Consider the following 52695-nt stretch of genomic DNA (forward strand, 5'->3'; position numbering starts at 1 on the left):
CCCATGTCGAACACAGAAGTTAAGCTTCTTAGCGCCGAGAGTAGTTGGGGGATCGCTCCCTGCGAGGGTAGGACGTTGCCATGCAACCTAAGGAATCGTTAATTCGATTCCTTTTTTTGTTGCCAAAAATTAGCCTACTGGGCGAACTAAGACTAAATTTTGAAATTCAAACGGCGGGTCGGATTATTAGGAATCCCGGTACTCATCAGCGCATTTGGAATTCAACCCATACTATTAATCACCGGCACGATCTACTTATTGGTTGCAATCACACTCATTGTACTGAATAAGTTTCCGTTGAGTTGAATCGTTAGCGATTGCGCTCAATGCTCATATTTGGGGTAGCTGGCAGTGATGGGGGAGTTGTCAAAACGAGAGACAGTAGCACTCGGATTTTGAGAGTCAGGCGTAAATGGCGTACGTTTGGTTGGTTAGAAAAATCGAATGCTAGTTATCAATCGATAAGGTGATTCAGCTCAGTCTAAGGTACTAGGTATTGGTTTACGAACTTGGCCATTACTAACCGCAAATACTGGCTGCTGGGCCTAATGTCATTTAATTTGGACAGTATCCGTCATAACCATGTAAAAATCATGTAAATTCGGGAGCAATAATTGTTATTCTAGCAGTTACGTGCTATGTTATTATCATATTTTATGAAGTGGAGTGATAGTTATGGCTCAGATTTCTGTGGGGGATCGGGTTAAATGTCAAAAGAACGGCAATACCGATTATGATTTTTATGCTAAAGTTGAAAAAATTTACGAGAACTCCGCCTTCGTCACAATTACTCATTATGATTTGCGGGATGATATTAATGTGGCAGAACTTCAATATCGGGCAGTGATCGCCTTAAAGAAGATGAAACCCGCTAAACCGACTGCTGGTGAAGCGAAGCAGCTACAGGCAGTTAGTGCGGCCATGTTAGCTGAATAAATTAAGAATATCGATGCAACATGTAGGTAATGGGTTGTTCAAGAATTTGATTCTTGAACAACCCATTTTTAGTTTGGCTGCAAAGCTTTTCGGTGTGATGGAGTGCCCTGGTTGGGACTGATTTTATGATGATTAGAGGCCAACTGACTTAATGAATCTGTCCGTTAGAGCTTTAACAGATTGGATATTTAACAATCATTCACGCGGGTGTTGTTACAAGCTAATTGTGCACGTCTCTTTATTCGGTGTAGCAAACTTTTTTGTTGCCAATCTGACTTTTAGCCTGTACATCATTGGTTTCAATGGTACAATGGATATTAGTAGTTGATAACTGTTCTAAAGTAAGGAGGAGTTTTGAATGCAGACAGCTAATCAAAATGTAACGTTGACGGGGCGTCGACGCTTCTGGTTCATTTTTACGCTGTTGCTTGGGACTTGGACCATGTCGATCAGTCAGTCTTCCTTGTCGACGGTCTACCCAACATTTATGCGCGACTTTGGCATCTCGGCCTCAACCGTGCAATGGTTAACGACCGGCTTTATGTTGACAATGGTCGTCATGATGCCAATCAGTCCGTGGTTGTTGAATAACATTGGGTTTAAGAAATTATTCTTAGCCGTTTTGGTGCTTTTCGATATTGGTTCAATCATTATTTATTTCGCACCCAGTTTTGGTGTGATGATGGTCGGTCGCCTAATTAAAGCGGCGGCAGTTGGCGTGCTGTTTCCCTCGTATCAATCCATTTTACTGACGATTACGCCCGAGGAAAAACGGGGCAGTACGATGGGTGTCGCCGGGTTGGTCATGGGATCAGCATTAGCATCTGGCCCGATTATTTCCGGTGTGGTTTTGAAGTTTACCGATTGGCACGGATTGTTTGCCGTCTTCATCACGGTGGCAACTTTGTTGATCCTAATTAGTTTCACAACGATCAAGGACGTGATGGTCAATAAGCCTTCAAAGCTGGATTTGCTCTCAATCGTGACGTTACTGGGCTTTGCTGGGATTTTATACGTCGTGAATGAGATTGGTAAACCCAATGTGAACTGGACGTTCGGTTGGCTGTTATTAGCGGTTTCAGTACTAGCGGTGGCTTACTTTACTTATCGCCAATTTCACTTGGAGACGCCGTTATTGGAACTACGGGTCTTAAAAACATTTAATTATGACTTAGCCATTTTCCTAACAGCAATCTCGTACGTGGCGCTGATTGTCGTAACAATCATCTTCCCACTCTATTACCAGGGTGTCTTGAAGGTGTCGCCATTCGTTTCAGGCATGTCACTGGTGCCTGGTGCGGTGCTTCTAAGTATTTTGAACCCGCTTACTGGGAAACTAGCAGAGAAGATTGGATACAAACAAATCATGTTACTTGGTATGAGTATGATCGTTGTTGGTTGGCTGATCTTAGCACTGATCAATTCAGAGTTGAACCTGCTCACCATGATTTTGCTGGCTGCCTTAATTGAAGGCGGGAATGCCTTTGTCATGATGCCCGCCGTCACATTGGGGGCTAATTCATTACCCGATGAACTGATTTCACACGGTACCGCTGTGATTACGACGGTTCGTCAAATTCTCGGTTCAGCTGGTGTGGCCGTGGCGACCTTGGTCTTATCCAACGTGACGCTTGCTCAGAAACAAGCGGGAGCCTCAACGTTGCGTGCGAACTTGCAAGGGTACCATACGGTCTTCTGGATGATGCTCGGCATTGAATTGGTTGGCCTCGTGCTTGCGTTACTTTTGCGTGATGGGCGCAAGCAGTCGCATTAATAATCACGGTGACTGACTACCAGGCGAGAATGACTGAAGTTAAGTGGGATATGCTTTGAACGCCACTAATTAGACATTAGTGCCTGCACAATCGGTCGGTTAGTCGTAATTAGGCCAAAAGGGCCGCCATTCTTGTAATCAAGAATGGCGGCCCTTTTTTCGTAGCGCGACTGTGATCGTACTGAATCACAGGACTTGGCCCAACTAACCGGGGCGCTTCTACTTGGCTGTTGCTTTTTGAATCTTTGCCAATTGACGATATTGACTGAGCATCCAGCTTTGATACGTCTGATTGGCCGGTAACGTTTCGGTGACCTTCAGTACTGGCACATCGTATTTCCTGGCGAGTTTGACCATGTTCGTGACCAAGTTACTATCGGTCTGAGTGTTTTCAACGAAAAAGGCAATCCGGTGGTGCTTGATGTCTTGTTGCATTTGCTGGATATCCTTAGGTGATGGGTCGGAACCCTCTTCAATTGCATGTGCGAAATGCGTATTGCTGATTCGGTAGCCGATTGCCTTCAATGAGTAGTCAAAGACCGGCTCACTGACAGCGACACGCTGATTATTTGCATGCTGTTTCAATTGTTTGATCATAGTGGTTATAGTCTTAGCGTTGGTCTGATACTTTTGGGCCTGCTGTTCAAAATAATGCTTGTGCTGCGGCTGAATTTTGCTGAGTTCTGTTGCGATTTTAGTTGCCAATTTGGGCATCGTTGTGGGATCGTACCAGACGTGTTCGTTGGCCCCGTCAGTTTTATGAGCCACGTCGGTTCCCACTGTGATTACCCGGGCGCCCTTGGCTTTGTTGACAGTAAGCTTTTCCATCCAGTCATCGTAGCCGAGGCCGTTGTAAATGATTAATTGGGCGCTACTAGCCTGCTTAGCCGTGTTGACGGTCGGCTCGTAGTCGTGGGGGTCAACGCTCGGTCGATCAATAATCGAGGTCACTTGACCATACTTTCCTGCCACCGCCTTAGCCGTTTGACCATAAAAGTCGAGACTAGCCATGATATTAATTTTGTCGTTAGTCGTTTTACTGGGGGTGCTCGAACTTTGACAGCCTGCTAATAGGCCGCTGAGTCCCAGTATTATTGCCAAATAAAGCCATATCCGTCGGTTGACCATGTATTGTAACCCCATTCTCTTTAAATCGTAACCATTACTGTTAACTTTACCGAAAGAAACGGTCGTCGTCAAGTCTTTAAGATAAGGTTTAGACTAGGTGAAAACACTGCACTGACTGACGAAAGCTGGTAAAATAGGCGTACCTGAAAAGCGGAAGGCGGGGCACGCAGATGATATTTACGATTGTGATTTTAATTTTACTAGCAAGCGCAATTTTTCGCGGGTTTCACCGCGGATTTGTGATTGAAATGTTGCATCTGATTGGGACGGTCGTCGTCCTATTGTTTGCACGACTACTCTATCAGCCGTTAGGGACAATGATTAGTAATCTATTGACGAATTTACATTTAATTGAAGCTTCAGTGGCGGCAACGTTGATCATTAACCTGGTCGCTTTCTTCGTGTTAATTTCGTTAGGGTGGTCCGTGATTCGGTTGTTAGGCCGTGTTTCACGTAGCATTACGTGGCTACCAGTTATTAAGCAAGTGAACAGTGTTGCGGGTGGAATCGTGTCATTTGTCGTGATGTATCTGGTTATTTTTGTCGCGTTGTCGTTGGCGAACATCGTCAATACGAGCTTTATTCAGACGCAAATGACGCAGTCACCGCTCGCCACCTATATTGTGAAGCAGACACCTGGTCTAACTAGCCATTACCTCAGTAATTTGATTAATTTTAATGATGGGACGAATACGGATTCCTAGAGTTCATGGTGGGGGTACGACTGCTTTAAACTAAGACAAAGGCGTTACTGGTTTTTTGACCAGCAACGTCTTTTTTGATGAACCGGTTTGTTAGCAACGCACTTTTTTCGGTTCCCGAACGATTGCTAGTTTTTATGGGGTTATTTGGCTGATTACTATCATATTGAGCGTCCTTCATGCTATGATTATAAGTAAAAATGAGCAAGAAAGAGGCTGGGATACTTATGGGCATGATTCGAATTAATAATTTACGCTTTCACACGTTTAACGGGGTACTTCCAGAAGAACGGCGTAATGGTCAACAACTAGGGCTAGATATTGCCATTAAATATCCTATCGAAACCAAGGTTCAACACGATGACGTTCACGAGACCATCAATTACGCGGCGGTCCGTAACGTGGTCGATGAATTTGTAACGACCCATTCATACAAGTTGATTGAATCGCTAGCTAACCACTTATTGCAGACGTTATTGACAAGTTTTCCCGCGGCGGATGCAATCAATATTAAAATTCGTAAATATAGCGTACCAATGCCTGGAATCTTTGATGATGTGGAAATTGAGGTGGAGGGGACGCCGAATGGCAAGTAGGGAAGAACGGGTTTATTTGAGTGTTGGTTCCAATATTCATCCGCGCGTCCAAAATATTCAGCAAGCCCTTAGCCGATTACGAGCCGTCAATGGGGTAAACGTGATTGACGAATCTCATTGGTATGAGACTCAACCGTGGGGAAAGCGTGATCAGGCCAATTTTTACAATGTTTCGGTATCCTTAACGACTAATTTGACACCAGAAGAACTATTGGATGAATTACATACAATTGAGCAGGCGGGCCACCGCCAACGCTTGGTTCACTGGGGACCACGTACGATTGATTTGGATATTATTTTTTGGGGCGACCGGCAAATCAACACAGCGACGCTGACGATTCCGCATGCGCAGGCAGCTAAGCGCAACTTTGTGCTACTGCCAACTGCTGAAATCGCCAAAACTGATGTGTTAGTTGGACCACAAGTGGCCCAATTGATTGCGGCTAATCAGGATCAGAGTTGGATTAAAAAAGTAAGAAATGTGAGTGAGTTAGATGATTGATGAGAAGAACCAAGCAAAGATTGAGCATGCAGTACGAGAAATTTTAAGTGCAGTTGGTGAAGATCCTGACCGACCGGGATTAGTAGAAACACCAGCACGGGTTGCACGAATGTATGCGGAAGTTTTCGCTACTAAGACCGCCGCACCATTTGATAATTATAAACTGTTCAAGGTTGAGCATCCGACTGAAATGGTATTACTTAAGGATATTCCATTCTATTCGATGTGTGAGCATCACCTTTTGCCATTTTTTGGCACGGCTCAAGTTGCTTATGTGCCGCAGCATGAACAAGTGATTGGCTTGAGTAAGATTCCTCGCTTGATTGACTATTGCAGTCAACAGCCGAACGTTCAGGAGCGGTTGACAGTTTCCATTGCAACAGAATTACAACGAATTCTTGACCCGGCTGGGATCGCGGTCTCAATCACGGCGCGGCACATGTGCATGGAGATGCGGGGTGTTAGCAAACCGGGTGTGCATACGGAAAGTAGCTATTACAGTGGTCAATTCAAGACGGATTTAGACTTGAAAAGAGAATTCTTACAGCGAATCGCAAAGTAGGTGATTGAGTGGATACAGGGACGATTGAACAACATTATCAGGACTTATTAGCCCAACTAAATCAAGCCATGTTAGCCAATAATCATCAGCGTGTTCCGTTATTACGGCGAATCATGGCACATCTTGGCCACCCTGACCATTATTACCATGTGATCCATATCGCTGGGACTAATGGCAAAGGCTCTACGGGAGCTATGTTAGCCAGTATCCTGCGGGCGCAAGGGTATCAAGTTGGCCGCTTCAGCAGCCCCGCGATTAATGATGCGCGTGAACAACTGCAATGCAATGGGACGTGGATCAGTCCAGCGGAATTTATCGATACGTATCGTGAGATTCTACCGGTTCTGCAAAATATGGGACTGACAGCTAGCGATGTCTCCATCTTTGAATGGTTCTTTCTCATTAGTGTCGTTTGGTTTCGGAATCAAAACGTGCAATGGGCGGTCATTGAAGCCGGTTTGGGCGGCTTGTATGATGCGACTAACGCCTTAGCCAGTCCCCAACTCACGGTATTTACTAAGATTGCCCTCGATCATACCGCCATTCTTGGGCCCACGATTACCGCGATTGCGCAAAATAAGTCAAAAATCATCAAGCCCCATACAACAGCAGTGACATTGGCTGACCAACACCCAGAAGCCCTGGCTGTTTTGCAGACCGAAGCGCTCAATCAAGGTGTTCGGCTAGTGACCGCTAAGCACGCGCAACTGACGGTGACTGGGCAAACACTCACGCAAACCGTCGTTGATGCGCACAGTCAGCTTTTTGATTGGACGCAATTAACGGTCGGACTGAGTGGCACCTATCAGCTACAAAATCTGCGGTTGGTTTTAACTGTGGTTGCAGTACTACAACAGCAACAAGTTAACTTGACGAACAGTGCGGTTCGCCGAGGCTTGCAACAAGTTTCCTTGCCAGGCCGGTTGACCGTGTTACAGGAGCAACCTGTCATTATTGCCGATGGGGCGCATAATCCGGATGGCATGGCAGCACTAGTGGCAAGTGTGAAGCAATTACTCGCTGGTCGTAAATTGATTTGGATCGTCGGGGTCTTACAAGATAAGGCCTACCCTAAAATGCTGGCTGAACTATTACCGGTAGCTGACGTCCTGATTACGAATACGCCCGCAAATCCAGAACGAGCGTTATCCGCGACTAAGCTGGCCGACACGGCGACCGCATTATTAACGCCCACCTTTATGACCACGGCTGCGATGCAACGACAGCCAGACTTATTGACTGCAACGACGATCACGGATGCGTTAACGCAAGCTCAGCAGCAAGCAACCAGTAATAGTGCGATTATTGTAACGGGGTCATTTTATGTCATTCGTGAGCTCCAACAGGCTGGTTGGCTGGGGTTAAGCCAATGAGGACTTGGTTGATCGCATCCAACAACGCTGGTAAAAGTCGCGACTTGATCGCGTGTTTGGCTTATTATGGCTTGACTTCTCGTCAGTACTTGACAGTGGCGCCGCGGCTCGAATTTCCCGTGGAAACGGCGACGAGCTATGTCGATAACGCGGTTGCTAAAGCTCGTTTTGGGGCGCAACAGCTAGGGGTTCCGGTTATCGCAGATGATAGTGGCTTAGAGATTTCCGCGTTACCAAACTTGTTAGGTGTGACCACGGCGCGCGACTTAGGGGTTGCAGTCAGCGGCTTTGATCGCAATCAGGAAATTTTAACGGCCCTACGCGATATTCCTGACAACGAGCGGCAAGCGGTGATGCGTGCTACGTTAGCGGCTGCCTGGCCAGATGGGCGGACCTTGGCCGTACAAGCTTCGATCACCGGCTACATTGCGTCCTATCAATTTGGACGCTATTCTGGGGGATTTGACCGAATTTTCTGGCTACCGCGCTATGGTCGAACTTTGGCCGAATTACCAGCAACGTGGCGCATCCCGCTGACACACCGGGGACGGGCCGCCTTAAAATTAATCACAAAACTTTAAAAATTGGAAGGATCGGTGGAGTAGATGTTAGTACAAGATATCACCAGTTCATTAGCACAAGCAACGGATTTTGCGAGTCAGGCGTTGAATGCCCAAGTTCAACGACAACAACAATTAGTTTTGCGTTTTAGTGATTATAATCGGGAACAGCAGCTCCGATTAACCCAACTATGTCAGCAATTAGATGGGGTCGTGCTGGCGAGTCCTGAACAGTTGACCGTCTTGTTGAACCAGACAGCTGGTCGCCAGTTAACCCACCAATGGTCGCGAGTATTTACGGATCAAGCAACGACTCAAATTCAATTGACCCAAATTATGAAACAATATGATGTTTTTTGGCAAGCGGGTGAGCACCGGTTTAATCTCACCAAGAAGCCGATGATTTATGGCATCATGAATATTACGCCGGATTCCTTTTTCGACGGTGGCCAGTACAAGACTAAAGATGACGTACTGAATCACGTGGATGCCATGTTACAAGCAGGAGCTGACGTAATCGAAGTTAATGGTCAAACGACACGGCCGGGCTTCACGGAAGTCACGCCGCAAGTTGAATTGGACCGGACGTTGCCGTACATTCGCGCCATCAAGGCTCGTTTCCCGGAAGCAGTCTTAGCGGTCGATACTTATAAGTATGATGTCATGCAAGCCGTCCTGGAAGAAGGTGTCAGCATTATTAACGATGTGAACGCCTTTACGGACGACCCTCGCAAGCTCAAATTGATGGCTGACAGTCGCGTCGGCTTACTGACTATGCACAGTAGTCGTGACCAAGAATATACCGATCTGACGAGCAGTATGCGTGGTTTCTTTGAACAAAATCTGGCAGCATTGACGAGTCATGGCATCGATATTGAACGAATTGCTCTAGATCAGGGGATCGGCTATTCACAAGTCGCACATGGGGAACAGGATTACGTGATGATGCGTAACATTGATGAATTTAATTATTTGCGACGCCCAATGATGGTGGCCATTTCACGGAAAGGTTACTTAGGTCTATTGCTTGGCCTGAAGAAGGAAGACCGGCTACCAATGACGTTGGTCACTGAAGCAGCGATGATGCTTAAGGGTGGCCGGATCATCCGGGTCCACGATGTTGCTGAAACCAAGCAATTGATTACGCTGTTAGGTCGAATTGAGAATGGCTATTGGTTATCGAATAATGATTAGTCCGGATGATTTTGACGATATTACAGCGAATGGGGTTAAGGACTACGATGCTTATTGCGGTACTCCCACGTACGATGATCACGTTTTATTTGAATTGTTAGTGGTTGGAATCTTACAAGTGGGTTTAGGCTGGCGGGTCGCGGCTAGTCAGTTACCAGTATTGCGGCAACATATGGCGGGGCTGCGGGTAGACGCCGTAGCCGCCCTGGACGAACCGGATTTTGAACGGCTGATGTTGACTCCCAAAGTGATGCACAATGGTCGTAAGTTACGTGCAATCATTCAAGATGCGCGTGCTATTCAACAATTACAGGCCGAGTATGGTAGCTTTAGCAACTACCTGTGGGCGTTTGTCGATGCGACACCAATCATTATGCCGGCGCCCGATGATGAATTACCGACGCGCTCACCCCTGGGCGCCCGCGTTGCGAAGGATTTACACCGACATGGTTTGACCTTCGTTGGACCAGTCGTCACCCACATGTTTTTGCTGGCGGCGGGATTGATTAAATTGAATTAGGTAGAATTAGGCTGGCGGATGCTGGCCTTTTTTATTTGCTTATGCCTGCGTATTTTTGTGAGTATCAATGTGTGAATGTAAGCAAGGTGGGGGCTTTAATCCGGAGTGGTTATGGGAAGTGTGATTATTAGTTCCATCGCAATATGAAGCGCAAGTTCACAATGAGGGTAAGCGGCAAAAACATATTTGAATGGTCGGTGATGCTGGCGTGTAGAACCAGTCTAACCGTTTTCTAGGTAATAGTGAAGTTAGCAAAAACACGTCGCAAGAGCAAGTTGTAATGGTCTTATGACGTGTTTTAGAATGAGTTGATTTTGTATCCCTCTGACACGACTAGCGGTTAGCGGTCGTCGTCGTGTCTGGCAACAGCCACATCGTTACCAAGCCAATCAGCCAGGCCACTAAGAAGAACGCCATGGCAGCTGGTAATTGATAGCCAAGCAACCATTGGCATAACAAGATAAGCGTGATAATGATACCGATAACGCGATTGATGATGCTCATGTAAGTGCCTCCTAGGTGGTTAGCTAAGAATGAAGTGAACCAGATTATCTGAATTAATAAATATTACTTAAATTATATAATGAATGACGTTATGTGTGCTGCAATGTGCGTTAATGTCTTAATTTAACGTACGAACGTCGAAAAATGCTGAATATTTGAAAAAACGATACCGCTGAGGTTGCGGTATCGTTGAACCTGTGACTGGTAATTAGCAGTGTATTGTGACTGACTCAGATACTGGTTAGTGATAACTACTTCTAGTACCATAACGTTTCAGTAAACGGTATAGCGTTTGGTGCATAGATTTTGAATGAATAAGCGTTATCCACAAAAATCATGCTCACTGCATCAGACTGATGGTTATACTGTGCTAAATGCCCAGCATGAGCGGGTTAATTGCATGTCTGGAAAATACAGACTAGTTTTTTTACTTAAGAAGGTTGTATTTATCTGATAAGACACCTATTATAAATTGCAAATATAAGTAAGACATTTAGGAGTGATTGGTTATGATTAATCTTGTTTTCTACAAATACTACAGATTCTGGGCTGCAATCGTTTTACTATTGCTAAGCGCTAACGTTTATCCAGCAATTGTTAACGGTAATGTCTTAGGTCGCGAATTTTGGCGAAATGGCACAAATCTGATTAATCTTGTTTTTGTAATTGTTGCTATTGGCTTTTTAATTCAAGTGTTGTTTTTTAAGAAAGGTGAGCCGCGTGCGAATGAACGTGCATTTTGATCAGGTCATGGTAAAAAAGCATGATTTTTAATCGCGTTATGGCAACCAAAGTATGAGGGAGTAGTCGAAAGTCTGATATGAAATTCTCTGAAAAACTAAAAGTGTGTAGGAAGCACGCACAATTGACACAATCGCAAGTGGCCGAACAATTACATGTATCGCGCAAAACAATCTCAGGCTGGGAAAATGACCACAGTTTTCCCGATGTTGGCAGTTTAGTTCAATTGAGTGATATTTATGACGTTCGGCTAGACGATTTAATGCGGGATGATCACTTACTGGCTTATTATAAGGAAGCAGAACGACTTCATCAGAAGAGCCGAAAATGGGTGGTCGTCTCGTATCGATGCAATTTCTTGTTACTGGTACTTGGCTACATTGACTATTTGCGGCCGTTTGGAATACGAACGTTTTTGGTACCGTTTTTAGTACTGGTGAACGCCATGGTATTATTGTCGTATTTTTCAGATTGGCAGCGGTTCAAGTCAGGTAAATTGCGTGTCGGTATCGTCATCACGGTGTTTATTGCATTTATTGCTGAGATTCTGATCAATACAATAGTACCGAGTTATCTGAACGAGTTAGCACATGCCGTTGATGATGGCCCCGCTGCGATAATTGGTGAAGTGGCCGGTCGCTTGCTGGTCACATCAATACTGATATTAAGTTTGGTATTAGCTATCTTTTTGAAGCCAAAACAACGAGAACGGTCGTAGTTTACCGAGCTAGTCAATATTGATGAGTTTGGAAGTGAGCCGTGGCGTCTCAAACTAACGAAAATGTGTAAGACAAAAAACGACCGCATGCTTAATAGCATGCGGTCGTTTAAGGCGGAAGAGATAGTTTATACAGAAACAGATTCGATTTGGATGCTGTGTATCATAACTTAACTCACGATGAACTAAATCGAACTATCCGTTGTTTCATAATCCACCTTGCCAAGTTCAATCTGAATCGTGATATGAGTTAGTGGAAACTGGGCGCTTAGGTCCTTGTTCAGTTGTTCCAAAAAGGCATTATTGTCAGCTAATGTTGAACGACAGAGATGGACGGTCATGGCTGTTTCAGTAGTACTCATGCCCCAAATGTGTAAATCGTGAATCTGGTTGACGGTGGGCTGGCTGGTTAAATAATCAGCGATTGCTTGGCGGTCAACATTGTTCGGTACAGCTTCTAGTGAATAATTCATCGCATCTCGTAAGAGTCCCCAAGTACCAATCAAAATCACGACGGCAATTAGCAGGGAAACAACGGGGTCTAGCCAGAACCAGCCAGTCTTCAAGATGATGAAGCCAGCAATGACCACGCCGATGGAGACGCCGGCGTCGGCGGCCATGTGGAGAAAAGCGCCCTTAATATTGAGATCGTGCTTTTGGCCCTTCATAAAGAGTAATGCGGTAAAGCCATTAATGACGACCCCAACAGCAGCAACGATAATGACATCCCATTCGGCGACGGGACCCGGATTACTAAGGCGCTGGATGGCCTCGACTGAAATGGCCCCGATAGCGACTAGTAAAAAGACGGCGTTGAAGAGGGCGGCCAAGATTGATGAGCTTTTGTACCCATATGTGTACTTATCGTTGGCGCTTTTTTGTCCAAGCCAGATTGCCAGCCAGGAGATCAGTAAGCCCAGGACGTCGCTGAGATTGTGTCCTGCATCGGCAACTAGGGCCAGTGAGCCGCTCGCAAAACCGTAGCCAGCTTCCAAGACAATGAAGGCAGTATTTAGGGCGACCCCAATCTTGAAGGCGCTGGTCTGTTGTTGTATTTGATGGCTGTGTGCCATATGAATCACCTACTTCTTAGTTGAATTTATCCTTGTTATGGCTATAATTTAAATATGAACGAACAAACATATGAATGACTGTTCATGTGTATTGTAACACGCTTACATGACAATCTCAATTAGAAATTGGAGTTTATGATGGAAAATGAAATGGACCATGAAATGATCGTCAAACGGTTGGCTGAACTGATGCCGCCGACTGATGAGTTGAGTCGGATCACCGCAATCTTTAAGGCACTTGGTGATCCGACGCGTGCCCGGATTATCTACGCTTTGGCCGTATCTAAGCTGAGTGTGGGTGAATTGGCGACGGGATTAGCCCTGACACAGTCGAATGTGTCTCATCAGTTAACGGTCCTCAAACAATTAAAATTAGTTGTGGGAACACGCAATGGACGTAACGTGCACTACCAGCTGGCCGATAAACATATCATTAGTATTTTTCAGCAAGTCGCAGCTCACGCTGAAGAAGCCGATAATTAGGTTGAATAGGTGTTACCACTGATCAGTTATGATGAGTGGTAAGCGCTGTGGGTTCGTAGTGGGCACTGGTATAGATATCCATGGCCTAGAAGACCGCATGATGACCTTGAATATAAGATTGTGCTTAGCATGACACCGCGAAATGGTTAATTTCGCAGTGTCATTTTTTGAACTAGTTATGTTTTTGTTAATTACCTAGTTTTATAAACTAGATGTATTGATATTTACACTATGTGATGGTATGCTGGTGTCAACAATAAATATGAGGTGATTAACATGGCACAGTCGGCGCGACAGTATCAAATAACAAATGAAGTCCTCAACTCAGTGACTCATGGGATTGGGATTATTTTAAGTATCGTTGCATTTGTTTTTTTGATGCTCAAGGCATATGCGGATGGTCAGCCCCTCGAATGGGCGGCGTTTATTATATATGGTTGTTCGTTGTTTGTACTATATACGTGTTCGACGTTATTTCACGGATTATACTTTACGCGCGCCCGCGAAGTTTTTCGTATCTTCGATCACAGTGGCGTGTACGTGCTGATTGCTGGGACATACACGCCGTACAGTCTACTGGCGATTAAGGGTTGGTTGGGCTGGACGATCTTATTAACGATTTGGATTTTAGCGATTGCTGGGATTACGGTTAATGCTGTTTGGCCTGGACGTTTGAAAAAGGTCGAAACGGTCATTTATGTGTTGATGGGGTGGATGTGCCTCGCCGGTGGTCGGCAGTTATGGGACCATTTAGGTGTCACTGGCTTCTGGTTATTAGTTGCCGGGGGCGTTGCGTTTACCTTAGGTGCATTACTATATAGTTTCCCACGGATTAAATATTTACACGTTATTTGGCACCTATTCGTGATGGTGGGAACCACGTTGATGTTTTTCTCAATTTATTTCTATATTTAAGGATGACTGTGGGGACCAGCTGCTGAGCTGGTCCTTTTTTTTTAGATGCGGGAGATTTGAGTCGCGGATGACGTCTTAAATGCTGATTATTGACATTTTATTGCGAAAAGTTTTTCAACTGGACGGTATTCGAATCGTAACCATTGCGTACGCTCGTTAAGCTGAATGAGTTATCGCCACTCAGCTAACAATAATTTTGAAATTAAATGGCTAGATCGCTGTAGCATAGTCTAGNTGGACGGTATTCGAATCGTAACCATTGCGTACGCTCGTTAAGCTGAATGAGTTATCGCCACTCAGCTAACAATAATTTTGAAATTAAATGGCTAGATCGCTGTAGCATAGTCTAGAATACGATTTATTTTTGTCATCAAACTGTAATCAGCCAGGCGTATCTTTTGATTGCCTTTTTAAATAAACTTCCGTAGAATAGTAGGACAACGAAATTTTTAGTGAGGTGATTAAGATGGCATACGGGTTATTATTTGGTGGCATTTTCATGGAAGTTTTAGGGAGCTTTTTCTTAAAGCGCGCAAACGGTTTTCGGAACTTAATACCAACGATAATGGTGTTGGTTGGATATTTTAGTTCGTTAGTCCTTGTAACGCTTGCAATGCAACGCCTGCCGTTAGGGGTGACGTATGCCATGTGGGCTGGACTGGGCACGTTTGCAACCGTTATTTTAGCGGTCGTCGTTTACCGTGAACGGCTCAGTCTCTCACGTCTGAGTGGCTTAATTGCAATCGTAGTCGGGGCGATTTTACTGAACATTTAAATCAAGGGGGAATGATGATGCGTGCATGGATTCAATTAGTTATTGCGATTGGCGTTGAAATTGCGGGGACCAGCTTGTTGAAGTTATCGGCTGGATTTAAGTACCCCTTGGTTGGAATTGTGGGCATGTTACTATACGGCCTAGCGATTTTTAGTTTCTCACGGGCATTGAGCAAAATCCCACTGAGTGTTGGTTATGCAATCTGGGCCGGAGTCGGCACAGCTGCGACCGGCCTGATTGGAATTTGGGCGTTTGGCGAAATCTTGACGGGATTGAAAACGTTGGGATTCATGGCGATTATTACGGGTGTGATTCTATTGAACATGCCTGCTAAGGCGACTAAACCGGCTACTGCGACGCCGCGCTTGGCACGGTGGCGGACCCGGTTTAACCGGTAACTAAAAAGATCGAGAATCTGGCTGATTTTTTAAGCGATTACGCTTGAAATGCGCCGGTTGATTCTCGATCTTTTTTAGTTGTTGTAATTAGGCTTCTGGCCAGATTTCCTTAGCCGTACCAATGACTAACGACAACTTGGCCCACTGTTGAGCCTCAGTTAACTGGTTACCTTCTTCAGTTGAAGCAAAGCCACATTGGGTCGATAGTGCTAGATTACGCAATGGCACCTTAGTGGTCGCAGCTTGAACTCGTTCTTTGATCACAGTGGTTTTTTCCAATTCTGGAAACTTAGAGGTAACCAGACCTAATACGATGCGTTTGTGGTCATCATGGTTCCAAATCTGGTCTAACGCTTCGAAGCCACCCGCCCGTTCGTTATCATATTCCAAGAACAGCCCATCATAGTTAAGCTGGCCAAGGTAGGGTGCAACCACGTCGTAACTGCCCGAGAAGAGGTACGTGGATTTAAAGTTACCCCGGCAGATGTGGGTCGTGACGGTCAAGTCGCTCGGTAGGTCAGCTAATGCTGCGTTAATCACTTTAACGGCATCGGTCGCCCACTTAGTGTAGGCCGCGTGGTCAGCTTCGGGATCATTGAGTTTGCTAATTAAGAAAGCCCACGTCGTATCGTCTAACTGAATATAGCGACACCCAAGGTCATAAAAATGTTGAATGGTATCGTGATAAGCTTGAGCGAGATCATTTAAATAGGCATCCCAGCTGTCATAGAATTTGGTCCAATTGTCACTCCGATTATCGCGGAATAACATAGTTGGTGATGGAATCGTTTGTTTAGCGAGTACGCCAGCGGGAACGATTGATTGTAAGTATTCAAAGGCAGCAAAGAACGGATGGTCGGGATTATACGCGACTTTGCCAATAAGTTCAGCGTTATCCGTTCGAGTATGGTCCCCCTTGAACTTATAGCTTTGATGGTAGTCGTACTTGCCAACACCAGTTAAGCCCCAAAGGAAATCTAAGTGCCACCAGCTGCGTGAAAATTCGCCATCGGTCACGGCTTTGAGCCCGAGTTTAACTTGTTCAGCGACCACTCGTTTGATTTCAGTGTGTTGGATTTCAAGTTCTTGATCACGCGTAATGGTACCGGCGGCTAATTGTTCATGGGCCTTTTTCAAACTAGCGGGGCGCAGTAGGCTGCCGACGACGTCAAAACGGAATGGGGCGGTTAAAGTTGTAGTTGTCATTAAATATCAAACTCCTTAAATTTTATTGGAAACGAAAAAACGTCGTCCTGAATAATATTAATCATTATTCAGGACGACGTTGGGCCGTGGTACCACCTGAGTTCTAGGCTAGTGAACTAGTCTACTCGATACAGCTGCCAAATGATTGGCAATTGCTAACGCGGGTAACGGTTGTTAAACCGGCTTTAGTTAATGCTGGTTGCTTTGTTGCTCACCAGACACTCACCAAAACGAACTAGGGAGAAGACCATCTTCATTGGTTGTGCCGGTACCGTTTCACCAACCCGATACTCGCTGAACAGCGACACCAATTACTCATCTTTTAATCGTTCTTTAATTATTGACACCTATCATACTGGTAATTATTTTAAATGTCAAATTTAATTTAAGGCCGGAATCGGTGGGCGGGATTAATCCATAGTCATGCTATAATGCAAGTAACATGCGATTGGGGGCAAATTATGGATAGAATCATTCGGTTTTTTAAGCGGGATGACGTTGACTTGTACTTAACGTTGGCGTTATTAATCATCATTATTTATTTAATGCGCGGGTTTGCGACAGTTGTTCTATTAACGACGATTTTTGCGTATTTGGGCATTAAGCTTAGTCGGTGGTTAAACCTCCGAACGCACTTACCTTATTGGATTGCCGTCATTGTGGTCTACGTCGGCGTGATTGCGTTGTTTATCGGTGCGCTATCGTACGCGGCGCCTACCCTGGTCGATCAGTTGAAGGTCATTCCAGATATGCTGGCTAAAGCAATCACCAATCACCCGGTATTGAATAAGAATATTGATAAATGGGTCAACCAAGCCATTCATAGTAGTGAATTGATTCAAAACGGGAAGGCGTTACTCGTCACCGGTATTAAAGGACTGAGTGAGGTTGGGACTGGTTTTACGCACGTCTTAATGGCAATCTTTTTGAGTTTTATCTTTGCAGTTTCGCGGGGACGAATGATGGTCTTTGGCCGCCAGTTCTTGCAGTCGAAGTTTAAAAAGTTCTTCACGAACGTTTACTATTTAACGCATAAATTCGTTATGATTCTGGGGCGGATTATTGAAACGCAACTGGTGATTTGTACGATCAATACGATTTTGATGACGATTGGGTTCATGATTATTGGGATGCCAAGTATCATGGTGTTGTCGATCATTGTCTTTATCTTAGGCTTAGTGCCGGTGGCTGGCGTGTTGATTTCAATGATTCCGCTAACCTTACTGGGGTTTGCGTCGGGTGGCTTGATTCGAGTTGTCTGGATCATCGTGTTGGTTATTTTGATTCACGCCTTCGAGTCTTATTTCCTTCATCCACGGCTAATGGCGGATCGGACTGATTTACCAGTCTTTGTCACTTTTATTACGTTGATTATTATGGAAAGTCTATTAGGGGCCTGGGGCTTGATCATTGGGATTCCAATTGTTTCATTCTTCCTAGACATTTTGGGTGTGCAGAATTCTGAGCCGCGACGCGTGACGTCTCAAATAGCGAAACGTGAACCTTAGTGTGATTGTAACTGTACTTTACCGGTAGCAGACTTTGTATGGGGTCGGGTGATTTATATGAACAGTAGCTTGTGACTGCGCGTAAAGGTTATCAAAGATAATTGTAAGCTGGTATCTTCGAAGTGGATTACTTTCGAAGGTGCCAGCTTTAATTAATTACTGCTTAAAGATGCTGATAGTGACAATTACAAGTCAGACTGTTAGTGTTAAGCTATCAGCGTTCTAGGTGGTATAAGGTTGACTTATTTCGACTAAGTGTTAGAGTGAGCGGTTGGAATCTGTTTAGGAGGGGGCGATTACGATTAATCAATCAAATAATCAACATCCCGTGTTAGATGGCTGGCAAGAAATTGAAGCTGACCAAATTAAGCGAATGCAAGGTGCGTTGTGGCATTTGTTGGGCAATGCGATAGCATATTTAAGTCTATTTGTAATCGAACTAGTGCTTGCAACGATTGGTCATTCGCAATCTTTGCACGCGGATGCGTTTAATAATTTTGCGGGTATTGTTTCATCGGGGTTGTTATCGCTTGGTATCTGGGGTGGCATTCATAATCATCAATCACATCAAAGTAAAGTGACCGCTTTGGACGGCTGGGAGGCCGAACGTCGCAATCGATTGATGCGATTTCGTTTACAAGACTTATTCACGTTAATGAGTGGGGTCATTATGTTAGTTATGGCGGTACAAGTTATTGTGAGTGGTGTTAGTAATTTGTTTAAATCACACACCGTTCAAGCAGTGAGCGGTGTAACTGTTTGGGGAGCTGCAATCGCGAGCATCGTTATGTTAGTCGTCTGGTACTTTAATCGTCGCGGTGGGCAACAATTAGATAATTCGACGCTATTGGCTGCGGCAAAGGATAGTCTTAGTGATGCGTTAACGAGCATTGGCACTTTAATCTCATTAAGTGGGGTCTTACTATTCAAATTTGCTTGGTTAGATAGTGTTGCGAGTATCGTGATTGGATTCTTTATTTTTGCCGCTGGGTTACAAATTTTTCGGGACAGTGGGTTGCAGCTAATTAATTACAGTGATCCACAAGTTGAAAAAAATTATATTAATACGATTCAACAAATTGATGGTGTGAATCAGGTCAATGCAATTGATGTCCAGTATTCTGGGAGCTTAGTGGCCTTGTCGCTGGTTATAGCAGTGTCACCACGAATGACAGTGGCAGCCAGCTTTCAGCTCAGTGAAAGAATCGAGCAAGTGATGCGAAATCAGTATGGCATTATTGACACTAAGGTAATGTTTATGCCGCAAACATAAGTGTGTTGACTGATAGATTTTAATAATAAAAGACTAGTTTCAAGGTTGAATTCCTTGAAACTAGTCTTTTATTTATGGTTGGCGCGAATTCCGTTGCGGCGTGCGGGCATGGTGGACCGTCAAATTCGTTAGTGTGGCGTCTGTTGCTGGTTTCGTGAACAAAGGAATCGTCTCTTCCAAGACATCGCTAAACGCTAAGCCGTACCAGATAGCAGGAGATGGGGTGATGTTTTGTAGTAGAACGCGACCACCAATTAGTAGTCGATCGAACTGGCCCATAGTTGGGTTGCTAGCAAGGTCCATGATCTGCTGATTCTGAACGACAAATTTAAAATCGCCAACTTGACGAGGTTGTGTGATTCCGTAACGGGAATATTGGGGATCGATGCTGTGATCTGCAATTAAGTTCGTGACAATTTGGCGCAAATATAAATTAATGTGCTGTGATTTACGGAAACCTAAGTTGAGTTGAACTTCCACGATATTTCGAGTGCCTAGCATGTCAATGCTGTAACTACAATCATAAGGTCGGTTGGTTTCATTAATGGTAATAAACCAGTAAACCTTAGCGCGTTTAGGCCGCTTATCTAAAATCGAGTACAGAATTGACCGTTTAACCCGGTGTTGATGGTCGACCTTAGCCAAGTAGACTAAGTTCGTTGCAAATACTGGCAGGTGATCATCGTGGCTTAGCTGGATCAGTTGATTACGATAATCTAGCAGACTAATCTGTTCATTTGCCTGGTTGTAACGCAAACGCCGGCGATTACCAAAGAACCAAACGACCATAATCAAGAAAATGACGAGGGTCAGCCCCAAGGTCAAATAGCCACCGTGAATAAACTTGGTCAGACTAGCCGTTAGAAAGACGGTCTCCAGTGCGCCAAAGCCGAATAATAAAGCTAGCGCCAGCGCCCGGTGGCCCTTCATGTGAATCCACTGGCTAAGCAGGATGGTCGTCATCAACATTGTTAAGGTGATGGCTAAACCATACGCCGCTTCCATGTGAGCTGAAGTTTGAAATAGCCAAACGATTCCTAAGGTGACCAGACATAACAGCCAGTTGATCGCACCAATATAAATCTGGCTCCGAACGTTACTGGGGTGCTTGATAATCATACGTGGTAAGAACTTTAAACCGACTGCTTCGTCAACTAAGGTATAAGAGCCCGTGATCAAGGCCTGTGACGCAATGATGGCTGCGGCCGTGGCTAAGATAATCATTGCAATTTGACCGCCCGCAGGAACCATGGCATAGAAGGGATTGACATTGGTGGCATTGCGCCATGCCGCATCCTGATAATGGGTTAACATCCACGCGCCCTGACCAAGATAATTGAGAATCAAAGTCGTGTATACGAACGGCCAAGTGGCGTCGATGTTGGCTTTACCAACGTGACCCATATCAGAATACAGCGCTTCAGCCCCGGTCGTTGCAAGGAAGACACTACCAAGAATGAAAATTCCCATTTTATTAGCCGGATTGAATAAGACTTGTACGGCGTAAACGGGTGAGAAAGCTTTGAGAATGACGGGTGCCTGACTGATGTTGATCAGACCGAAGATGCCGATGACGGTGAACCAGAGCAACATCATGGGACCGAATGACCGGCCAACGACGGCAGTACCAAACCCTTGAATCATAAAGAGAACCAGTAAAATAACCGTAACGGTTAGAGGCACGAGCCACGGGTACTGGGAAAAAGCCCCCAGTTTGGGTAATCCCTTTAAGCCTTCAACTGCTGATGTGACTGTCACAGCAGGTGTTAGGGTGCCATCTGCTAACAAAGCGGCGCCACCAATCAACGCGACGAAAATTAACCATTTGGCCCGGTGACGAACCAGCGCATACAGGGCGAAAATGCCACCTTCATGATGATTATCAGCGCGTAAAGCAATCAGGACGTACTTTACCGTTGTAATGAGCATCAACGTCCAAAAGATTAATGAAACACTGCCGATAACATAATCAGGTGTTGCATTCTTAAGTTGCCCCGCGTCATTGATCAGGGCGTTCATAACGTATAGCGGTGACGTTCCGATGTCCCCGTACACGACGCCTAATGTGATTAACATGCCAATCAATGAACGTTCCTGAATCCGTTGCTTACGCATGAATTATTGACCCCCACTTCAATTAGAACTGTGACTCATACTATACTAGCTTTTTTCAAAAGGGGTTAACCAGACAAACTAAAAATTTGCTCATGTTAACAAGTTTCAACTTACGTTTCGTTAGGTGAACTTTACTTCAAGTTGAGTACAATAAGTAATCCGGTTGTTCGTATTTAGAGGATAAAAAATGGGCCGTTTCATTCCAGTTGATAACGCTGAAATGAAGCGACCCATTAGTTTTGAATTTATTAGTCTAGTCAATTATTTCTCATCAGTGGCTGTATTCGTCTTCAACTGGGAGTGTTTAACGGAATAGCCAAAGTAAACGACCATACCGATGGCTAACCATACCACGAAGCGAATCCAAGTGACAGGCTTCAGGTTGATTAGTAGGAAGACACAACAGATGATTGACATGATTGGTACAAACGGGACCCATGGCGTTTTGAAGGGACGCCGAAGATCTGGTTGTGTTTTACGTAACCGTAAGATGGAGAAGGAAACTAGGGTAAAGGCAGTCAAAGTACCGATATTCACCAGTTCAGCTAAGTCAGCTAATGGAATAAAGCCACCCATGATTGCGGCAATCGACCCAAACAAGACGGTTGATTTAAGTGGTGCACCGGTCTTGGCGCTAATATCGCTAAAGACATGGGGGAGTAATCCATCCCGCGACATGGAGAAGGAAATCCGAGTTTGACCGTAGAGACAGACTAACATTACAGTGGTCATACCAAGAATCGCGCCAAGGTCAATGATTCCGGCCATCCAATTTTGACCGGAGTAAATAAGAACGGCCGAGATCGGATGATCAATGTACTTGGCAAACGTTTCAAATGGGACCACGCCAGTCATGATGGCTGATACAGCCACGTAGAGAATGGTACAGATACCAAGAGACAGTAACATGGAACGTGGGAGTGTTTTGGATGGTTCCAATGTTTCTTCAACGCTGGATGAAATGGCGTCAAAACCGATGAAGGCGAAGAAAACGCTAGAGGCTGCGCCGAAGACCCCTTTGAAGCCAAATGGTAATAACGGACTCCAGTTTGCCGGTTTGATGAAGCGCACCGCGGTAAAGATGAATAAAAGAACAACGGCTAATTTAATCACTACCATGACGTTATTGACGCGTTTAGTTTCTTTGACCCCGAGAGACAATAAAGTGGTAATCAGGATAATAATGGTGAAGGCCGGCAGATTAAAATAGCTGGTCACACCAGGGACGGAACCTGCAGCTGCCGACAAAGCAGCGGGCAGTTTGAGGCCGAAGCCCGCCAAGAATGATTGAAAGTAGCCTGACCAGCCCGCTGAAACGGTTGAGACAGCGAAAAGGTATTCTAACATCAAGTCCCAGCCGATAATGAATGCAACAATTTCGCCGAGGGTTGTGTAGGCATAGGTGTACGCTGACCCACTTTCAGGCACCATCGCAGCGAATTCAGCGTAGCAGAGTGAAGCAAACAGGCAAGCAATTGCAGCTAAGACGAATGAGATCATTAGGCCGGGACCAGCCGTCAAGGCCCCCGTACCAGTTAAAACGAAAATCCCGGTCCCGATGATGGCCCCAATTCCCAGCATCGTTAGGTCAAATGTTTTAAGTTCCTTTTTGAGCGGACTGTGATAAGTGGCTAACATGGCATTGATATCTTTTTTGCGGAGTAACCGCGTGTGTGATAAATCCATAATCATCGCCCCATTTCGATGTGATAGCTTTAGTTTAATCGGTTTTGACAAAGTTACGATGGTCAATCTGACCAAAATAAATATTCTGATGGGCTATAGTGACTAAAAGCCAAATAATTGGACGCAATCGCGCGACATCCTGCGACTTCTTGCTGATTGTCTGACTAATCGTGATTAATTAGCTATGGTATTCAACGCCTATTAATAGGGTGATATAGCGAACATGGCGGGGATTGTTTTTCTGAAGGTTAACTTACCTTGTGATTGCGATTGTGAGTGGGGATTATTGAAGGACCTTAGGAAATATGGTTTTGGCTCACTAAATCGCCACTTGATTGATGCAACCTGAAGAACTGGAGAGAGTGAGCGGCTTATTGGAACCCTTTTTTATTGATATCGATTATATGAATAAAATGGGATTATGATTATCCTTAAAGTATTTTGATGAATCAAATTGGATAATTAATTTTCTTGCAGGTAAAACGGCCTACGGGAAACTGATGTGATTCGTCTCGACCTTCCAATATCAACATTTATTGACCACATTTGCATAAATTTTATTATTCCAAATACAAACTTGATTGCAATTCTAAAATTAACAAATACGAATGATATTCATTAGTTGGTGACAATGGGTTTGGCGTTTGCTATATTCAAAAGGAGAACGCAAATCAAGGCCTGACCAATATTAAAGGCCACTTGAAATTAGTGGACTACTGGGTCTGCTGATTGTTGCTGGTATCGAAGCTAGTGATTGCAATGACTGGCAGATCTTGAATCAAAAAAGGGGATAGCAAGCTGATTGGTTTGGTGTTGGTAATAAAAGTATTGATACTAGTACGTCTGCATTCATAATGTATAAAGCATTGCCAGACTATTTCCAGATAATAAAGTTGGGAGGCATTAGTCATGTCGTCATTTCTTAAAGCAAAGACCGTTACACATTACGTGCTTTTTGCAATTATCCTTATTAGTAGCTTCTGTTTATACGGGTACGTTAAAAATCGTATTGAGTTAAATCAAGCGAGGACTGTACTAACAACAATGTTAAAAAGCAGTCCTTATGACGTGCGTGTCTCGAGAAACACAATAATCAAGGAAGAATCCGGCCCTTTTAGCGGCATTATTTGGTATGAATACACATTTGCAACCAGCCAAACATTAGCGGAAAGTAAGAAATACAAAAAGTTTTTGCATCAGTCATCAAAAAATATGACCCTGAAAAATTGCCCCATCGTCTATCGCGTAATCGTTAGACCGCCGACTAAAAAAATAAAGCATTGGACGGGTGAAATCTATCTCGATACCAATCAAAAACTCAGCGCAACGGGACGTTCGAATTACGTCCAAGCTTTAAGCGACAAGTCTTTGTGTGAACTAACGATTTCATAAAAAGCCATTAACCAGGTGGTTCCAATGATTTAGTTTACTATCGGCCTACATTGAAAAATGGGGTAGGTAATGCGTTAACTCAATCAGGCCATACAACAGATGTTCAGAAGGGGTGGTCGAATCGAGTTGTGTTGATTGTCTAATCAACGCAACTTTTTTATTTGAGGATTTAACTTGGTCAAAAATATTTGTTATGAGTTTCTCCGGTGGTAGCAGAGGTATACTGCAATGATTGAATAAACCGATCCGTAAGATAATGACCCACAAAAAAACAGCTGGGAGACTTCACCAGCTGCTTCAAAGATTTGATTTATTAACGATGTCGTCGATAGTAACGGTAGACGACCGCTAATAAAATAATAATTAGTAAAATACCAACGGCCGCTCGCGGACCCGCAATGTGTTCGGTTAAGTGAAACATGCGAATGGGGCCGAGGCCGTGAATTCCAAGCATTGCAAGCATTGAACGCGCCCTCCTTAAGCATAATTATTAGCTATTTAATGATTAAATGCAAAAATTATATTCGCAAAAGATTATTATCTCACTACTATCTGCGGTAAAATAAAACCATCATTAATAAATTAGGTGGGTGCCTCCATTGCAATATATTCAGCCAATTTTCTATACAATTATCGTTTTAAACGCGGCCGCGGCGTTCGTTACCGTGTTCCGGGATCGTAATCGGGACATCGCGGCCACTTGGGCTTGGCTACTCGTGTTGATTTGGTTGCCGATTATTGGGTTTATCGCGTACGCCTTTGTCGGTCGTAAGTTACCAAAAAACCGGTTATTCCGGTTACGTAAAGAGACGCAAATTAGACTCGAACAGATGATTCAGCGGCAACGTGAAGCCCTGGGAACGGAATTGATGCCCGCAGATGCGGTCACTAGCTCGGTTCGTGGGATGGTCAGTTTATTCTTGAATTCCGATGGCGCGTTACTAAGCCGTAAAAACCGGGTCAAGATTTATACGGATGGACATGAGAAGTTCCATGCGATGTTCCAAGATATTGAAGCAGCTAAGAATCATATTCATATTGAATATTACACATTTTATAATGACCAGATTGGAAATGAATTATTACACCTTTTAGAGCGGAAAGCAGCCCAAGGCGTCGACGTTCGTGTCTTGTATGATCCGTGGGGGTCGATGGGCACGTTCCGCAGCTTCTTTAAGCATTTAGAAGAACTTGGTGGGCATGCCCGACCGTTCTTGGGTGCTCATTCAGCGATTTTGGACTTCCGTCTCAACTTCCGTGATCACCGTAAGATCGTGGTAACGGATGGCCGGGTCGGCTACGTCGGTGGTTTTAACGTTGGTGACCAGTACCTTGGTCGTAGTAAGAAGTTTGGTTACTGGCGTGATACCCATTTGCGGATCGTCGGTTCAGGAGTTTTTGAATTGCAGGAACGTTTCATTCGTGATTGGAACGCCACCGATGCGGAACATCGAATCGTGCCAGACGTTAATATGTTCCCAGTCATTCGCGTTGAAGGGAATACTTCATTACAGATCGTCTCCAGTGGTCCGGACAGTGATGCACAACAGATTAAATTGGGTTATATTAAAATGATTATGACAGCTCAACACCGTTTATGGATTCAGTCGCCATACCTAATTCCGGACGATTCCGTATTAGATGCGATTAAAATCGCTGCGATGTCAGGGGTTGACGTCCGCATTATGGTGCCGGACAAACCTGATCATGCCTTTGTTTACCGGGCAACCCAGTACTATGCCCGGGAACTGGCAGATGCTGGTGTTAAAATTTATTATTATAATAATGGCTTTATTCATGCTAAGACCATTGTCATTGACGGTCAGGTGGCGTCAGTGGGCTCAGCTAATATGGACTTCCGGAGCTTTAAGCTCAACTTTGAAGTGAATGCCTTTTTATACGATGCTGATTTAGCACAAGAGTTGGAACGGATTTTCTTAGAAGATCAAAAAATCAGTAGTCTGATTACCGTTCAAGATTTTAAGAATCAGTCATTCTGGTTGAAGTTCAAGCAGACGTTCTCACGGCTTTTATCACCAATTTTATAATCAAACAAATGAACGGGCGTTGCTAAAAAGCTGATTTTAAAGAGTCAACCACTCTTTAAAATCAGCTTTTTAGTGTGCTTAATCGTCCAAGTACAATTGGCGCAGATTATTTATATCTGCGACGGATAGACCAAGCACTTCTCGTAAATAACCAATACCATTGCCGTAGAGGTCGTCGAAAACCCGAAAGACCATCTTCATATTGTCGGCTTCAACAGCCATGGCAACGTTGAATTGGCTAGCTAGGTCACCAGCATTGGCCTTGGTAATGATCGTAGCGGTATCCATACTGTCTGCGGCCATGAAGACGGCGTTAGTGAGCAGGTAGTCCTGCATAATCGTTTCACGAGGGACGTCTAGGGCCGTCATAATGAGCGCACCCGCGACCCCCGTTCGGTCTTTACCAGCAGCACAGTGAAAGAGTACCGATTGGTCGGGCTGGTCGTTGGTGAGGAGGGTCGCAAATAAATTTTGCCAGACTTTCACGGCATGACTATCCGTAACCATTTGCGCATATGTTTGTGCGTTGAAGGAATCATCGACGACCATTCGCTTGATGAGCCGTTTTAAACGGCGATCAAAGCGACGATTGTCAGTGAACGGATAGACAGACGTATTAATATACTTAGTATTCTTGGGATAACGGTCTGGAGACATCTCAGCTTCATTGGCTTGGCGCAGATCGATATCATAACGGAGTCCGTAGTTATCCAAGTAGGTGAGATCGCGGTTAGTGAGTAGTGACATGCCACCGCAACGCAGCAGTTTTTGCCACTTGATTGTCTGACCAGCGGTGTTCTCATAACCCCCCAGTTCTCGGAAGTTGATGCCGTGTTCTAGTCGTAAGACCCGATTGTGTTCCATAGTCTGATTACCTCGATTAGTGATTTAGCTTTATTATAACCGCTTTCATTGCTGGTGTCAGGTGTGATTAACAAGCAGTCGTTAAAGTCACAGCCGCCATTTTTTAAGTAGGTACGTTGGTTTGGAAACTTCACAACAGAATCATTGTCAAAGTGACCGGCCGTCACGACGAAACTTTAGTGTGGTGGGATTTATAAGACGCTTGATGAGGTTTTAACATGAAAATAATGAGAAAACATCTTGAAATCAAAGCTCTAACCGCTTATGATTGCGGCACGTATTTTTATTTAGTATCAACTAACGACTATACAAAAGGTGGGGACACAATGGGAGCAAAAAAAGGCTGGTTGGCAGCAACCTTCTTTGCTGGAACACTATTACTAGCGGGGTGTGGGAGCTCCAAGGCAAGTAATCAGAAGCAGGTTAAGACTGACCATTTCAACTACGTGTATGTGCAGGATCCTGATAATTTCGATTACACCGTTTCGGCAAAGCAGAATAATACCGACGTGGTATCTAACTTTGAAGACGGGTTGCTTGAACGGAATCCGTATGGACAATTAACTGGCGACTTAGCTAAATCGTGGTCGGTTAGTAAAGATGGCAAGACGTACACCTATCACTTACGTTCGGGGGTAAAATGGGTCGATAGTGAAGGCAATACGCATGGCACCGTTAAGGCCCAAGACTTTGTGACCGGACTAAAACATGCGGTTGCGGCAAAGTCGGAGCAATTATACGTCGTTCAAAATAGCATTAAAGGGCTCAATGCTTATGCGACGGGTAAGACTAAGGACTTCTCAACCGTGGGTGTTAAAGCACTCAATGCGACGACCGTGCAGTATCGGTTGAATAAGCCTGAGACGTATTGGAATTCCAAGCTAACGTACGGCGTGATGTATCCAATTAACGCGCAGTTCTTAAAGCAAAAGGGGGCTGATTTTGGTAAGGTGACTGCGGATGGCATCCTGTACAATGGGCCATACGTGCTTGCCAACTTTACCTCGAAGTCCGTCTTAAAGTATAAAGCTAATCCCGGGTATTGGGATAAGTCGCACGTTTATTTAAAGGCGGTTACGCTTACTTTTGATGATGGCAGTAATCCAGATGGCCTTTATAAATCGTTTGAGAAGGGCAATTACACCTATGCTCGGGTTTATCCGGGCTCAGCTGGATATAAGACGGTTTTAAAGCAGAACAAGAATAATGTTCTGTGGACCAGTCAAGATTCGTCAGTCTATAACTTTACTTTTAACTTGAATCGCCAGTCTTACAACGATACCGCCAAGAAGACTGATCAACAAAAGGCGGATACGCGTAAGGCAATTTTGAACCAGAATTTCCGGTTGGCCGTTCAATTTGCATTTAATAAAGCCGATTACAACGCGCAGGTTAACGGGAAGATTGGCGCTAATAAAGGGTTGCGTAATGAATTAACCCCACCATCATTTGTTTCGATTGGTGGTAAGGATTATGGCACGCAACTTCAGGAAGACATGCAGAATACTGGCTTCAGTGATATTAAGTTGGCAGATGGTCAGGATGGAACTTATCAACCGACGAAAGCTAAACAGTATTTCGTCAAAGCAAAGGCTGAATTGAAAGATCAAGGGGTTAGTGGCCCGATCCATCTCGATTTGCCAGTAGATGAAAAATCATCATTACTCCTGAATCAAGCTAAGTCGTTTAAAAAGTCAGTAGAATCCACGCTGGGTAAACAAAACGTCATCATTGATTTACAACTGTTGAGCGATGATAAGTATAATGCCGCGACTTTCAACGCAACGACGGGTAAAACTAGTGATTTTGATATTAGTAATGGATCTGGTTGGACGCCAGACTATGACGATCCGTCGACTTACCTCGAAATCTATAACCCGGTTTCTGGGGCGAACTTGCACACCCTAGGATTAGATCCAACCGCAACAGCCGGTGGATCGGCTTCCAATGCGGCCGCAATCAAAGCAGTTGATTTTGATCAATACAGTAAGTTATTGGCCAAAGCTGAAGCCATTAATACTGATACCGCTGCTCGCTATAAGGCGTTCGCTAAAGCTGAAGCTTGGTTGTTGAATAGTGGGATCGTGATTCCAACTAATTCGGGTGGCGCTGGGGCGATTGTCAGCCGAATCGAGCCGCTCAGTGGTCCGTATGCACCATCAGGGCTTGGTGCTGGTCGCTATAAGTTTTTGAAAGTTCGGGAAAATGCTGTCACGACGTCTGAAGCCAAGAAGGCGCGGGCGGAATGGCTCGCAAAGCGGAAACAAATTGCGGAAGATATGCCGACAAATTAGGTCGGCCCTTGCGTGAAGGAAAAGAGGGCTAGCAAGACTAGCCTTTTTCTGTATCTGTTGTTACTAATGTGTCGAGTTATGAAGGAAGTGGTGGGTCGTGAAGAAATACTTGTTTTACCGGGTGTTGCGATCATTGCTGAGCATCTTCTTGGTCACAACGCTCACTTATATCATCATTTATTCGTTAGTTCCGCGGCGTGATATTTTTAAATCCGATCCAATGATCAGTAAGCTGAGTACTAGTCCTGATCAGTTGGTCGATTACGAGAATACCGCCTATGGCAAGATGAATTATATCGACTATCTGGATACTAAGTCACTCCTAGCGCAAGCGTCAAATCGGGGGCAAACGGTGACGGCTGCGCACACTGCGGTCAATATTAACCGGTTGCGGCAGTGGGCAACGCGGTATCACTATGCGCTTCATCGCTATCCGCAAAGTGGGAATTATTATGCGACCCGTGAGTTACCCTTGTGGCAACGGTTGGTGAAGTTCTATTCGGGACTAATCCAGGTCGATACGCCATGGGCCATTCACGATCCGGCTAATCCTAAGTTACCACGGTATTTAAAAATCAGCCACGATCCGATTGTCGGCTGGAGCTTGATTGGGTCTGGCACGCGCTACAAGTATCAATTATATGTCAATTCGATGTTTCCATACCTACATGAAAACATCGTCCATTTGAACTTAGGGATTTCCTATCCAACCTATGCTGGCACACGGGTCACTGAGGTGATTGGTAGTCATCAGGGGGAGGCGGTGACGCACCAGTATACGTTTGCAAATGGTCAAAAAATGTTGAGCACTGATGATGTCTATACGCGTCAGTACCAGCCGACTAGTCGGCAAGATGCAACTGCCCGAGCGCAATACGGTGACAATTACACTGCGGTGGTCCAAGAGAATCATGATCCGTCGATGATTGGAACTTCCTTTAAAGCTGGACTTGGTGCACTGATCATTGCCTATGTGATTGCGATTCCAATGGCAATTTTGATGGCCCGTTATAAGGGTAAGTGGTTCGACAAACTCGGTACGGGGATTGTGACCGCCCTAATTGCGGTTCCGAGCTTAGCCTTTATTTATGCGTTCCGGTACTTCGGCAGTGCCGTCTTTAACTTGCCAGATACCTTTCCAATGAGTGGTGCGAGCGTACTGGCATCGTGGGTGTCACCGACTTTGATCCTGGGGTTGCTATCGGTTTCAGGCTTAGTCATTTGGTTTCGCCGTTACATGGTTGACCAACAGTCAACAGACTACGTTAAGTTTGCCAAGGTCAAAGGGTTGACTGATAACGAGATTTATCGGAAACACATCTTCAAGAATGCTTCATTACCGATCGTACAAGGATTGCCAGGGTCAATTATCGGTTTGATTGGCGGTGCGACAATGACTGAAACGATTTTTGCAATGCCTGGCATGGGTAAGATGTTGCCGGATGCGATTTTAACACATAACAACCCGATTGTGATTGGGCTAGTCTTTATCTTTACGACGATTGCGGTCTTTTCAATCTTGCTGGGCGATATCTTGATGACGATTGTAGATCCACGAATTAAATTGACAGCAACGGGAGATGATTAGGATGGTAATAGGTCGAGATAAACCGCAACCTGAAAAAGTCGACCAGAATCAAGTTAGTAACGCGGATTTTGAATTTGTGACGTTGAATGATCAGGCCACCGAAAAGATCGAAACGCCGCGATATTCTTACTGGCGCTCCGTTGCGAAAGTCTTTTTTGCCAATAAACTGACGATTGCGATGTTCGTACTGATGTTGATAATTTTATTATTGGCGTTCATCCAGCCCTTGTTCAGTGGCTATAGTCTGATGAACGTTAGTAACATCAATGATTTTGGCGCACGCTATAATTGGCCGAGCTGGCACTACTGGTTCGGAACGGATGCTGATGGGAAGTCTTTATTTGATGCAGTCTGGGCGGGAGCCCGCACATCGATTTCGATTGGCGTGATTGCGTCGTTGATTACGACGGTGATTGGCGTTGCTATGGGAGCCTTTTGGGGCAACTCCAAGAAGTTAGACCGGGTGATGCTGGAGATTTATAACGTCTTGTCCAATGTGCCTAATTTACTGATTATTATTGTTTTATCGTATACGTTTGGCAACGGATTTTGGAATCTGATTTTTGCGATGACAGTGACGACTTGGCTTGATACGGCGTATTTCATTAGGGTGAAAGTCATCCTTCGACGCGATCGTGAGTATAATATCGCCTCAAAGACACTGGGGACGCCGATGGGACGGTTGATCATTCGTAATGTTTTGCCGTATCTGACGTCAGTGATTGTGACCCAATTGTCCCAACTATTACCTTCGTTCATTTCATTTGAAGTCTTTCTGTCATTTTTAGGAGTGGGACTGAGTGCCAACGTACCGTCACTCGGGCGGCTAATCGCCCAATATTCACCAGATATGACCAGCTACCCGTACTTGTTCTGGTTACCGGTAACCGTACTGGCGCTGATTACCGTGTCGTTGTACATTGTTGGGCAAAATTTGGCGGATGCATCTGACCCGCGGACACATCGTTAGCCATGTGGTGATAAGTCAAGAAAGTAGGAGGATGGTGTGATGAAAAGACCAGTTGTATTAGCTGTTGATGATCTTTCGGTGGGCTTTCAAGTTCGCGGGCAGCAATTAAAAGCGATTCGCCATGTTTCCATGGCATTATATGATCAGGAAATCCTCGCATTGGTTGGTGAATCAGGGTCTGGTAAATCCGTGTTAACGAAGACCTTTACGGGAATGTTGGAAGATAATGGGCACATCACCGGTGGGCGTATTCAGTACGGTGATACCTGTTTGAGTGACTTGAAGACGGATCGAGAGTGGAATCAGATTCGCGGAAAAGGGATTACGACCATTTTTCAAGATCCGATGACCTCACTGGATCCTATCAAAACAATTGGTTCCCAAATTGCGGAAGTGATTATCAAACATCAAAAGAAGTCGGCTGCGGAAGCTAAAGCGCAGGCAATCGAGTTAATGACCCGGGCGGGAATTCCCGATGCTGCAGAACGGTATAACGAATATCCATTTGAGTACTCTGGTGGAATGCGGCAACGAATCGTTATTGCGGTCGCTTTAGCCTGCCACCCGCAAATCCTGATTTGTGACGAACCGACGACTGCGCTAGACGTAACGATTCAAGCTCAGATTTTGGATTTGATCAAACAATTACAATGTGAATACCATTTTTCAATCATTTTTATCACGCATGACCTCGGTGTCGTAGCTGCAATTGCTGATCGTATCGCGGTAATGTATGCCGGCCAAATCGTAGAGCTGGGAACCTGTGATGAGATTTTTTATGACCCGCGGCATCCCTACACTTGGAGCTTGTTATCGGCGTTACCGCAACTGGCGACCGCTGATTCCGGCTTGTATTCGATTCCCGGGACGCCCCCGTCACTATTTCACGATATCAAAGGGGAGGCCTTTGCGCCGCGCAATCGGTATGCGTTAGCGGCTGACTTTAAGCAGGAACCACCCAAATTCAGGGTGAGCCCGACCCATTGGGCGAAGACTTGGTTACTTGATCCCCGGGCACCTAAAGTTGAGAAACCGGCCCTGATTCAGAATCTACACGCGCGCCTAGTTGCCTTGACCAAGTCAGAAATGCAAATTGGTCAGATACGGGGAGGGACGACCCATGACTAATGAAAGAACGCCACTCTTAGCCGCCAAGCATCTGGAGATTGCCTTTGGCCAAGGAAAGCGGGAATTCGTGGCGGTCAAGGACGCTAATTTTGACATTTATCGGGGGGAGACCTTGGCACTGGTCGGTGAATCAGGATCAGGAAAAACGACGATTGGCCGCGCAATTCTAGGTGTTATTCCGACTAAGAAAGGGACAATTGCGTTCCATGAACAACTCATTAATCAGCACTTAGCAATCGATGCGCAAGATTCAAATGATCTTTCAAGACCCAGCCGCGTCACTCAATGAACGGGCGACGATTGAATATATTATTTCGGAAGGGTTGCTGAATTTTCACCTCTTTCATTCTGAACAGGATCGCCGTGATCAAGTTGAGCAGATGATTAAAGCGGTGGGGTTGCTACCAGAACATCTTTATCGGTACCCCCATGAATTCTCTGGTGGTCAACGGCAACGAATTGGGATTGCTCGCGCCCTTATTATGCGGCCCGAGTTAGTCGTGGCCGACGAACCGATCTCAGCGCTGGATGTCTCGATTCGAGCACAGATTCTGAATCTGCTCCGGCAGTTTCAACAGGAGAGCCAATTATCATACTTGTTCATTGCCCATGATTTATCCGTCGTACGCTTTATTGCAGACCGTGTGGCCGTCATTCACAACGGCCGTATTCTGGAACTTGCACCGACCGCGGAGTTGTTTACCCATCCACTACATCTGTATACGCAATCGTTATTAGCCGCCATTCCAATACCTGATCCACAGTTGGCACGGCAAAAGCAACTCGTGACTTATCACGAGTCAGTTCACGATTATACGACTGATCCAGCTCAATTCGTTGAACTAGTTCCGGGACATTTTATCTATGCCAATCAATCGGAGCTGGTCACCTACCGTCAACAACTGTCTATGACGTAAGGCCGAAGCTGGTCACAGGTACTTCGAACTAAAATCTAGCAAGTGAACGTAAAAGAAGGACACAAACCAGTTTGGCTTGTGTCCTTCTTTAATTAGTCCCCGTTGTAAATCGAATTTTTAACTACCACATAGTCGCACTTAGTAATGGCCTTTAAATCCCGGCCACCGGCATATGAGATGGATGATTGTAAGTCTTCTTGCATCTCGTTTAAGGTGTCGACTAAGCGGCCCCGGTAAGGAACCAGCATTTGTTTACCCTCAACGTTTTTATGTTCGCCTTTTTGAGTTTCACTGGCGGAACCGTAGTATTGCTTATAAGTCTTACCATCGATTTTTAAAATGTTGCCGGGTGATTCTTGGTGTCCGGCCAACATTGAGCCAATCATGACCATCGTAGCGCCGAACCGAATCGACTTGGCGATGTCACCATTGGTCCGGACACCACCGTCTGCGATGATTGGTTTGCGAGCGGCCTTGGCACACCACCGGACAGCAGCTAATTGCCAGCCGCCAGTACCAAAGCCCGTTTTGACTTTAGTAATGCAGGCCTTACCCGGGCCAACGCCAACCTTAGTTGCATCGGCACCAGCATTTTCAAGGTCGCGAACGGCGGCTGGTGTGGCCACATTTCCGGCAATTACAAAACTATCCGGAAGGACGTCTTTGATGTGTTTGATCATTGCAATGACACTGTCAGCATGACCATGTGCGATATCAATCGTGATATATTCTGGCACGATTTGATTAGCAGCCAGGTCGTCGATAAAGTCATACTCGCTGGACTTAACACCGACCGAAATAGATGCGTACAGTTGCGCGGCATGCATCGTTTCAATAAAAGCACGGCGGGTCTCGGGGGCGAAGCGATGCATAATGTAGAAGTAGTCGTTAGTGGCGAGCCACTTGGCAATCTCGTCGTTGATGACGGTTGCCATATTGGCAGGCACCACTGGAATCTTAAAACGACGGCCACCCAATTCTACGGTCGTATCGGCTTCCGAACGACTATTAATGACACACTTGTTCGGAATTAGTTGAATATCTTCGTAATCAAAAATCTCCATGCCCATGATGCAAAACTCCTTTAAGTTAATTCACGGTGTCGCGTTCAATTAGCCCCAAATGTTGTGATCGATAACGTTAGTTTGTTCGCGATCGGGACCAACAGAGAAGGTGGCAATTTTAACGCCGACGAGTTCTTCTAATTTACGCAAGTAGTTCTGTGCATTAGTTGGCAGTTCCTCAAAGGTTTTAACGCCAGTAATGTCTTCGTCCCAGCCAGGAACTTCTTCATAGATAGGTTTGCAAGCTTCTAATTCCTTCAGACTAGCAGGGTAGTGATAGATGGTTTCGCCGTTTAAGTCGTAAGCGGTACATACCTTGATGGTCTTTAAGCCCGTCAAGACGTCTAAGCAGTTTAAACTAAGATGAGTAAACCCAGAAACTCGTTTAGCATGCCGTAATACAACGCTATCGAACCAACCAATCCGCCGAGGACGTTTAGTAACGGTCCCATATTCATGGGCCGTTTCACGAATGAAATCACCGACTTCGTCAAAGAGTTCAGTTGGGAATGGGCCGTCACCGACGCGGGAAGTGTAGGCTTTTAAGACCCCAACACAGTTATCGATCTTAGATGGGCCAACACCGCTCCCAATAGTAACACCACCGGCAACTGGGTTAGATGAAGTAACGTAAGGGTAAGTCCCTTGATCAATATCCAGCATGACTCCCTGAGCACCTTCAAATAGGACGCGTTGACCGTTATCTAACGCATCATTAATGACAACGGAAGTATCGGTGACGAATGGTTTCAAAGTTTGACCATAAGCGTAATAGTCATCAAAAATATCTTCAAATTTCAGTGGTTCTAAGTCATAAAGCTTGGTAATAATTTGGTTCTTTTCAGCTAAGTTGCGCTTGAGTAACGCCGCAAAGGTGTCCTTATCAAGCAGGTCGGCTACGCGAATCCCAATTCGTTCAGCCTTATCCATGTAGGCTGGGCCGATTCCCTTATTAGTCGTCCCAATCTTGCCACCGGCTTTAGCTTTTTCTTGAGCGCCATCTAATGTGATGTGGTAAGGCAAGATGACGTGTGCACGGTTAGAGATTCTAAGGTTGTCAGGATTAACGCCCTTGTCCCGCAAGTATTGTAATTCTTCAACTAATGACTTGGGATTTAAGACCACGCCGTTCCCAATGACAGCTAACTTATCATGGAAGAAAATCCCTGATGGAATCAGCCGTAATTTGAAAGTTTGCCCATTAAATACGATGGTGTGGCCGGCGTTATCGCCGCCTTGGTAACGTGATACCACATCTGCTTCCTGACTCAAAAAGTCCGTGATCTTTCCTTTACCTTCATCGCCCCACTGGCTACCTACTACTACGACTGATGCCATATTCTTCCACCTCATTAAATAGTTTAATTATGAATAATTAATCCTAAAGAGTAGTTAAACGTTCACCACTCCAACAGGAAAGAGTATAGCAACTTTAACGTCAAAACGCAACCCAAAAACCGAATGTTCTTGTTTTGAGCACAAATAATCGTTCATAATTAAGGCGAATTAGTTCGAAAACAAGTCCTTAATATGGAAACGAAGTGAAAAATAACAGTATTTTTTCATTGTTCGTCTCTATTAATTACTCGAGGGGTATGCTATAATAATGTTCGTGTTTTGTTAGTGAATACCTAAAAAGAAATGAGGATTAGCAATGATTGATCGTTATACGCGTCCCGCGATGGGCAAAGTATGGTCGTTAGAAAATCAGTACCAAGCATGGTTGGAGGTAGAGATTGCTGCCGACGAGGCCTGGGCTGAATTAGGGAAGATTCCAGCAAGTGATGTTGCTAAAATTCGAGAGAATGCCAAGTTTGATGTTGACCGGATCGCGGAGATTGAAGCCGTAACGCATCATGATGTGGTTGCTTTTACGCGCGATGTTTCCGAGTCGTTGGGTGCAGAACGTAAGTGGGTTCACTATGGGCTGACCAGTACTGACGTTGTCGACACGGCGCAAGGTTACCGGTTGAAGCAGGCTAACGCGATTATTCGCCAAGACTTACAAGATTTACGGGCGACACTAGCACAACAAGCGAAAAAATATAAATATACGGTTGAAATGGGGCGGACACACGGCGTCCACGCTGAACCAACCACGTTTGGATTGAAGATTGCCCGGTGGTATTCTGAAATTAATCGGGATATCGAGCGTTTTGAACACGCGGCCGCGGGCGTTGAAGCGGGTAAAATCAGTGGAGCCGTTGGGACTTTTGCGAACATTCCACCATTTGTTGAAGAATTTGTCTGCAAACAACTTGGATTGCGCGCACAAGAAATTTCGACGCAAGTTTTACCACGGGACTTACATGCCGAATACATTGCTAGTTTGGCCTTGATTGCAACAAGCGTTGAAGTGTTTGCAACCGAAATTCGTGGTTTGCAAAAATCTGAAACTCATGAAGTTGAAGAATTCTTTAATAAAGGTCAGAAAGGCTCATCAGCAATGCCCCACAAGCGTAATCCCATCGGTTCTGAGAACGTGACGGGGTTGGCACGGGTTATTCGCGGCCACATGATGACCGCCTATGAAGATGTGCCGTTGTGGCATGAACGGGATATTTCCCACTCTTCTGCGGAGCGGATCATCTTACCAGATACCACGATTTTAGTGGATTATATCTTAACTCGAATCAATAAGATTATTAAGACGCTGACGGTGTTCCCAGAACGGATGAAGCAAAACATGGATGCGACTTACGGGTTGATCTACAGTCAACGTGTCTTGCTCAAGTTGATTGATACGGGGATGTCTCGTGAAAGTGCTTATGACCTCGTTCAACCACTGACGGCTAAGTCATGGGATGAACAGTTACAATTCAAGCCACTTATTGAAGGTAACGCCGAGATTCGTGAACATTTGGACCAGGCTGCGATTGATGATGCGTTTGACTATCATTACCATCTTCGCCACGTTGATGATATTTTCAAACGATTGGGATTAGACGATTAATTTAAAAACGATGAAGCCCCAGCGATGAGTAATCGCTGGGGCTTTTATTATGATTAAAACGTGCTAAAAAGATGGGCTGTTTATTCGTCAGCCGATGCGCGTCCTATTTCGACCTCCGGGGCTGGGGACGATTAATGGCTATTTTTGAGCTTGATAATGGCACGGTTTAATCATGCTTCATACTAAACGATAACTAGCGCAATGCGTGTAAGTACCTTGATTTCAGTTCAAGGGACCAAATGTTAGGTGCGTCGCAATCAGACCATACCCAAGTGCCATATGACGCTGTTCTTTGCGCGTGAGGCGCTGTAATTGGGTGTGAACGTATTGGTAGAGGTCACGATGCTGGCGTGGTAGAGTCGTTGGGACCATATAGTTACGATAATAGGCTTGATATAGCTGGATGGTTACTTGCTGTGGCGAAACGTTGTTATTCAGGTCGATTGCAGCTGCCAGTAGCGCTTGGCGGTAGGAATCGGATGGTTGATTGGTAATCGGCTGATTATAAGCAGCATCTACTAAGGTAAATAATTTTTGAGCATCCACATCCATTGTTAGGACCAACCTTTCAATCGTTGAGATAGGCGCAATTATAGCATGGTCAGTATGCTTGATGTGCAGGCCCGAGTTGGTTTCTAAAGTAATGGAACGAACATAACCAGAGCCGCCAATGAGTGGGGGTCATTGGCGGCTCTGGTTATTAATAAGGGATTAATCAAGCGGCGGTCGCAGCAGTGTTTTCTGTTTTAAGCCCGGTGCCAAGCTGCGTAGCCGATGGTTGGGAAAATACCAATCAAACGGTCGATTTGTTCGCGGTCTAATTGATATTCGATAGCTGGCAGTAGTGCGTTGACGGCATCTTCAGCTTGATCACTGATTTCAGTCACGCCAACGAGATGGCCGTCTTGGTCATGGACCTGTTTACTAGCGGCAATCGGTTCCTTGGAGACTTGATAATACCAGTAATCTGCTAAATCGTTATCACTAACGGTTAAGCCGGCCTTTTCAGCAGCCGGTATTTTCATGCCGGCTTGCGCAATTCGTGGTGAAGTAAAGACGACCGATGGAATTACCGGATAGTCAATGGGAGCACTGGTTTGACCAGAGAACAAACGCATCAAGTATTTGGACTCAAAGTAGGCTGCAGGTGTGACCTTTGGCAAGTCATTGGCAAGGACATCACCGGCTGCATAGATGTTAGGAACGTTGGTTTGCAAGTGGTCGTTGACATAAATGCCGTGGCGGTCATATTTGACGCCAATCCGGTCTAAGCCTAAGCCATCTAAGTTTGGAATTCGACCAGTCGCATCTAGGATCCAGTCGGTCGTTAATTGCTGGTGGTCGCCATAACTAACTTGGAACTGGTCATCCTGTTTGGTAAATGCTTGCACGTTGGCATTTTTGATGAAGGTTACCCCACGTTCAGTTAAGTCGTCAACCACTTGTGCAACGAATGGTTGGTAAAAATCACGGAGGGCCTGGTCGCCATGTAACATGACTGTCACTTGGGCACCGGCCGCGTTAGCGATGGTGGCAAATTCCATACCAATATAGCCTGCGCCAATGATGACGATACTTTGTGGTAACCGTTTAAGGTTCATAAAATCACTACTATCGTGGGCGAGCTTGGTCCCCGGAATATCTAAACGATGGGGCTTTAAACCAGTCGCAATAACGATTTTTTCAGCGGTAATGGTTTGCTGATCATCAACGACAACGGTGTGAGCGTCCTTGAACGTGGCATGACCATGAATGATCGTTGCGCCACCATCTTCCAAACGAGCTGTCAGGCCTGCTGGTAAGGGATCAATAATCTCTTGTTTATGGGCCACGTTGGCCGTCCAATTAATGGTTGGTGCACTGCTCAAAATATCATTGAGGCGTGCTGCTTCCCGCGTTAATTTGACAGGTTCATCAAGAGTGATTTTGGCGTTACAACCACGATTAGGGCAGGTGCCCCCAATCAGACCACTCTCAATCACACCGACGCGAACACCAGTCTTGGCGAGTGGTGCGGCGCCATCAAACGTGGCGTGACCCGCACCAATGTATAACACATCGTAATCGTATTTGTTTGTCATGATTTATCAGCCTCCATTAAAATTTTGGTAACTTAAGCTTAACGAGTTTTAAGAAACCTGACAACTGATATGAATTGCTCGCGCCCGCTGTAATGATTATACTGAAAGTAATTATGTCAATAGGGAGACGTTAATATGCACGCTTTGATCGCAATTGATTCATTTAAAAATTCCATCACGAGCATTCAGGCCAACCGAATAGTGGCTAAACGATTTTCGGCTCACGGAATCACCGCTACTCAAGTTGCGATTGCCGATGGTGGTGAAGGAACGGTGGCGGCGTGGCTGGCTAACCATGCTGGTGGACAAGCTATTACGGCATCAACGGTGGATCTGGCGCAACGGCCAGTGACTGCAACGTATGGCTACTTTGCCACTGAAAAAATGGCAGTGATTGAGGTTGCGGCTGCATCCGGAATCCAGTTTGTCACGACGACCTTGACGCCGTTAGCAACGAATACCTATGGGACCGGGCTACTGATTAAAGATGCGATTGAGCGTGGCGCCCGGCAGATTATTCTGGGCTTAGGCGGTAGCGGAACGGTCGACGGTGGTGCCGGAATCCTACGTGCGCTCGGTTATCGTTTTTGGGCTGCCGATGGTCAAGAGTTAGCCATGACTGGCGCTGATTTAAGTCGGGTCACTAAGATTGACGATCGACATGTGTTGCCACAATTAGCTGAAGTCTCGTTCATTAGTGCAGCGGATGTGACGAATCCGCTAACGGGACCGAACGGCGCAGCTAAGATTTTTGGCCCACAAAAAGGATTACCGGTTGCTCAAATTCAGGTTCACGATGCCGCTTTAGCTCACTATATGACGGTCGCAGCTGGTGCGGTGAGTGCCCACGAAGGCGATGGGGCTGCCGGTGGTATTGGGTTTGCATTACGTTACTTTTTACACGCCCGCGTTCGCTCTGGTTTTCAATTGTTAGCTGAAATGAGCAATCTTAAAACGAAAGTGGCCCAAGCGGATCTAGTTATCTCTGGTGAAGGCCAAGTCGACGATCAGAGTTTTATGGGCAAGGTACCAATTCAGCTCAGTCAGTTAGCCCAAGCGGCCGGCAAGCCTTGCTATTTATTAGTTGGTCGGCAAAAAGGTGCAAATGAAACATTTGCCAAACAGGGGGTCACGGCTGTTTTACCGATTGTCGATCAAGTCATGACCTTAGATCAAGCCATGGCGCAGGGACCAGCCAATCTGGAACGGATGGCGGACCGCTTAGCCCGAATCATTAGCCAGTCATAAAACAACTTAAGCGGTCAAAAAAACCGTATGTGCAGTGAATAGCGCATACGGTTTTTCGACTGAATTTTATTTATCAGGAACATAGTGATTCAAAAAGGCTGTAACATGTCGTTGATACTCGGCAGGATCGATCCAAAAACTCTCGGCGTGAGTGGCGTTGGGAACCTGCCACATCTGCTTGGGGCCCTTAGCGGCCTGATAATTTTCTTTGAGCATCCAACTTGGGACGTAGACATCCTTGTCACCGTGAATAAAGAAGATCGGTAGATGGTTATGTTTGAGCTGTTCGACAGAACTGACGTCGCTTAAATAATAGCCCATACGGTGGCGGTTAATAAAACTAACGATGGGCACAAACGGATACTTTGGTAAGTGAAACTGTCGCTTTAATAAGTAAGCGAGTTCTTCCTCGATACTCGAATAACCACAATCGGCAATGATGGCCTTAACTTGTGATGGAAGGTCTTCGCCGCTCATCATTTCAACGGTCGCACCACCCATGCTGACACCAAAAAGGATGATATCCGTGTGACGACCATTGATACGGACGACTTTATCGATCCAGCCTAAATAGTCGCGGCGATCCTGCCACCCAAAGCTAATGTACTTGCCGGCACTTTGCCCATGGCCGCGATCGTCGGGCAAGAGGACGTTGTAGCCCATTTGATGGAACATATAAGCGTAATTTGCCATCGTTTCACCATCACCTTTGTAGCCATGGGAAACAATAACGGTTCGGTTGCTGGTTGTTTTAGCAGGAACGTACTGTGCGACAAGGTGATTGGCCTCGTCATTAGCGTTCAGTTGCCACTGTTGAACGGGCTGTCGGTGTAGCCAATCGACATAAGCGTAGTAGGCATCGGCGTATTTTTGTTTATCTGCCGAAGTTTCGGGCACGTAATCAACACGCTTGAAAGCAAAATCGTAGAGCTTCTCACTCGCGAATAGGGCGGCCGAAAAAATTGCCACAGGAGCACTAATTCCGGCTACGGCGCGTGTTTTTTTCATTAAATATCACTCCTCTAATCTCTCAATAATATGATACGCCGATTAGAAGTGAGATGTAACTATATTATTCTAGTAATATAAAAGGCCATCGCGGCGGGCGATGACCTATAAATTGCATTGGTCGCTAGGTGGCATCCCCAGCGAGCCTGTTTTTCATTAACTTTGGAGGAGTAAATGAAAAAGGTTCAAGTGGCTGAAGGAGATGTCCAGTCACTATATGTTTAGTATAGTAGTTTGATTGTTAAAAGGTAACTAAATCGCTTACTTGACTGGTGAAAAAACTAAAAATTATTTGTGGGTGGTCAATATTCCGGTATGGACAGATTTCGTCGTGCCAAGTATGATACCGATTCAAGTGGCATTAAGCCTCCTTAAGGGCTAGTTCATGCATTTTGGCGCTAACTTGATTAAGGACCTGTGTTTTACGTTCAGCTGTCAAAAAGACGCGCTGACTTAAAATTGGGTAGTGTTGTTCACGTGCGATTAGCAATAATTCACGATAAAGCAAAGTGGCGGCTAATAGCGATGGCCGGGCGACGGGATCAATTTGTGGCATCATGGTTAATGCAGCCTCGTACTTGTTCATGGCAATCTGTGCTTCATGTTCCCAAAGCCGAATAAAATTGGCAGATGGGATGGGGCCATGCAAGTCAGTTGGATTGAGCTGATAGTGTGCCAATAGTTTTGATGGCAGGTAGATTCGGCCACGTTGGTAGTCTTCACCAACATCTCTTAAAATATTGGTGAGTTGCATGGCGATGCCTAATTCTACGGCTGGTTTGACAAGTGATTGCGGGTTAGTTGCTAGCATTGGCAAAATCATCAGACCAACCGATCCGGCGACGTAATAGCAATAGTCTTCAAGTGCTTGCTGAGTTTGAGGTTGTTTAAAAGTCGCGTCTTGTTCTTGACCAGTGAGCATATCGAAAAAGACGTCAAGATTCATATCATAAGTCTCAAAAACGACGGCCAGTGCGCGCCACATTGGGTGGTCTGGGACATGACCATTGGCAAAGGTGGTCAATGATTGGCGCAATGCCATTAGACCATCAATATCATGGTCAACATCAACGAGGTCGTCGGCTGTTCGACAAAAAGCATAAACGGCGTAAATACTCCAAGCGCGTTCTAGTGGTAATTGCGAGAAGGCGGTGTAGAATGCGCTAGAAGACCTTTTAGTAATTGTTTGACAGTATGCAAAGTCAGTGCGATGTTGTTCGAATTTAGGCATTAGTTTGGTCATCTTTAATCAACTCCTCAACGGCTAATTTAGCACTTTGCATAACAATGGGAACACCGGCCCCAGGGTGGGTGCTACTACCACAAAAATAAAGATGGTCGGCATAGTCGAACTTGTTATGGGGACGATAATAATTACTTTGTTTTAACGTCGGTCGTAAGCCGAAAGTGGCTCCGTTATAGGCGCCAAACTGTTCTTTGAAGTCAACCGGTGTAAACTGCTTTTCGACAACGATATGCTGTTCAATATCGCTGAAGGTAGCCGTTTGTCTTAGTTTGTTAATGATTAGTTGACGATAGTTCTTCAGTGTTGTTGGTGACCAGTCATTAAACTTTGAGAGCTCAGGAACTGGTACTAAAACATAGAGTGCCTCACTGTTTTCGGGAGCTAAACTTGGATCCATCTTTGATGGAACATAGACATAATACGAGGGATCTTCTGGTAACTTGCCGTTGTCAAATAGATCGGCGACGTTTTTGCTGAAATCTTGTGCAAAGTGGATCGTGTGTAATGCTTCGGTTGGGTATTTTTTGTCTAGTCCTAAATACAAGACGAGACATGAGCATGAATAATCCATTTTGGCAATTTTTTGATCTGTGTACTGACCACGATCTTGCTCATTTGGAATCAGTGTTGTCATGGCGGTTGGAAAATCAGCATTACATAGGACATAGTCACTGTGGATCGGATGATTATTGACACGAATGCCAACAGCAACTTTATCTTTGATGATAATTTCTTGAACTGGTGTGGCAAGCTTTAACGTACCACCTTGTTCTTTGAATAACTTAACGAGACTATTGACAACTGTGTACATACCACCCTTTAAAAAATAGACCCCATAGAAGAGCTCAATCATTGGAATAATGTTGTATAGCGACGGGCCCTGGTAGGGAGAAATCCCAATATACAGTGTCTGAAAGGCTAATGAATTACGTAGATTCTCATTCTTGATAAATTTTGCAATGTTTTTGTAGGCATTGTTAAAGGTGCGTAGCTGTAGTCCTGCATACAGAGCGGGTAGGTTATAAAAGTCACGCCAGTTACGGAATGATCGTTCTAAAAAATTAGGCTTCGCGATGGTATACCGGTGATAAATATCCGCTAAAAAATTTAACATACCATTGACGTCATCAGGCGCAATGCGGTTAATCTCGGCAATTAATGTTGGGAGATCGCGTGACAAATCTAGACTAGATTGATCACCAAAGACAAGGTGCATCAAAGGTTGAACTTCTTCGAATGGTAAATAGTTGTGCGGATCGACCCCGCAAAAGCGAAAGACTTCTTCGTAGATGTCTTTCATCATGACGATCGTCGGCCCCACGTCAAATGTAAATCCTTGGCTAACAATCTGGTTCATTTTGCCACCCGGTTGCGCGTTTTGCTCATAAATCGTAACATTATAACCTAATTTTTGAAGCCGTACTGCAGCGGTTAAGCCACCAATACCAGCGCCAATAATCGATACTTGCTTCATCAGTAAATCTCCCCCTTAACAGATGAATAACTAAAAAGCATGGTTAATCATTAGTTATATTTTGGTTTAATAATGTAAAAAGTACAACAAATATGATTACTATGACGTATTAAAGTAGTCGGTAGGTGCGAATAGAGCGGACGAGAAAACAAAAAAACCACCGTATCGGGGAATACGGTGGAAAAAGGAGTAGGGTAAACATGTGACGGGGAATCACATGTTACTATGAATTTCATTACTTTGGAGGAGTAAATGAAAAATTTTAGGTTGTGTTATAGCTGATTGAGTTAACCTCAATTGCTATGATGTAATCATACCGAGGTTGTGTGAAGAATTTGTGACTGAACATGGCGAATGTCATGAAAAAAAGGGAAAGGCTTTATTAAGAAGTGTGAAGAATCATCAACGTTCTTACGGAATGCCTTGGCGAGGTGCGATGATCGACTGTTTGGGGCCAAAGAAAATAGTCACTTCAAAAGTTGTCCTTTGAAGTGACTATTTTGATTCGCAATCAATGCTAGTAATAACAAGTTTGCGGCGACGCTAAGTTGATAGTGACCAAGCAGATTTTGGTGACTGGCTGTGGGCACTGCCATTTGGCGCGATTAGTTATCGTCACGATTACCACCGAATAGAATAATTAGTCGTAGTAATTGTAAGAATGTTGACAGGGCTGCAGCAACATAGGTTAAAGCCGCCGCGACAAGCACTTTACGCACCATGGGAACTTCGTCGCGAGTCAAAACTTGCCCATCAGATAAAATCTGGAGGGCGCGTCTTGAGGCGTTGAATTCAACTGGAAGCGTGACAAGTTGGAACAATAACGCCAGTGAGAAGAGTAAAATCCCAATGTGAATCAGTGTTTGGTTGTAACTCAATAAAACGCCGATAATGATTAGTGGTAATGATAAGCTTGAACCGATGTTCGTGATGGGCACGAGGGCGGTCCGCAAGCGCATTGGCCAATAGTTAACGTGATCTTGAACTGCGTGTCCGCATTCGTGGGCCGCAACTCCGATGGCGGCCACAGAGGTTGAATCTGCTGTGGCTTCTGATAGGCTGAGAATCTTAGTTTGACCGTTGTAATTGTCGGTCAGATCCCCGCTTATCTTTTGGACACCAACATCATTGATACCAGATTGGCTTAAAATAAAGCGAGCTGCATCGGTGCCGGTTGTGCCAGATTGACTACGATAGGCATCATAATGCCGGAATGTCCGATTAACGTAACCCGATGCGGCCATTGAGATAATCAGTCCAATGATGACTAATAGGTAAGTCGGATCAAAAAACGAATAGAACAAGGTCGACCCCTCCTAAGTGGTTTAATGTTAATCCGATTCTATCAGATTTAGCGTGACATTCCTACTGAAGAAAGCCATTGGAAAGTGTCTTTACTATCGAGAAACGACGTCAGATTATATAATTAGCCCAGTTAATCGTAATTGGCAAAGAGCGAAGGAGTTTTCTGATGGAAAAGACGTATCGAACCAAAACGTATGGGGAAATGCCGTTAAAGTTAGATACTGGGAAAGGCTGGATTTTTCCTAAAGGTGTTGAAGTGAAGACGCATGTTGATTTAGAAACGGGACAGGTCAGTTTTTTTATTGCACCAGAAGATCTCGATAAGATGAAATAAGTACTAGGACCACGATACGCGGTAAGGTTGAGAAGTTTGTTTCTCGCCTTGGCGCGTTTTTTATGGTGGAAATTGGATTGGCAATGATTATGGTTAATACGGTGTTCACGCGTGAGCCACAACTGCTTGAAGGCAATAAAAAACCTCCGTATCGGGGAAATACGGAGGAAAAGGGAAGTAAATCGGTAAAATGTAATTAAGTACACACACATCATTACTTGGGGAAGTAATCATTAAAGTTAGGGGGTCGTTAAGGATTGGGATTTCCTTAATGACTATAAACATAGTATAGCGGCGACGCGTGAAGAAAGTGTGACGCGAAAAGTTTAAAAGCATGATTTTCAGACGAAAAAGTTAGGTCATGGAACGAAAAAATATGACGATTTTTACAAAGTTTATAACGAAATGATGACCGTCATAAATCAATATGAGTGGCTAAATGCTGGTGTGACGCAGTTTTTATTGGTCCTAGACTCTGAGGTGCTATAATGAAGCACAAATTAATCGAAAGGTGTTTTCCAAATATGACAATTAAAATCGTCACCGATTCGTCGGTCCAATTAACGACGGCCGAGATTGCACAGTATAATATTAAAGTGGTTCCGTTACTCGTGGGGTTCGGTGGCGACTTGATTGCAGATACGGCAGTTAGTACCGCGGAATTTGACCAACAGATGGCAGTCAGCCCAGTCTTGCCAACGACTAGCCAGCCGCCAATTGGTGATTTCGTCAGTTGCTACGATGAATTGACAGCGGATGGTAGCCAAGTATTATCACTACATTTGACGGAGACATTGAGTGGGACGGTCAATGCTGCTCGCCAAGCTGCCAAACTTGCTAGTGGCGATGTGACAGTTATTGATACCCAGGCGGCTGACCGTGGGATGGCCTTTCAAGTGCTTACAGCAGCACGGATGGCTCACGCCGGTACGGATATGGCCACAATTTTGGCGAAGATAACCGTCATTCGGCAGCATACTAAGACCTACTTGTTCGTGGATACGCTCGACAATTTGGTCAAAGGTGGGCGCGTCCCTAAGTTGGCTGGCATGGTCACGAATTTGATTAAATTAAAATTTGTCTTTGAATTAGAAGCCGGAAAATTAAAACTTTATACGCGGGGTCGCGGGAAAAAGGCGCTAATCAAAGCGCAGGAACAAATTCTAGACCAATTAGCGGATGCGACTCGAGTCGAAGCGGCTGGAATTTCTTACGTCGGCGAACCGAGCGTTGCGGAAGCGCCAGAAAAGCTTCTCCAACAAGTTGTTCCACAGGTAACACCACTGGTTGCGCGCACTAGTCCAATTATTGCGACGCACACCGGTGTTGGCGCTTACGCGTTGATGTTTTATACAGTTGATTAAATTTGACGAACTAACCTACTATTAAAAATTACTTTGATGTGTTATAATTAATTAATGATAAATGAGAACCGTGTTGGTGCACTGTTCTGAGCCTAACCACCATTTAATGATGACTAGACCCGGATGGGGCACCTTTTTTGTCACTCTTTTCACTAAAAGAAAGTAGGAACTTATGTGAGCTATCTTCTCAATAATCCGTTTTTCGGGATCGGACTGTCGATCTTGGTGTATGGGATTGGCGAGTATTTATATCACAAAACAAATCGCTTTGTGTTATTCCAACCGTTATTTTTTGGAATGCTGCTCGGGATTGGTTTATTGGTATTGATTGCGTCGATTCTAAAGGCACCCGTGCAAAAAGTTTATGAAGCGTACCAGGTTGGTGGCGACTGGTTATTCTGGTTTGTGGCGCCCGCCACCGTCTCGTTTGCGGTGCCACTATATAAGCGTAATGATATCTTTAAGAAACATTGGGATGTCATTGTGATTGCGTTAGCGATTGGGTTAGGGCTGTCATTATTTGGTATCTATGGGATTTCACGGTTGCTCGGTCTGACGGATGCAGCGTTAGGTGCCATGTTAGTACAAGCAGCAACGACAGCAATTGCTTTACCGGTGGCTGAGTCGGTGGGTGGCGATCAAGCCATTGCGGCGTTCGCAGTCATTCTGAATTCAGTTTTGATTTACGCGTTAGGCGACCATTTTATTCGCTGGTTCAAATTGCACAAGAATCCGCTCGGTGCCGGGTTAGGATTCGGAATTGCCGGTAATGCGGTTGGTGCCACTAAAGCGATTGAAGTGAGCGAGGCTGCGGGCGCAACTGGTGCAATCGCCTTTGTGATTGCCGGTATTCTTGTTAATTTTATGGTTCCAGGGTTTGCGCAGTTGATTGGTTTAGGTTAGATGGTCCGGGAGGGATTCGATGAAAAAAGGCGCGTTTATTACACAAATTGTGATTTATGGTTTGATTTTATTAGCTAGTAGTTTAATCGCTAATTTAGTCAATAAGATTTGGCCCGCATTCCCAATGCCGACACCGTTGATTGGGATGATTCTACTATACTTGCTGTTAACGTTTAAAGTGGTCAAACTTGAGCAGGTGGCGGGTGTTAGCAACTTTTTCGTCCAATTTATCAGCTTGATTTTCATTCCATCAGGGATCGCGTTAGTAACTAAGTTAGACGTGTTAAAGGCAGAAGGCGTTCAGATTGTGATCGTCATTATTGTTTCGACACTAATGTTGTTGCTTTTTACAGCGGGAATCGCGTGGGTTTTAATTCAAGTCAAGGAATGGCTCATTGCTCGTCGAACGAACAGCAATGTTGAGTTGGAAGAAGATTAAATCTTGGTGGCACATAATTTACTCGTGAGTAGATTGGGTACCAGTTGGATCTAATCGAAACAGGCAGTTGTTGAACCGCTTGTTTTGGCTATTACAAGATAATAGCAGGCCGTTGTGGGGATTACATACCCATGACGGCTTTTTTAGACGGCAATAAAAAAGCCACCACATCAGCGGATGTAGTGGTCAAGGAGTAGGAAACATCAAAGTGGGGGCTTTGATGAACCCCATTCATCAGACTTGGGGGAGTCTATGAATGAAAGTGATTATTAGCTGCATTATGGCAGCAACGCACTAATAATCGAAAAAACTAAAGAATATTAAGGATTGACAGTCAGTTGGTCACTTTCTATCAATCTGCGACTATTATAATTGCAAAAGTTATTGGCTGCAACTAATTGAGCTGATTAATTAGTTTAAAGTAACGCGGGGCTGGAAATCAGCCGCAAATAAGCCCATGTGATAGAGGTCGATTCGTTGCCCATCACGCTTGATAGCACGCTTATTGGTGCCCTCAAATTCAAAACCACTATTCTGGTAAACAGCGATAGCGGCGGGGTTTGTTGCGATGACGTCCAAACAGACTTTGTAAAGATTCAATTCGTTAAAAGCGTAGTTCAAAATCAAGCTGAGTGTCTCGGTACCATAACCATGGCCGCGTTCGTCGGGATCACCGATTGCGATGGCTAATTGGGCAACCTGGTTATGCCATTCGATATTGAATAGGGTGACAAAGCCTAATAAGTGGTCGTCTTCTAAACTATGAACGTGAAAGTAGTATTCGGTATTCCGATCAAGGTTACGGTAAGTTCGTTCGAGTTCTTCACCGGTCAGTGGTCGGGCGGCAGCCGTATCCATTTTACGAACAAAATCGGCGTCAGTGTACCAGTCACTGATCTCATCAAAATCTTCTGGCTGGGGAACAGCAAGGGCCACATGGGGCCCGACAAACATATTTTTCAAAATAATCCCTCACTCGTATGATGTTATTAAAGCTTATCTTCATGGTGGCGGCAAAAGGTGGGCTTGTCAACCAAAAATTATGAGATTACGCGTCAGACTAGCTAGCTCAGTATGAAACACGGGTGGCATGTGCCAAGTGCTGAGGTCAAGAACAACTAGCTCTGGGGGACGGCGAAATAAGATGCGGATATACTGAAGACTTACAGTAAAGCCGTTGGGCACGTGCTGCCGATAATGTGGTTTCAGTATAATGAGGGCAATACGGGTGATGGCTGAACTATTGGTGAAAGGTGTTGCTGTGGGGGCACTTTTCAATGGTGCGTAAAGAGAGGTTAGCACAAACTTTACAGTTACTTTATATGAAGATTGGTAAAACTTTACGTTAGCTCGCTATATTAGAGATAACCATCTGGTGATTAAAGTATGAGAGGGAGGATCGAATTGCGTCCTTTACAAGTTATTCAGATTTCTGATCTACATTTAACCCCCCGCGGCCAAGTACCGGCACATGGTCAGCAGTACGATCCCTGGGGCAAGCTTGCCAATATTATTGATGATATTCGGCGATTACCAACCATGCCAGATTTGATTGTTTTTACCGGGACTTGATTCATGACGGTAGCGCTGACGATTATCAGCGGCTGCACGCAATCATCCATACGATGGAAGCTGAATTTGATTGTCATGTTCGAGTTATCCTTGGAAACCATGATCGGCGAGCGGCGTTTTACGAAGGGTATTTGCCGGCTGACCCGGGACCATACTACGCGAGTCGCATGCGGATTGGCAACAACGACTTTTATTTTTTGGATTCAAAGGTTAGCGGTTATGAGGCAGGCTGGTTGGCACCACAACAGCTACAATGGTTGGGAAAACATCTACGACAGGCACCGACAAAGCGGGCTTTTCTATTTTTGCATCACCCCCTAGATGGGCCGACGATGACAAATATGCACTATGCGATTTTACAAAATACGCCGGCGCTGTTATCGGTGCTTCGGGGACATAATTTAGGCGGCGTATTCTCTGGTCACGTTCACTTTGTTTCAAGTTATTTGATTGGAGATAATATTCTGAATGTGGTGGCCGGTTCTGCGGCCTATGCGATCGATTGCCATGATCCACATCATCATTATGTTCATGAGGGCAGTAGTTACCAAATCATTACAATCGATCGAGGACAGGTCGGTGTGACAACGCGCCAGTTACTGCATGGGAAAGCGGTTATTGATGAATTGACGATCCCAGACACTAAGTTTGTCGGGCGAGCCCCACAAGGGTATGAATAAAGATAGCGCTTTCTTAATTAACAAGGTATAATGTTGGTAATAATTAAGGGAGGCGTCAATATGGGACTATTTCGTCATCACAATCAAATGCCACCACGGATCAAACGTAAATTAAAGCAACGGTTGTTACCCGTTGCCGCCATGGAGATTACCGCAACCACAATTGTGGTTGCGGATGTCTTGACGGCGAAGTCATTTCGCCGAGGACATCGACTTGGCTGGTTGTTATTAGCCTTTGTACAACCATTTGGACCGTGGCTCTATTTTGCGTTTGGACAGGAACGTTAGGGTAATTAGTAAATTAAAGTGGGGTTAAGTTCGGGTGAAAGCTCGGACTTTTTTACGTTGATGGGCGTTTTTTGAACGTTTATGAATGTTTTTTTGAATGCAATCATAAGCGTGTATAATAAAAGTGTATATAAAGATACCTATAATTTGAAATTATTATGGTAATCCGAATCATATAGAGGGGGACTTTATTAATGCAGCGAGAATCAGGGGAGTGTCAAGAATCTTGTGTAAATGAAATGCCTTCGTACATATAATATGTATCTAACTTAAATAAATGATGCTTCCAAGGTG

General features: G+C 45.0%; 50 protein-coding genes, 1 rRNA gene and 1 pseudogene. 35 read left to right on the plus strand and 17 right to left on the minus strand.

The window, feature by feature from the left end; translation table 11 throughout:
• The 3 genes from rrf to ACOV1R_RS11250 all read left to right on the plus strand — a co-directional run.
• Positions 1–84: ribosomal RNA gene (gene rrf, locus ACOV1R_RS11240) — 5S ribosomal RNA — on the plus strand; the annotation flags it as partial.
• A gap of 591 nt (positions 85–675) precedes the next feature.
• Positions 676–936, plus strand: a complete 261-nt coding sequence (locus ACOV1R_RS11245; protein ID WP_003645462.1) for a DUF2187 domain-containing protein — start codon at positions 676–678, stop codon at positions 934–936.
• A gap of 358 nt (positions 937–1294) precedes the next feature.
• Positions 1295–2710 (plus strand): MFS transporter, encoded by a 1416-nt coding sequence (locus tag ACOV1R_RS11250; RefSeq protein WP_003645463.1) that lies wholly within the window; start codon positions 1295–1297, stop codon positions 2708–2710.
• A gap of 219 nt (positions 2711–2929) precedes the next feature.
• Here ACOV1R_RS11250 and ACOV1R_RS11255 read toward each other — a convergent pair whose 3' ends face one another.
• Positions 2930–3838, minus strand: a complete 909-nt coding sequence (locus ACOV1R_RS11255) for a metal ABC transporter solute-binding protein, Zn/Mn family (protein WP_003643486.1) — start codon at positions 3836–3838, stop codon at positions 2930–2932.
• Positions 3839–4008: 170 nt separating this feature from the next.
• Between ACOV1R_RS11255 and ACOV1R_RS11260 the strand changes: the two genes are divergently transcribed.
• From ACOV1R_RS11260 to ACOV1R_RS11295, 8 genes are all read left to right on the plus strand, one after another.
• Positions 4009–4542 carry a CvpA family protein gene (locus ACOV1R_RS11260; protein WP_015381033.1) on the plus strand — a complete coding sequence of 178 codons (534 nt, stop codon included), beginning with the start codon at positions 4009–4011 and terminating at the stop codon, positions 4540–4542.
• Between the two features lie 224 nt (positions 4543–4766).
• Positions 4767–5135 carry a dihydroneopterin aldolase gene (gene folB, locus ACOV1R_RS11265; RefSeq protein ID WP_003643485.1) on the plus strand — a complete coding sequence of 123 codons (369 nt, stop codon included), beginning with the start codon at positions 4767–4769 and terminating at the stop codon, positions 5133–5135.
• Positions 5125–5637, plus strand: a complete 513-nt coding sequence (gene folK / locus ACOV1R_RS11270; protein WP_003642516.1) for a 2-amino-4-hydroxy-6-hydroxymethyldihydropteridine diphosphokinase — start codon at positions 5125–5127, stop codon at positions 5635–5637. The genes folB and folK overlap by 11 nt, the downstream gene beginning before the upstream one ends.
• A complete protein-coding gene (folE, locus tag ACOV1R_RS11275) occupies positions 5630–6199 on the plus strand; it encodes a GTP cyclohydrolase I FolE (protein ID WP_015381032.1) in 570 nt (189 codons plus the stop codon). The genes folK and folE overlap by 8 nt, the downstream gene beginning before the upstream one ends.
• Positions 6200–6207: 8 nt before the next feature.
• Positions 6208–7572, plus strand: a complete 1365-nt coding sequence (locus ACOV1R_RS11280) for a bifunctional folylpolyglutamate synthase/dihydrofolate synthase (protein ID WP_027822304.1) — start codon at positions 6208–6210, stop codon at positions 7570–7572.
• Entirely contained in the window at positions 7569–8153 is a 585-nt protein-coding gene (locus ACOV1R_RS11285) for a non-canonical purine NTP pyrophosphatase (RefSeq protein ID WP_021357432.1), read from the plus strand. Before ACOV1R_RS11280 ends, ACOV1R_RS11285 begins: the two co-directional genes overlap by 4 nt.
• A gap of 24 nt (positions 8154–8177) precedes the next feature.
• Positions 8178–9326, plus strand: coding sequence for a dihydropteroate synthase (folP, locus tag ACOV1R_RS11290; RefSeq protein WP_015381029.1), 1149 nt, complete (start codon positions 8178–8180; stop codon positions 9324–9326).
• Positions 9298–9846 (plus strand): DNA-3-methyladenine glycosylase I, encoded by a 549-nt coding sequence (locus ACOV1R_RS11295; RefSeq protein ID WP_021357431.1) that lies wholly within the window; start codon positions 9298–9300, stop codon positions 9844–9846. Before folP ends, ACOV1R_RS11295 begins: the two co-directional genes overlap by 29 nt.
• Before the next feature lie 333 nt (positions 9847–10179).
• Here the strand turns inward: ACOV1R_RS11295 and ACOV1R_RS11300 are convergent, their stop codons facing one another.
• Entirely contained in the window at positions 10180–10350 is a 171-nt protein-coding gene (locus ACOV1R_RS11300) for a hypothetical protein (protein ID WP_003645469.1), read from the minus strand.
• 509 nt (positions 10351–10859) lie between these two features.
• On the opposite strand from ACOV1R_RS11300, the gene ACOV1R_RS11305 reads away from it, so the two are divergent.
• Positions 10860–11093: a hypothetical protein gene (locus ACOV1R_RS11305; RefSeq protein WP_015381027.1), complete on the plus strand. Its 234-nt coding sequence runs from the start codon at positions 10860–10862 to the stop codon at positions 11091–11093.
• Between the two features lie 122 nt (positions 11094–11215).
• Complete coding sequence (locus ACOV1R_RS11310; RefSeq protein ID WP_015381026.1) at positions 11216–11809, plus strand: helix-turn-helix domain-containing protein; 594 nt, start codon at positions 11216–11218, stop codon at positions 11807–11809.
• A gap of 185 nt (positions 11810–11994) precedes the next feature.
• Here ACOV1R_RS11310 and ACOV1R_RS11315 read toward each other — a convergent pair whose 3' ends face one another.
• Positions 11995–12882, minus strand: a complete 888-nt coding sequence (locus tag ACOV1R_RS11315; protein WP_003642507.1) for a cation diffusion facilitator family transporter — start codon at positions 12880–12882, stop codon at positions 11995–11997.
• A gap of 138 nt (positions 12883–13020) precedes the next feature.
• On the opposite strand from ACOV1R_RS11315, the gene ACOV1R_RS11320 reads away from it, so the two are divergent.
• From ACOV1R_RS11320 to ACOV1R_RS11335, 4 genes are all read left to right on the plus strand, one after another.
• Positions 13021–13365 carry an ArsR/SmtB family transcription factor gene (locus tag ACOV1R_RS11320; protein WP_003643481.1) on the plus strand — a complete coding sequence of 115 codons (345 nt, stop codon included), beginning with the start codon at positions 13021–13023 and terminating at the stop codon, positions 13363–13365.
• Between the two features lie 276 nt (positions 13366–13641).
• Positions 13642–14280 (plus strand): PAQR family membrane homeostasis protein TrhA, encoded by a 639-nt coding sequence (gene trhA, locus ACOV1R_RS11325; protein WP_003642505.1) that lies wholly within the window; start codon positions 13642–13644, stop codon positions 14278–14280.
• Between the two features lie 466 nt (positions 14281–14746).
• A complete protein-coding gene (locus ACOV1R_RS11330; RefSeq protein ID WP_003642504.1) occupies positions 14747–15055 on the plus strand; it encodes a DMT family transporter in 309 nt (102 codons plus the stop codon).
• Positions 15056–15069: 14 nt separating this feature from the next.
• Positions 15070–15453, plus strand: coding sequence for a DMT family transporter (locus ACOV1R_RS11335; RefSeq protein WP_003643479.1), 384 nt, complete (start codon positions 15070–15072; stop codon positions 15451–15453).
• A gap of 87 nt (positions 15454–15540) precedes the next feature.
• Here ACOV1R_RS11335 and ACOV1R_RS11340 read toward each other — a convergent pair whose 3' ends face one another.
• Positions 15541–16659, minus strand: coding sequence for a vitamin B12 independent methionine synthase (locus tag ACOV1R_RS11340; RefSeq protein ID WP_015381025.1), 1119 nt, complete (start codon positions 16657–16659; stop codon positions 15541–15543).
• Between the two features lie 461 nt (positions 16660–17120).
• Here ACOV1R_RS11340 and ACOV1R_RS11345 point away from each other — a divergent pair, with 461 nt between their 5' ends.
• Together ACOV1R_RS11345 and ACOV1R_RS11350 are read left to right on the plus strand one after the other, a co-directional pair.
• On the plus strand, positions 17121–18167 hold the full coding sequence (locus ACOV1R_RS11345; RefSeq protein ID WP_003643477.1) for an AI-2E family transporter: 1047 nt from the start codon (positions 17121–17123) through the stop codon (positions 18165–18167).
• A gap of 328 nt (positions 18168–18495) precedes the next feature.
• The gene (locus ACOV1R_RS11350) at positions 18496–19440 is read left to right on the plus strand and encodes a cation diffusion facilitator family transporter (RefSeq protein ID WP_003642499.1); all 945 of its coding nucleotides are present in this window, start codon (positions 18496–18498) and stop codon (positions 19438–19440) included.
• A gap of 72 nt (positions 19441–19512) precedes the next feature.
• On the opposite strand, the gene ACOV1R_RS11355 is transcribed toward ACOV1R_RS11350, so the two are convergent.
• Positions 19513–21555, minus strand: coding sequence for a KUP/HAK/KT family potassium transporter (locus ACOV1R_RS11355; RefSeq protein ID WP_003643475.1), 2043 nt, complete (start codon positions 21553–21555; stop codon positions 19513–19515).
• 261 nt (positions 21556–21816) lie between these two features.
• On the minus strand, positions 21817–23241 hold the full coding sequence (locus ACOV1R_RS11360; protein WP_016511808.1) for an amino acid permease: 1425 nt from the start codon (positions 23239–23241) through the stop codon (positions 21817–21819).
• 909 nt (positions 23242–24150) lie between these two features.
• Between ACOV1R_RS11360 and ACOV1R_RS11365 the strand changes: the two genes are divergently transcribed.
• Positions 24151–24633, plus strand: coding sequence for a hypothetical protein (locus tag ACOV1R_RS11365; RefSeq protein WP_003645475.1), 483 nt, complete (start codon positions 24151–24153; stop codon positions 24631–24633).
• Between the two features lie 313 nt (positions 24634–24946).
• On the opposite strand, the gene ACOV1R_RS11370 is transcribed toward ACOV1R_RS11365, so the two are convergent.
• The gene (locus ACOV1R_RS11370) at positions 24947–25096 is read right to left on the minus strand and encodes a hypothetical protein (RefSeq protein ID WP_003642495.1); all 150 of its coding nucleotides are present in this window, start codon (positions 25094–25096) and stop codon (positions 24947–24949) included.
• Between the two features lie 136 nt (positions 25097–25232).
• Here ACOV1R_RS11370 and cls point away from each other — a divergent pair, with 136 nt between their 5' ends.
• Positions 25233–26681, plus strand: coding sequence for a cardiolipin synthase (gene cls / locus ACOV1R_RS11375; RefSeq protein WP_164906258.1), 1449 nt, complete (start codon positions 25233–25235; stop codon positions 26679–26681).
• A gap of 78 nt (positions 26682–26759) precedes the next feature.
• Here cls and ACOV1R_RS11380 read toward each other — a convergent pair whose 3' ends face one another.
• Positions 26760–27545 carry a tyrosine-protein phosphatase gene (locus ACOV1R_RS11380; protein WP_015381019.1) on the minus strand — a complete coding sequence of 262 codons (786 nt, stop codon included), beginning with the start codon at positions 27543–27545 and terminating at the stop codon, positions 26760–26762.
• A gap of 326 nt (positions 27546–27871) precedes the next feature.
• Here ACOV1R_RS11380 and ACOV1R_RS11385 point away from each other — a divergent pair, with 326 nt between their 5' ends.
• The 5 genes and pseudogenes from ACOV1R_RS11385 (at position 27872) to ACOV1R_RS11405 (ending at position 34442) form a co-directional block, all read left to right on the plus strand.
• The gene (locus ACOV1R_RS11385; protein WP_054519347.1) at positions 27872–29839 is read left to right on the plus strand and encodes a peptide ABC transporter substrate-binding protein; all 1968 of its coding nucleotides are present in this window, start codon (positions 27872–27874) and stop codon (positions 29837–29839) included.
• 97 nt (positions 29840–29936) lie between these two features.
• Entirely contained in the window at positions 29937–31427 is a 1491-nt protein-coding gene (locus ACOV1R_RS11390; protein ID WP_021357846.1) for an ABC transporter permease, read from the plus strand.
• A 1-nt stretch (position 31428) separates the two neighbouring features.
• On the plus strand, positions 31429–32397 hold the full coding sequence (oppC, locus tag ACOV1R_RS11395) for an oligopeptide ABC transporter permease OppC (RefSeq protein WP_027822310.1): 969 nt from the start codon (positions 31429–31431) through the stop codon (positions 32395–32397).
• A 39-nt stretch (positions 32398–32436) separates the two neighbouring features.
• Entirely contained in the window at positions 32437–33525 is a 1089-nt protein-coding gene (locus ACOV1R_RS11400) for an ABC transporter ATP-binding protein (RefSeq protein WP_021357674.1), read from the plus strand.
• Positions 33518–34442: pseudogene (locus tag ACOV1R_RS11405) on the plus strand (ATP-binding cassette domain-containing protein). Before ACOV1R_RS11400 ends, ACOV1R_RS11405 begins: the two are co-directional and overlap by 8 nt.
• A 92-nt stretch (positions 34443–34534) precedes the next feature.
• On the opposite strand, the gene ACOV1R_RS11410 reads toward ACOV1R_RS11405, so the two are convergent.
• Together ACOV1R_RS11410 and ACOV1R_RS11415 are read right to left on the minus strand one after the other, a co-directional pair.
• Positions 34535–35506 (minus strand): GMP reductase, encoded by a 972-nt coding sequence (locus tag ACOV1R_RS11410; RefSeq protein ID WP_003645478.1) that lies wholly within the window; start codon positions 35504–35506, stop codon positions 34535–34537.
• Between the two features lie 48 nt (positions 35507–35554).
• Complete coding sequence (locus tag ACOV1R_RS11415) at positions 35555–36844, minus strand: adenylosuccinate synthase (RefSeq protein ID WP_015381012.1); 1290 nt, start codon at positions 36842–36844, stop codon at positions 35555–35557.
• Positions 36845–37160: 316 nt separating this feature from the next.
• Here ACOV1R_RS11415 and purB point away from each other — a divergent pair, with 316 nt between their 5' ends.
• Positions 37161–38459, plus strand: coding sequence for an adenylosuccinate lyase (purB, locus tag ACOV1R_RS11420; RefSeq protein WP_003645480.1), 1299 nt, complete (start codon positions 37161–37163; stop codon positions 38457–38459).
• Positions 38460–38681: 222 nt separating this feature from the next.
• On the opposite strand, the gene ACOV1R_RS11425 is transcribed toward purB, so the two are convergent.
• Positions 38682–39011, minus strand: coding sequence for a bacteriocin immunity protein (locus ACOV1R_RS11425; protein WP_021357419.1), 330 nt, complete (start codon positions 39009–39011; stop codon positions 38682–38684).
• Between the two features lie 194 nt (positions 39012–39205).
• Complete coding sequence (locus ACOV1R_RS11430; RefSeq protein ID WP_015381010.1) at positions 39206–40540, minus strand: dihydrolipoyl dehydrogenase family protein; 1335 nt, start codon at positions 40538–40540, stop codon at positions 39206–39208.
• 135 nt (positions 40541–40675) lie between these two features.
• Here ACOV1R_RS11430 and ACOV1R_RS11435 point away from each other — a divergent pair, with 135 nt between their 5' ends.
• Positions 40676–41788 (plus strand): glycerate kinase, encoded by a 1113-nt coding sequence (locus ACOV1R_RS11435; RefSeq protein ID WP_054519129.1) that lies wholly within the window; start codon positions 40676–40678, stop codon positions 41786–41788.
• Positions 41789–41854: 66 nt separating this feature from the next.
• Here ACOV1R_RS11435 and ACOV1R_RS11440 read toward each other — a convergent pair whose 3' ends face one another.
• The 4 genes from ACOV1R_RS11440 to ACOV1R_RS11455 all read right to left on the minus strand — a co-directional run bounded on the left by ACOV1R_RS11440 (position 41855) and on the right by ACOV1R_RS11455 (position 46820).
• Complete coding sequence (locus ACOV1R_RS11440) at positions 41855–42796, minus strand: alpha/beta hydrolase (RefSeq protein WP_003642486.1); 942 nt, start codon at positions 42794–42796, stop codon at positions 41855–41857.
• Positions 42797–43157: 361 nt separating this feature from the next.
• On the minus strand, positions 43158–44039 hold the full coding sequence (locus ACOV1R_RS11445) for a phytoene/squalene synthase family protein (RefSeq protein WP_027822316.1): 882 nt from the start codon (positions 44037–44039) through the stop codon (positions 43158–43160).
• On the minus strand, positions 44020–45516 hold the full coding sequence (locus ACOV1R_RS11450) for a phytoene desaturase family protein (RefSeq protein WP_011102097.1): 1497 nt from the start codon (positions 45514–45516) through the stop codon (positions 44020–44022). The genes ACOV1R_RS11445 and ACOV1R_RS11450 overlap by 20 nt, the downstream gene beginning before the upstream one ends.
• Before the next feature lie 605 nt (positions 45517–46121).
• Positions 46122–46820 (minus strand): zinc metallopeptidase, encoded by a 699-nt coding sequence (locus tag ACOV1R_RS11455; protein WP_003642482.1) that lies wholly within the window; start codon positions 46818–46820, stop codon positions 46122–46124.
• Between the two features lie 167 nt (positions 46821–46987).
• Here ACOV1R_RS11455 and ACOV1R_RS11460 point away from each other — a divergent pair, with 167 nt between their 5' ends.
• The 4 genes from ACOV1R_RS11460 to ACOV1R_RS11475 all read left to right on the plus strand — a co-directional run bounded on the left by ACOV1R_RS11460 (position 46988) and on the right by ACOV1R_RS11475 (position 49861).
• The gene (locus ACOV1R_RS11460) at positions 46988–47155 is read left to right on the plus strand and encodes a hypothetical protein (protein WP_021357416.1); all 168 of its coding nucleotides are present in this window, start codon (positions 46988–46990) and stop codon (positions 47153–47155) included.
• Between the two features lie 524 nt (positions 47156–47679).
• Positions 47680–48519, plus strand: a complete 840-nt coding sequence (locus ACOV1R_RS11465) for a DegV family protein (RefSeq protein WP_217203239.1) — start codon at positions 47680–47682, stop codon at positions 48517–48519.
• 174 nt (positions 48520–48693) lie between these two features.
• On the plus strand, positions 48694–49422 hold the full coding sequence (locus ACOV1R_RS11470; protein ID WP_003642478.1) for an LrgB family protein: 729 nt from the start codon (positions 48694–48696) through the stop codon (positions 49420–49422).
• Between the two features lie 19 nt (positions 49423–49441).
• A complete protein-coding gene (locus ACOV1R_RS11475) occupies positions 49442–49861 on the plus strand; it encodes a CidA/LrgA family protein (protein ID WP_015381005.1) in 420 nt (139 codons plus the stop codon).
• 411 nt (positions 49862–50272) lie between these two features.
• Here ACOV1R_RS11475 and ACOV1R_RS11480 read toward each other — a convergent pair whose 3' ends face one another.
• Positions 50273–50815 carry a GNAT family N-acetyltransferase gene (locus tag ACOV1R_RS11480; RefSeq protein ID WP_003642476.1) on the minus strand — a complete coding sequence of 181 codons (543 nt, stop codon included), beginning with the start codon at positions 50813–50815 and terminating at the stop codon, positions 50273–50275.
• Positions 50816–51265: 450 nt separating this feature from the next.
• Between ACOV1R_RS11480 and ACOV1R_RS11485 the strand changes: the two genes are divergently transcribed.
• From ACOV1R_RS11485 to ACOV1R_RS11495, 3 genes are read left to right on the plus strand one after another with little or no spacing between them, the layout of a single operon-like run.
• Entirely contained in the window at positions 51266–51433 is a 168-nt protein-coding gene (locus ACOV1R_RS11485) for a hypothetical protein (protein ID WP_225914107.1), read from the plus strand.
• Between the two features lie 53 nt (positions 51434–51486).
• Positions 51487–52113: a metallophosphoesterase family protein gene (locus ACOV1R_RS11490; RefSeq protein ID WP_268164845.1), complete on the plus strand. Its 627-nt coding sequence runs from the start codon at positions 51487–51489 to the stop codon at positions 52111–52113.
• A gap of 60 nt (positions 52114–52173) precedes the next feature.
• Complete coding sequence (locus tag ACOV1R_RS11495) at positions 52174–52401, plus strand: PLDc N-terminal domain-containing protein (protein WP_003643468.1); 228 nt, start codon at positions 52174–52176, stop codon at positions 52399–52401.
• Positions 52402–52695 lie beyond the last annotated feature (294 nt).

It is taken from the genome of Lactiplantibacillus sp. YT640 (assembly GCF_049745435.1).
Lineage (GTDB): Bacteria > Bacillota > Bacilli > Lactobacillales > Lactobacillaceae > Lactiplantibacillus > Lactiplantibacillus plantarum.

Bases quoted from the DNA above. Each gene is read 5' to 3' on its own strand.
- ACOV1R_RS11260 (WP_015381033.1), top strand. From the start codon at position 4,009: ATGATATTTACGATTGTGATTTTAATTTTACTAGCAAGCGCAATTTTT.
- ACOV1R_RS11335 (WP_003643479.1), top strand. From the start codon at position 15,070: ATGATGCGTGCATGGATTCAATTAGTTATTGCGATTGGCGTTGAAATT.
- folB (WP_003643485.1), top strand. From the start codon at position 4,767: ATGGGCATGATTCGAATTAATAATTTACGCTTTCACACGTTTAACGGG.
- ACOV1R_RS11410 (WP_003645478.1), bottom strand. From the start codon at position 35,506: ATGGAGATTTTTGATTACGAAGATATTCAACTAATTCCGAACAAGTGT.
- ACOV1R_RS11245 (WP_003645462.1), top strand. From the start codon at position 676: ATGGCTCAGATTTCTGTGGGGGATCGGGTTAAATGTCAAAAGAACGGC.
- ACOV1R_RS11340 (WP_015381025.1), bottom strand. From the start codon at position 16,659: ATGACAACTACAACTTTAACCGCCCCATTCCGTTTTGACGTCGTCGGC.
- ACOV1R_RS11465 (WP_217203239.1), top strand. From the start codon at position 47,680: ATGACAATTAAAATCGTCACCGATTCGTCGGTCCAATTAACGACGGCC.
- ACOV1R_RS11445 (WP_027822316.1), bottom strand. From the start codon at position 44,039: ATGACCAAACTAATGCCTAAATTCGAACAACATCGCACTGACTTTGCA.
- folE (WP_015381032.1), top strand. From the start codon at position 5,630: ATGATTGATGAGAAGAACCAAGCAAAGATTGAGCATGCAGTACGAGAA.
- ACOV1R_RS11450 (WP_011102097.1), bottom strand. From the start codon at position 45,516: ATGAAGCAAGTATCGATTATTGGCGCTGGTATTGGTGGCTTAACCGCT.
- ACOV1R_RS11285 (WP_021357432.1), top strand. From the start codon at position 7,569: ATGAGGACTTGGTTGATCGCATCCAACAACGCTGGTAAAAGTCGCGAC.
- ACOV1R_RS11430 (WP_015381010.1), bottom strand. From the start codon at position 40,540: ATGACAAACAAATACGATTACGATGTGTTATACATTGGTGCGGGTCAC.
- ACOV1R_RS11480 (WP_003642476.1), bottom strand. From the start codon at position 50,815: ATGTTTGTCGGGCCCCATGTGGCCCTTGCTGTTCCCCAGCCAGAAGAT.
- purB (WP_003645480.1), top strand. From the start codon at position 37,161: ATGATTGATCGTTATACGCGTCCCGCGATGGGCAAAGTATGGTCGTTA.
- ACOV1R_RS11300 (WP_003645469.1), bottom strand. From the start codon at position 10,350: ATGAGCATCATCAATCGCGTTATCGGTATCATTATCACGCTTATCTTG.
- ACOV1R_RS11475 (WP_015381005.1), top strand. From the start codon at position 49,442: ATGAAAAAAGGCGCGTTTATTACACAAATTGTGATTTATGGTTTGATT.
- ACOV1R_RS11385 (WP_054519347.1), top strand. From the start codon at position 27,872: ATGGGAGCAAAAAAAGGCTGGTTGGCAGCAACCTTCTTTGCTGGAACA.
- ACOV1R_RS11460 (WP_021357416.1), top strand. From the start codon at position 46,988: ATGGAAAAGACGTATCGAACCAAAACGTATGGGGAAATGCCGTTAAAG.
- ACOV1R_RS11415 (WP_015381012.1), bottom strand. From the start codon at position 36,844: ATGGCATCAGTCGTAGTAGTAGGTAGCCAGTGGGGCGATGAAGGTAAA.
- ACOV1R_RS11435 (WP_054519129.1), top strand. From the start codon at position 40,676: ATGCACGCTTTGATCGCAATTGATTCATTTAAAAATTCCATCACGAGC.
- trhA (WP_003642505.1), top strand. From the start codon at position 13,642: ATGGCACAGTCGGCGCGACAGTATCAAATAACAAATGAAGTCCTCAAC.
- ACOV1R_RS11365 (WP_003645475.1), top strand. From the start codon at position 24,151: ATGTCGTCATTTCTTAAAGCAAAGACCGTTACACATTACGTGCTTTTT.
- ACOV1R_RS11345 (WP_003643477.1), top strand. From the start codon at position 17,121: ATGGATAGAATCATTCGGTTTTTTAAGCGGGATGACGTTGACTTGTAC.
- ACOV1R_RS11495 (WP_003643468.1), top strand. From the start codon at position 52,174: ATGGGACTATTTCGTCATCACAATCAAATGCCACCACGGATCAAACGT.
- oppC (WP_027822310.1), top strand. From the start codon at position 31,429: ATGGTAATAGGTCGAGATAAACCGCAACCTGAAAAAGTCGACCAGAAT.
- ACOV1R_RS11295 (WP_021357431.1), top strand. From the start codon at position 9,298: ATGGCTATTGGTTATCGAATAATGATTAGTCCGGATGATTTTGACGAT.
- ACOV1R_RS11255 (WP_003643486.1), bottom strand. From the start codon at position 3,838: ATGGTCAACCGACGGATATGGCTTTATTTGGCAATAATACTGGGACTC.
- ACOV1R_RS11370 (WP_003642495.1), bottom strand. From the start codon at position 25,096: ATGCTTGCAATGCTTGGAATTCACGGCCTCGGCCCCATTCGCATGTTT.
- ACOV1R_RS11440 (WP_003642486.1), bottom strand. From the start codon at position 42,796: ATGAAAAAAACACGCGCCGTAGCCGGAATTAGTGCTCCTGTGGCAATT.
- ACOV1R_RS11360 (WP_016511808.1), bottom strand. From the start codon at position 23,241: ATGGATTTATCACACACGCGGTTACTCCGCAAAAAAGATATCAATGCC.
- ACOV1R_RS11250 (WP_003645463.1), top strand. From the start codon at position 1,295: ATGCAGACAGCTAATCAAAATGTAACGTTGACGGGGCGTCGACGCTTC.
- folP (WP_015381029.1), top strand. From the start codon at position 8,178: ATGTTAGTACAAGATATCACCAGTTCATTAGCACAAGCAACGGATTTT.
- ACOV1R_RS11490 (WP_268164845.1), top strand. From the start codon at position 51,487: ATGGAAGCTGAATTTGATTGTCATGTTCGAGTTATCCTTGGAAACCAT.
- ACOV1R_RS11320 (WP_003643481.1), top strand. From the start codon at position 13,021: ATGGAAAATGAAATGGACCATGAAATGATCGTCAAACGGTTGGCTGAA.
- ACOV1R_RS11330 (WP_003642504.1), top strand. From the start codon at position 14,747: ATGGCATACGGGTTATTATTTGGTGGCATTTTCATGGAAGTTTTAGGG.
- ACOV1R_RS11315 (WP_003642507.1), bottom strand. From the start codon at position 12,882: ATGGCACACAGCCATCAAATACAACAACAGACCAGCGCCTTCAAGATT.
- folK (WP_003642516.1), top strand. From the start codon at position 5,125: ATGGCAAGTAGGGAAGAACGGGTTTATTTGAGTGTTGGTTCCAATATT.
- ACOV1R_RS11425 (WP_021357419.1), bottom strand. From the start codon at position 39,011: ATGGATGTGGATGCTCAAAAATTATTTACCTTAGTAGATGCTGCTTAT.
- ACOV1R_RS11380 (WP_015381019.1), bottom strand. From the start codon at position 27,545: ATGGAACACAATCGGGTCTTACGACTAGAACACGGCATCAACTTCCGA.
- ACOV1R_RS11355 (WP_003643475.1), bottom strand. From the start codon at position 21,555: ATGCGTAAGCAACGGATTCAGGAACGTTCATTGATTGGCATGTTAATC.
- ACOV1R_RS11305 (WP_015381027.1), top strand. From the start codon at position 10,860: ATGATTAATCTTGTTTTCTACAAATACTACAGATTCTGGGCTGCAATC.
- ACOV1R_RS11400 (WP_021357674.1), top strand. From the start codon at position 32,437: ATGAAAAGACCAGTTGTATTAGCTGTTGATGATCTTTCGGTGGGCTTT.